The sequence below is a fragment of the Pseudomonas sp. LAIL14HWK12:I1 genome (assembly GCF_003202095.1).
In the GTDB taxonomy this organism is placed as follows: domain Bacteria; phylum Pseudomonadota; class Gammaproteobacteria; order Pseudomonadales; family Pseudomonadaceae; genus Aquipseudomonas; species Aquipseudomonas monteilii.
Genome location: NZ_QJKG01000002.1, coordinates 393592 through 449686, shown reverse-complemented (window position 1 = coordinate 449686; position 56095 = coordinate 393592). Strand labels below are relative to the sequence as shown.

Annotated in this window: 56 protein-coding genes (2 of these 56 running past the window's edge); 32 read left to right on the top strand and 24 right to left on the bottom strand. The window is 63.2% G+C overall.

The window, feature by feature from the left end; translation table 11 throughout:
- The 4 genes in view from D906_RS07055 to pilM are tightly spaced (at most 11 nt apart) and all read right to left on the bottom strand, a layout consistent with a single transcriptional unit that may run on beyond the window.
- Positions 1 to 1050, bottom strand: partial view of a type IV pilus secretin PilQ gene (locus D906_RS07055; RefSeq protein WP_081741843.1) — the 5' portion only. It extends 219 nt beyond the left edge of the window; 1050 of the gene's 1269 nt are visible here — the first part of the coding sequence; the start codon lies at positions 1048 to 1050; its stop codon lies off the left edge, out of view.
- Positions 974 to 1975, bottom strand: a complete 1002-nt coding sequence (locus tag D906_RS07050; RefSeq protein WP_027614840.1) for a pilus assembly protein PilP — start codon at positions 1973 to 1975, stop codon at positions 974 to 976. Before D906_RS07050 ends, D906_RS07055 begins: the two co-directional genes overlap by 77 nt.
- 11 nt (positions 1976 to 1986) lie before the next feature.
- On the bottom strand, positions 1987 to 2523 hold the full coding sequence (locus D906_RS07045) for a PilN domain-containing protein (protein ID WP_027610016.1): 537 nt from the start codon (positions 2521 to 2523) through the stop codon (positions 1987 to 1989).
- Positions 2524 to 2534: 11 nt separating this feature from the next.
- Positions 2535 to 3401: a type IV pilus biogenesis protein PilM gene (gene pilM, locus D906_RS07040; protein ID WP_097156161.1), complete on the bottom strand. Its 867-nt coding sequence runs from the start codon at positions 3399 to 3401 to the stop codon at positions 2535 to 2537.
- Between the two features lie 191 nt (positions 3402 to 3592).
- Between pilM and D906_RS07035 the strand changes: the two genes are divergently transcribed.
- Positions 3593 to 6046: a penicillin-binding protein 1A gene (locus D906_RS07035; RefSeq protein WP_019097361.1), complete on the top strand. Its 2454-nt coding sequence runs from the start codon at positions 3593 to 3595 to the stop codon at positions 6044 to 6046.
- A 185-nt stretch (positions 6047 to 6231) separates the two neighbouring features.
- On the opposite strand, the gene D906_RS07030 is transcribed toward D906_RS07035, so the two are convergent.
- The 3 genes from D906_RS07030 to rpmE all read right to left on the bottom strand — a co-directional run bounded on the left by D906_RS07030 (position 6232) and on the right by rpmE (position 8718).
- Positions 6232 to 7500 carry a malic enzyme-like NAD(P)-binding protein gene (locus D906_RS07030; protein WP_026020363.1) on the bottom strand — a complete coding sequence of 423 codons (1269 nt, stop codon included), beginning with the start codon at positions 7498 to 7500 and terminating at the stop codon, positions 6232 to 6234.
- Positions 7501 to 7678: 178 nt separating this feature from the next.
- Entirely contained in the window at positions 7679 to 8500 is an 822-nt protein-coding gene (locus D906_RS07025; protein ID WP_025752268.1) for a thermonuclease family protein, read from the bottom strand.
- A 2-nt stretch (positions 8501 to 8502) separates the two neighbouring features.
- On the bottom strand, positions 8503 to 8718 hold the full coding sequence (gene rpmE, locus D906_RS07020) for a 50S ribosomal protein L31 (RefSeq protein ID WP_012274639.1): 216 nt from the start codon (positions 8716 to 8718) through the stop codon (positions 8503 to 8505).
- A gap of 167 nt (positions 8719 to 8885) precedes the next feature.
- Here rpmE and D906_RS07015 point away from each other — a divergent pair, with 167 nt between their 5' ends.
- The 3 genes from D906_RS07015 to D906_RS07005 all read left to right on the top strand — a co-directional run bounded on the left by D906_RS07015 (position 8886) and on the right by D906_RS07005 (position 13661).
- On the top strand, positions 8886 to 11105 hold the full coding sequence (locus D906_RS07015) for a primosomal protein N' (RefSeq protein ID WP_027614839.1): 2220 nt from the start codon (positions 8886 to 8888) through the stop codon (positions 11103 to 11105).
- A gap of 119 nt (positions 11106 to 11224) precedes the next feature.
- The gene (argS, locus tag D906_RS07010) at positions 11225 to 12961 is read left to right on the top strand and encodes an arginine--tRNA ligase (RefSeq protein ID WP_016712503.1); all 1737 of its coding nucleotides are present in this window, start codon (positions 11225 to 11227) and stop codon (positions 12959 to 12961) included.
- 1 nt (position 12962) lies between these two features.
- Positions 12963 to 13661, top strand: a complete 699-nt coding sequence (locus tag D906_RS07005; RefSeq protein ID WP_016712504.1) for an SPOR domain-containing protein — start codon at positions 12963 to 12965, stop codon at positions 13659 to 13661.
- An 84-nt stretch (positions 13662 to 13745) separates the two neighbouring features.
- Here the strand turns inward: D906_RS07005 and D906_RS07000 are convergent, their stop codons facing one another.
- Positions 13746 to 14162: an NINE protein gene (locus D906_RS07000; protein ID WP_016712505.1), complete on the bottom strand. Its 417-nt coding sequence runs from the start codon at positions 14160 to 14162 to the stop codon at positions 13746 to 13748.
- A gap of 166 nt (positions 14163 to 14328) precedes the next feature.
- Between D906_RS07000 and D906_RS06995 the strand changes: the two genes are divergently transcribed.
- Positions 14329 to 14955 (top strand): C40 family peptidase, encoded by a 627-nt coding sequence (locus tag D906_RS06995; protein WP_016712506.1) that lies wholly within the window; start codon positions 14329 to 14331, stop codon positions 14953 to 14955.
- 127 nt (positions 14956 to 15082) lie between these two features.
- Here D906_RS06995 and D906_RS06990 read toward each other — a convergent pair whose 3' ends face one another.
- Positions 15083 to 16081, bottom strand: coding sequence for a type IV pilus twitching motility protein PilT (locus tag D906_RS06990; RefSeq protein WP_019097366.1), 999 nt, complete (start codon positions 16079 to 16081; stop codon positions 15083 to 15085).
- A 65-nt stretch (positions 16082 to 16146) separates the two neighbouring features.
- Between D906_RS06990 and D906_RS06985 the strand changes: the two genes are divergently transcribed.
- From D906_RS06985 to D906_RS06945, 9 genes are all read left to right on the top strand, one after another.
- The gene (locus D906_RS06985; RefSeq protein WP_027614838.1) at positions 16147 to 16833 is read left to right on the top strand and encodes a YggS family pyridoxal phosphate-dependent enzyme; all 687 of its coding nucleotides are present in this window, start codon (positions 16147 to 16149) and stop codon (positions 16831 to 16833) included.
- Between the two features lie 38 nt (positions 16834 to 16871).
- Positions 16872 to 17690 (top strand): pyrroline-5-carboxylate reductase, encoded by an 819-nt coding sequence (gene proC / locus D906_RS06980; protein ID WP_025752259.1) that lies wholly within the window; start codon positions 16872 to 16874, stop codon positions 17688 to 17690.
- Between the two features lie 10 nt (positions 17691 to 17700).
- A complete protein-coding gene (locus tag D906_RS06975; protein WP_025752257.1) occupies positions 17701 to 18291 on the top strand; it encodes a YggT family protein in 591 nt (196 codons plus the stop codon).
- Between the two features lie 88 nt (positions 18292 to 18379).
- Positions 18380 to 19519 (top strand): homoserine O-acetyltransferase, encoded by a 1140-nt coding sequence (locus D906_RS06970; protein WP_019097209.1) that lies wholly within the window; start codon positions 18380 to 18382, stop codon positions 19517 to 19519.
- 7 nt (positions 19520 to 19526) lie between these two features.
- Entirely contained in the window at positions 19527 to 20147 is a 621-nt protein-coding gene (gene metW / locus D906_RS06965) for a methionine biosynthesis protein MetW (protein ID WP_003249106.1), read from the top strand.
- Between the two features lie 22 nt (positions 20148 to 20169).
- Positions 20170 to 20604, top strand: coding sequence for a DUF4426 domain-containing protein (locus D906_RS06960; protein WP_019097208.1), 435 nt, complete (start codon positions 20170 to 20172; stop codon positions 20602 to 20604).
- Positions 20601 to 21197, top strand: a complete 597-nt coding sequence (rdgB, locus tag D906_RS06955) for an RdgB/HAM1 family non-canonical purine NTP pyrophosphatase (RefSeq protein ID WP_019097207.1) — start codon at positions 20601 to 20603, stop codon at positions 21195 to 21197. Before D906_RS06960 ends, rdgB begins: the two co-directional genes overlap by 4 nt.
- Complete coding sequence (gene hemW, locus D906_RS06950; RefSeq protein ID WP_019097206.1) at positions 21194 to 22369, top strand: radical SAM family heme chaperone HemW; 1176 nt, start codon at positions 21194 to 21196, stop codon at positions 22367 to 22369. The genes rdgB and hemW overlap by 4 nt, the downstream gene beginning before the upstream one ends.
- A gap of 9 nt (positions 22370 to 22378) precedes the next feature.
- Positions 22379 to 22705 carry a DUF3392 domain-containing protein gene (locus D906_RS06945; protein WP_016712515.1) on the top strand — a complete coding sequence of 109 codons (327 nt, stop codon included), beginning with the start codon at positions 22379 to 22381 and terminating at the stop codon, positions 22703 to 22705.
- A gap of 631 nt (positions 22706 to 23336) precedes the next feature.
- On the opposite strand, the gene trmB is transcribed toward D906_RS06945, so the two are convergent.
- The 4 genes from trmB to D906_RS06925 form a co-directional block, all read right to left on the bottom strand.
- Positions 23337 to 24059 (bottom strand): tRNA (guanosine(46)-N7)-methyltransferase TrmB, encoded by a 723-nt coding sequence (gene trmB, locus D906_RS06940; protein ID WP_019097204.1) that lies wholly within the window; start codon positions 24057 to 24059, stop codon positions 23337 to 23339.
- Between the two features lie 9 nt (positions 24060 to 24068).
- Positions 24069 to 24881 (bottom strand): thiazole synthase, encoded by an 813-nt coding sequence (locus tag D906_RS06935; RefSeq protein ID WP_019097203.1) that lies wholly within the window; start codon positions 24879 to 24881, stop codon positions 24069 to 24071.
- 54 nt (positions 24882 to 24935) lie between these two features.
- Positions 24936 to 25136 (bottom strand): sulfur carrier protein ThiS, encoded by a 201-nt coding sequence (gene thiS, locus D906_RS06930; protein WP_012274654.1) that lies wholly within the window; start codon positions 25134 to 25136, stop codon positions 24936 to 24938.
- A 102-nt stretch (positions 25137 to 25238) separates the two neighbouring features.
- Positions 25239 to 25610 (bottom strand): DUF423 domain-containing protein, encoded by a 372-nt coding sequence (locus D906_RS06925; protein ID WP_016712519.1) that lies wholly within the window; start codon positions 25608 to 25610, stop codon positions 25239 to 25241.
- A gap of 64 nt (positions 25611 to 25674) precedes the next feature.
- Here D906_RS06925 and mtgA point away from each other — a divergent pair, with 64 nt between their 5' ends.
- Positions 25675 to 26385, top strand: a complete 711-nt coding sequence (gene mtgA, locus D906_RS06920; protein ID WP_025752243.1) for a monofunctional biosynthetic peptidoglycan transglycosylase — start codon at positions 25675 to 25677, stop codon at positions 26383 to 26385.
- A 109-nt stretch (positions 26386 to 26494) separates the two neighbouring features.
- On the opposite strand, the gene rpoH is transcribed toward mtgA, so the two are convergent.
- The 4 genes from rpoH to ftsY all read right to left on the bottom strand — a co-directional run bounded on the left by rpoH (position 26495) and on the right by ftsY (position 30683).
- On the bottom strand, positions 26495 to 27349 hold the full coding sequence (gene rpoH, locus D906_RS06915) for an RNA polymerase sigma factor RpoH (protein ID WP_015272155.1): 855 nt from the start codon (positions 27347 to 27349) through the stop codon (positions 26495 to 26497).
- A 111-nt stretch (positions 27350 to 27460) separates the two neighbouring features.
- Positions 27461 to 28486: a permease-like cell division protein FtsX gene (gene ftsX / locus D906_RS06910; RefSeq protein WP_016712522.1), complete on the bottom strand. Its 1026-nt coding sequence runs from the start codon at positions 28484 to 28486 to the stop codon at positions 27461 to 27463.
- Positions 28483 to 29154, bottom strand: coding sequence for a cell division ATP-binding protein FtsE (gene ftsE / locus D906_RS06905; protein ID WP_012274659.1), 672 nt, complete (start codon positions 29152 to 29154; stop codon positions 28483 to 28485). Before ftsE ends, ftsX begins: the two co-directional genes overlap by 4 nt.
- Before the next feature lie 2 nt (positions 29155 to 29156).
- Positions 29157 to 30683 (bottom strand): signal recognition particle-docking protein FtsY, encoded by a 1527-nt coding sequence (gene ftsY / locus D906_RS06900; RefSeq protein ID WP_027614837.1) that lies wholly within the window; start codon positions 30681 to 30683, stop codon positions 29157 to 29159.
- 231 nt (positions 30684 to 30914) lie between these two features.
- On the opposite strand from ftsY, the gene D906_RS06890 reads away from it, so the two are divergent.
- The 6 genes from D906_RS06890 to D906_RS06865 all read left to right on the top strand — a co-directional run bounded on the left by D906_RS06890 (position 30915) and on the right by D906_RS06865 (position 38168).
- Positions 30915 to 32270, top strand: coding sequence for a pitrilysin family protein (locus D906_RS06890; RefSeq protein WP_027614836.1), 1356 nt, complete (start codon positions 30915 to 30917; stop codon positions 32268 to 32270).
- A complete protein-coding gene (locus D906_RS06885; RefSeq protein WP_016712526.1) occupies positions 32263 to 33753 on the top strand; it encodes a pitrilysin family protein in 1491 nt (496 codons plus the stop codon). Before D906_RS06890 ends, D906_RS06885 begins: the two co-directional genes overlap by 8 nt.
- Positions 33753 to 34355, top strand: coding sequence for a 16S rRNA (guanine(966)-N(2))-methyltransferase RsmD (gene rsmD / locus D906_RS06880; RefSeq protein WP_016712527.1), 603 nt, complete (start codon positions 33753 to 33755; stop codon positions 34353 to 34355). The genes D906_RS06885 and rsmD overlap by 1 nt, the downstream gene beginning before the upstream one ends.
- Positions 34356 to 34447: 92 nt before the next feature.
- Positions 34448 to 35749, top strand: coding sequence for a pitrilysin family protein (locus tag D906_RS06875; RefSeq protein WP_019097913.1), 1302 nt, complete (start codon positions 34448 to 34450; stop codon positions 35747 to 35749).
- The gene (locus D906_RS06870) at positions 35742 to 37115 is read left to right on the top strand and encodes a pitrilysin family protein (RefSeq protein ID WP_027614835.1); all 1374 of its coding nucleotides are present in this window, start codon (positions 35742 to 35744) and stop codon (positions 37113 to 37115) included. Before D906_RS06875 ends, D906_RS06870 begins: the two co-directional genes overlap by 8 nt.
- Positions 37116 to 37175: 60 nt before the next feature.
- Positions 37176 to 38168 carry a hydrolase gene (locus D906_RS06865; RefSeq protein WP_019097915.1) on the top strand — a complete coding sequence of 331 codons (993 nt, stop codon included), beginning with the start codon at positions 37176 to 37178 and terminating at the stop codon, positions 38166 to 38168.
- A gap of 12 nt (positions 38169 to 38180) precedes the next feature.
- Here the strand turns inward: D906_RS06865 and D906_RS06860 are convergent, their stop codons facing one another.
- Both D906_RS06860 and D906_RS06855 read right to left on the bottom strand, forming a co-directional pair.
- Complete coding sequence (locus D906_RS06860) at positions 38181 to 39035, bottom strand: sulfurtransferase (protein WP_019097916.1); 855 nt, start codon at positions 39033 to 39035, stop codon at positions 38181 to 38183.
- Between the two features lie 35 nt (positions 39036 to 39070).
- A complete protein-coding gene (locus D906_RS06855) occupies positions 39071 to 39736 on the bottom strand; it encodes a TetR/AcrR family transcriptional regulator (protein ID WP_019097917.1) in 666 nt (221 codons plus the stop codon).
- Positions 39737 to 39887: 151 nt separating this feature from the next.
- Between D906_RS06855 and D906_RS06850 the strand changes: the two genes are divergently transcribed.
- The 5 genes from D906_RS06850 (at position 39888) to D906_RS06830 (ending at position 44385) form a co-directional block, all read left to right on the top strand.
- Positions 39888 to 41318: a coniferyl aldehyde dehydrogenase gene (locus D906_RS06850; RefSeq protein ID WP_027614834.1), complete on the top strand. Its 1431-nt coding sequence runs from the start codon at positions 39888 to 39890 to the stop codon at positions 41316 to 41318.
- A gap of 10 nt (positions 41319 to 41328) precedes the next feature.
- On the top strand, positions 41329 to 41814 hold the full coding sequence (locus D906_RS06845) for a hypothetical protein (protein ID WP_027610006.1): 486 nt from the start codon (positions 41329 to 41331) through the stop codon (positions 41812 to 41814).
- Positions 41815 to 41834: 20 nt separating this feature from the next.
- Positions 41835 to 43433, top strand: coding sequence for a GMC family oxidoreductase (locus D906_RS06840; protein ID WP_027614833.1), 1599 nt, complete (start codon positions 41835 to 41837; stop codon positions 43431 to 43433).
- Between the two features lie 112 nt (positions 43434 to 43545).
- A complete protein-coding gene (coaD, locus tag D906_RS06835; RefSeq protein ID WP_003249065.1) occupies positions 43546 to 44025 on the top strand; it encodes a pantetheine-phosphate adenylyltransferase in 480 nt (159 codons plus the stop codon).
- A gap of 108 nt (positions 44026 to 44133) precedes the next feature.
- On the top strand, positions 44134 to 44385 hold the full coding sequence (locus tag D906_RS06830) for a YfhL family 4Fe-4S dicluster ferredoxin (RefSeq protein ID WP_016489663.1): 252 nt from the start codon (positions 44134 to 44136) through the stop codon (positions 44383 to 44385).
- A gap of 30 nt (positions 44386 to 44415) precedes the next feature.
- On the opposite strand, the gene mutM is transcribed toward D906_RS06830, so the two are convergent.
- Together mutM and D906_RS06820 are read right to left on the bottom strand one after the other, a co-directional pair.
- The gene (gene mutM, locus D906_RS06825) at positions 44416 to 45228 is read right to left on the bottom strand and encodes a bifunctional DNA-formamidopyrimidine glycosylase/DNA-(apurinic or apyrimidinic site) lyase (protein WP_016712536.1); all 813 of its coding nucleotides are present in this window, start codon (positions 45226 to 45228) and stop codon (positions 44416 to 44418) included.
- A gap of 3 nt (positions 45229 to 45231) precedes the next feature.
- The gene (locus D906_RS06820; protein WP_174244685.1) at positions 45232 to 46050 is read right to left on the bottom strand and encodes an HDOD domain-containing protein; all 819 of its coding nucleotides are present in this window, start codon (positions 46048 to 46050) and stop codon (positions 45232 to 45234) included.
- 178 nt (positions 46051 to 46228) lie between these two features.
- Here D906_RS06820 and D906_RS06815 point away from each other — a divergent pair, with 178 nt between their 5' ends.
- A complete protein-coding gene (locus D906_RS06815; protein ID WP_027614832.1) occupies positions 46229 to 47425 on the top strand; it encodes a class I SAM-dependent rRNA methyltransferase in 1197 nt (398 codons plus the stop codon).
- Between the two features lie 37 nt (positions 47426 to 47462).
- On the opposite strand, the gene D906_RS06810 is transcribed toward D906_RS06815, so the two are convergent.
- Positions 47463 to 48119, bottom strand: coding sequence for a magnesium transporter (locus tag D906_RS06810; RefSeq protein WP_016712539.1), 657 nt, complete (start codon positions 48117 to 48119; stop codon positions 47463 to 47465).
- Positions 48120 to 48596: 477 nt separating this feature from the next.
- Between D906_RS06810 and ilvD the strand changes: the two genes are divergently transcribed.
- On the top strand, positions 48597 to 50438 hold the full coding sequence (ilvD, locus tag D906_RS06805; RefSeq protein WP_019097922.1) for a dihydroxy-acid dehydratase: 1842 nt from the start codon (positions 48597 to 48599) through the stop codon (positions 50436 to 50438).
- 184 nt (positions 50439 to 50622) lie between these two features.
- Positions 50623 to 50901 (top strand): hypothetical protein, encoded by a 279-nt coding sequence (locus D906_RS26445; RefSeq protein WP_033693760.1) that lies wholly within the window; start codon positions 50623 to 50625, stop codon positions 50899 to 50901.
- A gap of 2 nt (positions 50902 to 50903) precedes the next feature.
- Here D906_RS26445 and D906_RS06800 read toward each other — a convergent pair whose 3' ends face one another.
- Positions 50904 to 51959 (bottom strand): phosphorylcholine phosphatase, encoded by a 1056-nt coding sequence (locus D906_RS06800; RefSeq protein ID WP_025752222.1) that lies wholly within the window; start codon positions 51957 to 51959, stop codon positions 50904 to 50906.
- 244 nt (positions 51960 to 52203) lie between these two features.
- On the opposite strand from D906_RS06800, the gene D906_RS06795 reads away from it, so the two are divergent.
- Complete coding sequence (locus D906_RS06795; RefSeq protein WP_016712541.1) at positions 52204 to 53595, top strand: L-cystine transporter; 1392 nt, start codon at positions 52204 to 52206, stop codon at positions 53593 to 53595.
- A 36-nt stretch (positions 53596 to 53631) separates the two neighbouring features.
- Here the strand turns inward: D906_RS06795 and D906_RS06790 are convergent, their stop codons facing one another.
- A complete protein-coding gene (locus D906_RS06790; protein WP_027614831.1) occupies positions 53632 to 54147 on the bottom strand; it encodes a dihydrofolate reductase in 516 nt (171 codons plus the stop codon).
- A 54-nt stretch (positions 54148 to 54201) separates the two neighbouring features.
- Here D906_RS06790 and D906_RS06785 point away from each other — a divergent pair, with 54 nt between their 5' ends.
- Positions 54202 to 55593 (top strand): DUF2868 domain-containing protein, encoded by a 1392-nt coding sequence (locus D906_RS06785; RefSeq protein ID WP_033694512.1) that lies wholly within the window; start codon positions 54202 to 54204, stop codon positions 55591 to 55593.
- Positions 55586 to 56095, top strand: the beginning of a protein-coding gene (locus D906_RS06780; RefSeq protein ID WP_019097926.1) for a GTPase/DUF3482 domain-containing protein. 855 nt of this gene lie beyond the right edge of the window; 510 of the gene's 1365 nt are visible here — the first part of the coding sequence; it begins with the start codon at positions 55586 to 55588; the stop codon falls past the right edge of the window. Before D906_RS06785 ends, D906_RS06780 begins: the two co-directional genes overlap by 8 nt.

Here is a 56095-nt window from a genome sequence, read left to right as displayed (position 1 = left end):
GACCTCGTTCTTGCGAATCGGCGGTACGTTGTTCAAGGCATTGACGTAATCCGGCTCGTCTTTGGTCACCCTGACGGTCATGATCACCTTGTTGTCCGGGGTGATTTGCGGTGTCACCTCCAGCGACAGCGAGGCTTCACGAAACGACACCGAGGTGGCGCCACTTTGACTGGTTTCCTGGTAGGGCACCTCGGTGCCTTTGAGGATCCTGGCCGTTTCCTTGTCGGCCGTTACCACTTTGGGCTGCGAGATGATCTCGCCGTTGCCGCTTTTTTCCATGGCGCTGAGCTCCAGGTCGAGCAACAGGTCGCCACGCAGCAGACCCAGGCCGAAGCTACTGCCCGCACGCTCCACACCAAGGTCGACAAACAGCTCCTGGCCCGGCCGCAGGTTTTCGCTATACAACGGCCCGCCCCAGCGCACCCCCAGGCTTTTCTCGTAATCGACGTTGGCTTCGACGATACGCGCCTCGATCGCCACCTGGCGCACCGGCACGTCCAGTTGCGCAACCAGCTGCCGCAGTTCCGCCAGGCGGTCGGCGGGCTGGTACGCCACCAGTGTATTGGTGCGCTCGTCGACAGCCAGGCTGCCTCTGGCAGTGAGGGTGCCGTCATCCGCCAGGCTGGTCAGCAATAGATCAACCAGCTCGGCGGCCTTGGCATGATGGATCGGTATCAGCTCACGGCGTAGCGGCTGCACCTGAGCATTCGGCTCCTGCCCCAAGGGGGCATCGAACGGCTGCGCGGCAAACGCTGCCGCAGGTGCCACCAGCAGTACATTACCCTCCTGCCGCCGGGCCAGGCCCTTGCTTCGCAACACCAGGTCGAGTGCCTGATCCCAAGGTACATCCTGTAAACGCAACGTGACGTTACCTTGTACGTCGTCACCCGCAACCAGGTTGACGCCCGCATAATCAGCCAGCACCTGCAGCACCGAGCGCACTTCCACATCCTGGAAGTTCAACGACAGGGGCTCACCCTGGTAAGGCATCGCCGACGCCAGCGGGATCGGCAGCAGGGCTGCCAACACCCATTTCATCAACATTTTCATTCCGGTCCGGGGCCTCCTTGCCCAGGCGCTTTGCAAGGGTGATGAACGCTGTGCGCTCGTGCCACACCCCCGCCATGAATAGCCGTTCGCGGACCTCGACATGGTCTTGGTCGACCCGCTCCACCACACCGTGGTTACGCCCTAAACGCTCGCCTGCCCGAACCCTATAGAGCCTGCCAGCCGCCATCAGCAGCGCCTCGTGCGACATCCCGCGCGACAGGCTGCCGACCATTTCCAGTTGTGCCAACGGCACACTGCCCAGCCCAAAGCCTGCCATTCGTCTTGCTGCTGGCGTGAAAGGGTCGACCACGGGTTCTGGTGTGGCGGCCCTGGCCGAGGTGCGTGCAAACGCCTCGGGTGCCGGCACCGGCGCGACAGCCTCGAAGGCCTCTACATGCAGTTGCAGGCGCAAAAGCCTTGGCTGCCCCTCGACAATAGAAAGGTTGATGTCGCCACTGCGCAGCAGGCGCGGCTGGCCCAGCCAGTCGTGCAGCCATTGACGCAGAGCCGTGTAAGGCCCCATCACCTGCACCTCCAGGGGTGTTTTGCGGTAGCCTGCCTGCGGCTCGCTTTCATGCACATCGAACCGCTCGACCAGTAGGCCGTGCGCATGCCCCGACGAAGCCAGGCTGCCGAGCACGTCGCTCATGTCCTCCCCGCTGGCCAGGTGCCAGTGAGCCTCCAGCAACGCCTGCTCGGCAACAATCAGAGCTGCCCGCAGTTGCTCCAGTTCGACCAGCTTCGCCGTGCTGGCTGACTGCTGTTCATCTAATGAGGCTTGCCTGGACGCCTCTTGTGCCTGTTGCTGGAGCGCTGCCGGCAGGCGCAACGCGCAACCCAGACCGAACACCAGCACAGCGACCATGGCTGGCGCCAGGCACCTGATACGCCTGGAGTGCTCGGCGACCGCCAGCCAGGCAAAGATCGGCGCCACATTCACGACCAGAACGCCGAAACGCGCGCGGCCAACAGAAACTCATCGCCACCCGGCACGCTCCTGATGCGCTTGAGCTCCAGGTCGAGCAGAACACGCGAATGTTCCAGGTCGCGCATGAACTGCGCAACCACGGCGCCGGAGGTAGCGAGCCCGGCCAACCGCAAGTGGCCGTTTTCCAAGCTGAGGTCAAGAAGCTGCACGCCCATCGGCAGCGCCCCTTCGAGGTCAGTGAACACATCACCCAGAATGCCCTGCTGAACGCGCAAACGCTCAAGCGCAGCCAAACGCTCCAGCAGCGCCTGATGCTGTGCACGCACATCATCCAACGGCCGCAATTGCTCGGCCAAGCGCTCAAGCGCGGCCTGTTGCCGGGTGTTGGACAGCGCCTGCTGCTGCGCGCGCTGGCGGGCCAACTGATCGACCAGCATCACCGCGCACAGCGCCAGAATGGCGCCAGCGACCAACCGGGAGCGAAAACGCCGAAGCGTGGCCTGGCGCTGCCGCTCACGCCAAGGCAGCAGGTTCAGTCGCATCATGGCCGCAATCCTCAATAAGCGAGGGCGCAAGCCAGCAGCATCGACCCGTCGACATGCTCAAGCCCGGCCTTGCCAGGCAAATGCCGGCACGTCGTTTTCAGTTGACGGCCCAGGCTTTGCAGCCAGTCAGGATCCAGCGAACAGCTGCTGGTTATCCACAGGCCAGCAGGCAAATGCTCATCGGCAAGCAGCGCATGTAGCGCCTCCGACAGCGGCCCCATCCCCTTCTGCCCCTGCGTTTGCAATTCACGACGCTGGCTGGGCCGACCGGGATGCCAGTCATACAGAACTGCACCATGTGCCTCTACACGCAGTAATGCCGAGCCTTCGAAGCACCCCTGAGGCAACATGCGGCACAGGGCGATGTTATCGACCTCGACGGCTTCCAGCTGCAACCCTGCCTCGTCAACGATGGCCTCCAGTGACGCCAACGCACTTTGCCGGCATGCGGCCACCATCACCTCGGCGCATCCCGGTTGCACGCGAGACGCCCCCAAAACCTGAAAATCCAGGGCCAGGTCCTCCAGCGGAAACGGAAACAGTCGCTCGGCACCGGCCAGCAAGTGCGCCTCCAGCTCTACACCAGTCTGCTCCATCGGCAGATGACACAGCTTGCAGATCACCTGGTTGGCGGGTAATGCCAACGCTACCCGCCGTTGCCTGAGACCACTGCGCCGGTAGGCACGACGCAAGGCTGCCACCACCGCAGCGGGCTCCGCTGCCCAATCCTTGCCGGCCGCTGACTCGAACGGTTCCTGAGCCGAGGCAAGCACCCGACAACGCCGGCTGCGCCGCTGAAGCTGCACAACCCGAACAGCGTCCGGGGCAATTTCTACCCCCACCAGTGAACCGGCATCCTTGCCGAAGCGTCCTAACATCGCGGCTTCCTTGCTGCGTGTCGCAGCGATCTGTCGCAACCCCGCGGCAACACTGGGCCAGGGCTGCTCATCGAGGCGACGGGCAGCCTGGCCGGTAACCCGGAGAGGCGAAAAAATGCTTATAATGCCCAGCGTTTTCTGGTCCGCCGGACCTGCGTGCAATCCACTCTCAACCTGGACACCGAAAAACCTTGATACGTCTGCTGAAGTTCTTCTGGTGGTCTTCCGTCGCAGTCATCTGCGCGCTCGTACTCGGTGTGAGCGGTGCGTTTCTGTATCTTAGCCCCAGCCTGCCCTCGGTCGAGTCGCTCAGAAGCATCCAGTTGCAGATCCCCCTCAGGGTGTACAGCAGCGATGGCAAGCTGATTGCCGAGTTTGGCGAGATGCGCCGCTCGCCGATCCGCTTCGCGGAAATTCCGCCACAGTTCATTCAGGCACTTCTGTCAGCCGAGGACGACAATTTCCTCAACCACTACGGTGTCGACCCCAGCAGCCTGATGCGCGCAGCGACCCAGCTGGTAAAAACCGGGCATATCCAGACCGGCGGCAGCACCATCACCATGCAGGTGGCGAAAAACTTCTTCCTCACCAGCGAACGCAGCTTCTCGCGCAAGACCAACGAGATCCTGCTGGCCCTGCAGATCGAGCGCGAGCTGACCAAGGACGAGATTCTCGAGCTGTACGTGAACAAGATCTACCTGGGCAACCGCGCCTACGGCATCGACGCAGCCGCGCAGGTGTATTACGGCAAGTCGATCCGCGACGTGAGCCTGGCGCAGATGGCCATGATCGCCGGCCTGCCCAAAGCACCGTCACGCTTCAACCCGCTGGCCAACCCGGTGCGCGCCAAGGAGCGCCGCGACTGGATCCTTGGCCGCATGTACAAGCTGGGCAAGATCGACGAAGCCAGCTACCAGGCAGCCCTGGCCGAGCCGCTCAATGCCAGCTACCACGTGCCGACGCCTGAGGTGAATGCCCCCTACATCGCTGAAATGGCCCGCGCGGAAATGGTCGGCCGTTACGGCAGCGACGCCTACACCGAAGGCTTCCGCGTCACCACAACAGTGCCCAGCGACATGCAGGAAATGGCCAACAAGGCCATCCTCAACGGCCTCTCCGACTACGACGAGCGCCACGGCTATCGCGGCCCGGAAGCCCGCTTCCCGGGCCGTACCCAGGCAGCCTGGCTGCAGGAACTGGGCAAGCAGCGCATCCTTGGTGGCCTGGAGCCGGCCATTGTCACCCATGTCGAAAAAACCGGCCTCAAGGTGCTGACCCGCGACGGCCAGCAAGCCGAGGTTGCCTGGGACACCATGAAGTGGGCGCGCCCGTTCATCAACAGCAACGCCCAGGGCCGTACACCGCAGTCGCCGGCCGACGTGGCCCAGGTCGGTGACCTGGTGCGTCTGCAGCGTCTGGACGACGGCAAGCTCAAGTTCAGCCAGGTGCCTGGTGCACAAAGCGCCTTGGTCACCCTCGACCCTTCCAACGGCGCCATTCGTGCACTGGTTGGCGGCTTCTCGTTCGAGCAGAGCAACTACAACCGCGCCATGCAGGCCAAGCGCCAACCAGGTTCGAGCTTCAAGCCGTTCATCTACAGTGCCGCACTGGACAGCGGCTACACGGCAGCCACCCTGGTCAACGATGCGCCGATCGTGTTCGTCGACGAGTCGGTGGATAAAGTGTGGCGGCCGAAGAACGATACCAACACCTTCCTTGGCCCGATCCGCATGCGCGAAGCGCTGTACAAGTCGCGTAACCTGGTGTCGATCCGCTTGCTGCAGGCCATGGGTGTAGACCGCACCATCGACTACATTGCGAAGTTCGGTTTCAACAAGCAGGACCTGCCACGCAACTTGTCGCTGGCCCTGGGCACCGCCACCCTGACCCCGATGGAAATCGCCACCGGCTGGAGCACATTCGCCAACGGCGGCTACAAGATCACCCCGTACCTGATCGACCGCATCGAAAGCCGCAGCGGCGAGACCCTGTTCACCGCCAACCCGGCCCGCGTACCGCAGGGTGCCGAAGACCAGGCGGGCCTGGCCGCACCTGAACAACCCATCAGCACCGCCGCCATGCCAGGTGAGGCGCCGCCGGCCTTCAGCCAGGTTGCGACTGCACCACAAGCACCTGCGGTGGCCGAGCAGATCATCGACGGGCGCACCACCTACATCCTCACCAGCATGCTGCAGGACGTGATCAAGCGCGGCACCGGCCGCCGGGCGCTGGCACTGGGCCGCACCGACCTCGCAGGCAAGACAGGCACCACCAACGAATCCAAGGACGCCTGGTTCTCCGGCTACAACGCCGATTACGTGACCACCGTGTGGGTCGGCTTCGACCAGCCGGAAACCCTCGGCCGTCGCGAGTACGGCGGTACGGCGGCCTTGCCGATCTGGATGAGCTTCATGGGCGCGGCGCTGAAGGACAAACCGAATCACGCACCGGCAGAACCGGAAGGCATCCTTAGCCTGCGGGTCGACCCGGTCAGTGGCCGCGCTGCCTCGCCGAGCACGCCGAATGCCTACTTCGAGCTATTCAAGGCCGAAGACTCGCCGCCGTCGGTGGATGAGCTGGGCAATGGTGCAGCGCCTGGCAGCCCGCTGCCAGCGGATGAAGCGGCGCCGATGGATCTGTTCTGAGGCTGGGTGTTTGACTGGGGTTATGTGAGGCTGCTGACATCGAGCGCCGCGCGGGCGGCGCTCGATCTCATAGGCGACAACTTTGCCATGGCAAACACCCTGCAGCCCTGACACATCCTTCACAATGCCAAACAAAAAGCCCCGGCTCATACGAGCCGGGGCTTTTTATGTCGCTACAGCGGCAATCAGCCGTTGAACACGTCATCCACGCTGGTCAGCGGGTAGTGCTTCGGATACGGCAGGGTAGCCACGCCGGATTCGATGGCGGCCTTGGCCACAGCGTCGGAAACGACAGTGATCAGGCGTGCGTCCAGCGGCTTCGGAATGATGTACTCACGGCCGAACTCCAGGCCTTCGACGCCGTAGGCTTCGCATACTTCCTTCGGCACTGGCAGCTTGGCCAGGTCCTTCAGGGCGATAGCGGCAGCGATCTTCATTTCTTCGTTGATGCGCTTGGCACGAACGTCCAGAGCACCACGGAAGATGAACGGGAAGCCCAGTACGTTGTTGACCTGGTTCGGGTAGTCGGAACGACCGGTCGCCATGATCACGTCGCTGCGGGTGGCGTGCGCCAGCTCTGGCGAGATTTCCGGGTCCGGGTTCGAGCAGGCGAACACGATCGGGTTGGCTGCCATCGACTTCAGGCCTTCCGGGCTCAGCAGGTTCGGGCCGGACAGGCCCACGAACACGTCTGCACCGTTCAGGGCATCAGCCAGGGTACGTTTGTCGGTAGCGTGGGCGAACTGCGCCTTGTATTGGTTCAGGTCGTCGCGGCCAGCGTGAATCACGCCGCTGCGGTCGATCATGTAGATGTTCTCGACCTTGGCACCCATGCTCACCAGCAGCTTCATGCAGGAGATGGCGGCTGCACCAGCACCCAGGCAGACGATCTTGGCGTCTTCCAGCTTCTTGCCGGCGATTTCCAGGGCGTTGATCATGCCGGCAGCGGTCACGATGGCGGTACCGTGCTGGTCATCGTGGAATACCGGAATGTCGCACTGTTCGATCAGGGTGCGCTCGATCTCGAAGCACTCAGGCGCCTTGATGTCTTCGAGGTTGATGCCACCGAAGGTGATCGAAATACGGCGAACGGTGTCGATGAACGCTTGTGGGCTTTCCGATTCGACTTCGATGTCGAACACGTCGATACCGGCGAAACGCTTGAACAGAACACCCTTGCCCTCCATGACCGGCTTGGAAGCCAGTGGGCCGAGGTCGCCCAGACCGAGGATGGCGGTGCCATCGGAAATCACCGCAACCAGGTTGCCTTTGCCGGTGTACTTGTAAGCCAGCTCTGGATCACGGCCGATTTCACGCACGGGTTCTGCAACACCTGGGCTGTAGGCCAGGGCGAGGTCACGGGCGGTGGCAGTGGGCTTGGAGAGCTCGACGCTCAGTTTCCCCGGACGAGGTTGAGCGTGGTATTCGAGAGCGGCGGTTTTCAGGTCTGACATGGTGGGCATTCCGCTATTTACTGTTCTGACGGACCGCCGAGGATACGCAAAGAGCCGGGGAGTCACAAGACTGGTCGGTCACTTGTGTCAAGGCCTTTAGCCTACGACTTTACGCTATAACCCACGGGGGCATACGGCTCACAGTGTGTACAATCTAATAGCGAAATGTCTACATCTTTTAGCCTGAAATACGCTCCAACATGCTCGGATCGGTCAATGGCAACACCCAGCGTCGCTGCCCGGGCTTCAAGCCGCCCTTGCGGGAACGGTCCAGCACCCAGCCACGCGCCTCGACCTGGCGTCCCTTGAGGTTATCGAAGAAGCTGGCGGGGAAGTTGCGTTGCAGACGAGCGGGAACCTGCAGCACCACGGCGTCGTCCAGTGTCAGCCAGACACCGCCACGGTTGCGTTCGATACCCTTGATGCGGCCACCAACCACAGCGAAACCCGGCTGCCTGACTTCCCCTGCCGGGACCACGGGCGAACGGCGCCACAAGCCGCTGCCTGCCTTGCGCGCCGCTTGCTCGGCAAGTTGCTGGCAACCGCTGAGACGCACATTCGGAGCCACTGCCACGCGGTAGCCCAAACCCTCGCTGAGTAACTGTGCTTCCAGATTGTCGCCATTACGGCCGTAGATATGCGCCAGCGTGCGGCCGTATTTGTCTTTGTCCTCAACGCCTGGCACCAGCCCGATACGCCCATCACTGGCCTTGACCAGCGCCTGCAAGCGCCGCTTCGCGGCCTCGGCATAAGGCTCGCTGGTGCGCCCGTTGCGGCCAATTTCCGGGGCGTTGATGCCAATCAGGCGTACGCTGCGGCCATCGGCCAGGCGCACGGTATCGCCATCCACCACCTGGCGCACCAGCACCTGCTGTGGCTGCTGCGGTAGCGGGCAGAATGCCAGGGCGGGAAAGGCCCAGATGGCACCCATAAAAAAAGCGCCCACAAGGGGCGCCTTTTTTTGCAGCACTGCGAAACCCGAGGGGTTCGCCATGCGCATGATTACTTCTTGGTACCGAACATACCGAAGCGATCGGCGAACTTCTGTACGCGGCCGCCGGTGTCCAGGACTTTCTGCTTACCGGTGTAGAACGGGTGGCACAGGTTGCAAACGTCGATCGACAGGACATTGCCCAGGGTCGAACGGGTTTCGAACTTGTTGCCGCAGCTGCAGGTGACTGCAACTACTTCGTAGTTCGGGTGGATACCTTCTTTCATGGTCACTTCCTCGAGCTGCGTGCCGCCACCCAACACCAATTGTTGAATACCGCACGTAATTAGGCGGCGAATAATACCAGAGCACAGCGTCAGTGCAAGATGTCGCTTGCACCGACCGTCGTCTGCTAGGCTCGCCAGTTCTTGTAACGCCCTCCGAGTATTTTTGCGTGTCCGACGTCATCCTGCGCCTTGCCCTGCCCTCCCCGTTACGCCGCCTGTTCGACTACAAGGCGCCGGCGAGCATGGCGCGCCAGGCCTTGACCCCGGGCATGCGCATCCGCGTGCCCTTTGGCCGCCGCGAAATGATCGGTGTGCTGGTGGAGGTATGCGCACAGAGCGAAGTGCCTGCCGACAAGCTGAAACCGGCCAGCGCCCTGCTCGACCCGGTGTCCCCCATCCCGGCGTCGCTGTTCAAGCTGTGCCTGTGGACCGCCCAGTACTACCAGCACAGCCTGGGCGACACCCTGAGCTGGGCCTTGCCCACCCTGCTGCGCCAGGGCGAACCTGCCGAAATGCGCCAGGAGCGCTTCTGGCACATTGCCCCCGGCGCACGCCTGGAAGACCCACGCATTGCCCGTGCGCCGCGCCAGCGCGACGCCCTCAAGACCCTGGCCCAGCACCCGCATGGCGTGGCCCACACCCTGCTGGCCAAGCTCAACCTGAACAAGGACAGCCTCGACCTGCTACTGGCCAAGGAACTGGTACAGGTCGAGGTCCGTCGCCACTTGCCGGCACTGCGCCACGAACACTGGCTGGCACAACCGGAACTGCCGCTCAACGACGAACAACGCGATGCCTTCGACGCGGTACGCGAGGGCTTTGGCGGCTTCGGCGCGTTCCTGCTGGCCGGCGTCACCGGCAGCGGCAAGACCGAGGTCTACCTGCAACTGATCCGCGAAACCCTGGAAGCCGGCAAGCAAGCGCTGGTGCTGATCCCCGAAATCAACCTCGGCCCGCAAACCCTGGCGCGCTTCGAACAACGCTTCAACGCCCGCATCGCCCTGCTGCATTCGGCGGTGAACGACCGCGAACGCCTGGACGCCTGGCTGGCGGCGCGTGACGGCGAGGCCGACATCATCATCGGCACTCGCTCGGCGCTGTTCACGCCAATGAAAAACCCCGGCCTGATCATCATCGACGAGGAGCACGACGGCTCCTATAAACAGCAGGAGGGCCTGCGCTACCACGCCCGCGACCTGGCACTGGTGCGTGCCCACCAGGAAAACATCCCGATCCTGCTCGGCTCGGCCACGCCGTCGCTGGAAACCCTGCACAACGCCCTGACCGGCCGCTACCGCCTGCTGCGCATGAACCAGCGCGCCGGCGGCGCCCGCCCGCCACGCATGCTGCGTCTGGACGTGAAAAGCCTGCCTCTGGACAGCGGTATCAGCGGCCCGTTGCAGCAGGCCATCCGCCAGACCCTGGAAGCCGGCCAGCAAGTGCTGGTGTTCCTCAACCGCCGCGGCTTCGCCCCGACTCTGCTGTGCCACGATTGCGGCTGGCTGTCCGAATGCCCGCGTTGCGACGCACGCATGACCGTGCATCAGCGCTCCGGCGTGCTGCGCTGCCACCACTGCGGCTATGACGAACGCCTGCCGCACCAGTGCCCTCAATGCAACCACGTGGACCTGCGCCCGGTCGGTGCCGGCACCGAGCGGGCCGAAGAACGCCTGAAGGTGCTGTTCCCGGACTACCCGATCCTGCGGGTGGACCGCGACAGTACGGCGCGCAAGGACGCCATGCACAACCTGTTCAGCACCATCCAGCGGGGCCAGCCGAGCATCCTTGTCGGCACGCAGATGCTTGCCAAGGGTCACCATTTCCCACGGGTTACCCTGGTGGCCATCCTCGACGCCGATGGTGGGCTTTTCTCGGGTGATTTCCGCGCCAGCGAACGCATGGCGCAGTTGATCGTGCAGGTGGCCGGGCGTGCCGGGCGTGCCGAAGAGCCCGGCAAGGTCATCATCCAGACCCACCTGGCCGACCACCCGCTGCTGGTGCAGCTTACCGAGCAGGGCTACTTCGCCTTTGCAGAACAGGCCCTGGACGAACGCCGCGCCGCCGGTTTGCCGCCTTATTCTCATTTGGCGCTGCTGCGCGCCGAAGCGCACAAGCCGGGGCAGACCGAAGGCTTCCTCGACGAAGCCTGCGCCGCGGCCGAACGCCTGGTGGCCGAACAACGCCTGCCAGGTATAGAACTGCTAGGCCCAGTACCGGCGCCCATGGAGCGCCGTGCCGGGCGCTTCCGTGCGCAACTGTTGATACAGGCCAATACCCGGGCGCCTTTGCATCGACTGATCAGCGCCTGGTTGCTAGTGTTGGAGCAGATGCCGAGCGGGCGCCAGGTGCGCTGGTCACTGGATGTCGACCCGGTCGACCTGTACTGACGTCCGGGCTGCTTTGCAGCCCCAAAGGTTGGCAACCCGCTCCCAGCCACGGATAATGCCCAGTTTTTCCACCTGCGCATCCAGGCGCTCACCGCGCTTGCGGTCGAAAAGAGATCCCCATGAAAGACACCATTCGCCAGCTGATCCAGCAAGCCCTCACCCAACTCGTCACCGACGGTGTGCTGCCTGAAGGGCTGTCGCCGGCGATCCAGGTGGAAAACGCCCGGGACAAGACCCACGGCGATTTCGCCAGCAACATCGCCATGATGCTGGCCAAGCAGGCGGGCATGAAGCCGCGTGACCTGGCCGAAAAGCTGATCAATGCCCTGCCGGCCAGCGCCGACATCAGCAAGGTCGAGATTGCCGGCCCTGGTTTCCTCAACTTCTTCCAGAACACCGACGCCCTGGCCAACCGCCTGGACGCTGCCCTGGCCGATGCCCACCTGGGCGTGCGCAAGGCCGGCCCGAGCGAGAAAGTCGTCATCGACATGTCGGCGCCGAACCTGGCCAAAGAGATGCACGTCGGCCACCTGCGTTCGACCATCATCGGTGACAGCGTGGCTCGCGTACTGGAATTCTTGGGTGACAACGTCATTCGCCAGAACCATGTGGGCGACTGGGGTACCCAGTTCGGCATGCTGATGGCCTACCTGCAGGAAAACCCGATCACCAGCGACGAGCTGTCGGACCTGGAAAACTTCTACCGCGCCGCCAAGAAGCGCTTTGACGAGTCGGAGGAGTTCGCCACCCGCGCCCGCGGCCTGGTGGTCAAGCTGCAAGCCGGCGACCCGGACTGCCTGGCCCTGTGGACGCGCTTCAAGGACATCTCGCTGTCGCACTGTCAGAAGACCTACGAGCTGCTCAACGTCAAGCTGACCATGGCCGACGTGATGGGCGAAAGCGCCTACAACGACGACCTGGCCAACGTGGTGGCCGACCTCAAGGCCAAAGGCCTGCTGGTCGAAGACCAGGGCGCCCAGTGCGTGTTCCTCGAAGAATTCAAAAACAGCGAAGGCGAGCCACTGCCGGTCATCGTGCAGAAGGCCGACGGCGGCTACCTGTACGCCACCACCGACCTGGCCGCCGTGCGCTACCGCAGCAACGTGCTCAAGGCTGACCGCGCCCTGTACTTCGTCGACCAGCGCCAGGCCCTGCACTTCAACCAGGTGTTCGAAGTGGCACGCCGTGCAGGCTTTGTCGGTCACCCGATGCAGATGGAACACATGGGCTTCGGCACCATGAACGGCGCCGACGGCCGCCCGTTCAAGACCCGTGACGGCGGCACCGTGAAGCTGATCGACCTGCTTACCGAGGCCAAGGAACGCGCCTATGCGCTGGTCAAGGAAAAGAACCCGAGCCTGGCCGACGAAGACCTGCGCCACATCGGTGAAGTGGTAGGCATCGGCGCGGTGAAATACGCCGACCTGTCCAAGCACCGCACCAGCGACTACAGCTTCAACTTCGAGCTGATGCTCAACTTCGAAGGCAACACCGCCCCTTACCTGCTGTACGCCTACACCCGCGTGGCTGGCGTGTTCCGCAAGCTGGGCAAGGGCTTTGACGAAGTGGACGGCAACATCGTGCTGCAGGCTGCCCATGAGCAGGACCTGGCAGCACGCCTGGCGCAGTTTGGCGAAATCCTCAACAACGTCGCTGACAAGGGCACGCCGCACGTACTGTGCAGCTACCTGTACGACCTGGCCGGCCTGTTCTCCAGTTTCTACGAGAACTGCCCGATCCTCGCTGCGGACACCCCCGAGCAGCAACAAAGCCGCCTGCGCCTGGCTGCCCTGACCGGCCGCACCCTCAAACAAGGTCTGGAACTGCTCGGCCTGGAAACCCTGGAGCGCATGTAAGTTGGCTGCCAAGAAAAAACCCGCACCCAAGCGCGGTGCCAGCCGCCAGACGGCGCCGGCCAAGCAGCCGATCCCCGGCTGGGTATGGCTGGCCGTCGGCCTGACCGTAGGCGCATTCATCGTGTTCCTGATGAAGCTCGAACCTGGTAGCGAAGACATCAAGCGCGCCAAGCCCGAGCAGCAAAAGCCTGAGAAAGTGGCCGAAGCGAGCAAGGCAGCGCAGCCCTCCCCGCAGCAGCCAGTGAAGCCGAAATACGACTTCTACACCCTGCTGCCGGAGTCCGAGGTGATCGTGCCACCAGAGGCCGTGCCGGAGAAAACACCACCGGTGCCGGCTCAGCCGGTAACCCCGGTGACGCCAGCAGAAGCGGCGAAAATCGACACCGCACGGGCCCAGGCGGCCTTGCTCGGCCAAACCCCGCCGCCGGCACCACCGGTGATCAAGCCCGCAGCCACCACCCAGTACTTCCTGCAGGCCGGCTCGTTCCGCAAGCAGGCCGATGCCGACAAAGTGCGCGCGCAGATCATCCTGCTGGGCCAGTCGGTGAAGGTAGAGTCGGGTACGGTCAAGGACGAAACCTGGTACCGCGTGCTGGTGGGCCCGTTCAGCAACCGCGAGCAGCTGACCGGGGCGCAAAAGCAATTGTCCGGGGCAGGGTTCAGCAACCTGTTGCTGCAGCAGCGACAAACCCGCCAGTAACGAAAAAGGCCTTGCCGCTTCTACGCGACAAGGCCTTTTTTGTGGGCGCTTCCGGCCTCTTCGCAGGCTCACCCGCGAAGCCTTTCAACGCAAAGCATTCCTCTCGGAGACCTGGCTGTTCAACGTCCAGAAGTCATACAGCACTCCCACCAGGAACAGCCCGCCGGTAAAGAAGTAGATGATCGCGGTGATCCACTTGCCCTGATACAGCCGGTGCAGGCCAAACACCCCGAGGAAGGTCAGCAGGATCCAGGCGATGTTGTAGTCGATACGCCCGGACTGGAACCTCAGATCGGCTTCACGGTCCATGGACGGGATCAAAAACAGGTCGATCAACCAGCCAATGCCTAGCAGCCCGAAGGTGAAGAACCAGATCGTCCCGGTAATCGGCTTGCCGTAGTAGAAGCGATGCGAGCCGGTGAAGCCGAAAATCCACAGCAGGTAGCCGATGGTCTTGCTGTGAGTGTCGTGATAGGGCACACCCTGTTGATAACTGTTCATTCATAGCCCTCGTGGGTTATCTGAAAATTTTCTAAAAAAAAATGTGACTTTTTCGTCGCATGCCGACGTACGGCAGCCAGGCAATCGACCAACGGATCAAAGATTGATCAAAAAGCTGTTATAAAGTTGCGCGCCCAACACATAACTATTCATAAGAGCTTCATCTATGCCGCCTTTACTCAAGACATGGCTGACCCTCTGTCTATTATTGCCCCTGGCCGCCCACGCCACCAATCGTGAGCAACGTCTTCCCAATGGTTTCACCGGCTACACCACCAATGCCTCGGTGAGACACGCGCCAACCAAGCAGGCCACCCTGCGCGCGCGCCCGAGCAACGCTGCCAGCAGCCGTGGTGCGCCTGTTGCTGCCATGTCGCCGAAGCAGAGCAGCGATGTGCTCAGCCGTGCGGTGAACGTGCTCGGCACTCCTTACGTTTGGGGTGGCAGCAGCCCGAAAAAAGGCTTCGACTGCAGTGGCCTGGTCAAATACGCCTTCAACGATGTTGCCGACGTCGACCTGCCGCGTACCTCCAATGCCATGGCCCAAGGCCACGGCGTGAAGGTGGCCAAGGGTGACCTGAAGCCTGGTGACCTGATCTTCTTCAACATCAAGAGCCGCCGGGTGAACCATGTTGCCATCTACCTGGGCAACGACCGTTTCATCCATGCGCCACGGCGTGGCAAGCGGGTGAGCATCGACACCCTGAGCAAGCCTTACTGGCAGAAGCACTATGTCGTGGCCAAGCGGGTGCTGCCGAAAGAACAGCAGCAGCTGAGCCTGGCCAAGCGCTGACCTGATCGGCGCTTTCCTGCGCCGGCCTCTTCGCGGGCAAGCCCGCTTCCACAGAGATATCACAGCCTTCGAAATCTGTGCCGACCCTGTGGGAGCGGGCTTGCCCGCGAAAGGGCCGGTGCGGGCACTATAGATCTTTGATCAGACCCATCTCTCTCAGCTCCCGCACGGCCCCCTCCATCGTCCGCATCCCTTCTGCAGCACCCGCCTGCATCACCGAACACAACTGCGCCATCCGCCCCTCACGCACCAGGTTACGCACCGCCGTCGTCGCCACCAGCACTTCCCGCGCTGCAACCCGCCCGCCATCTACGCGCCTGACCAGCACCTGCGCCACCACCAGGCGCAGCGACTCGGCCAGCATCGCGCGCACCAACGGCTTTTCCTCGGCAGCAAACACCTCCACCAACCGATCGATGCTGTTTACGGCCGAACGCGTATGCACCGTCGCCAGCACCAGGTGCCCGGTCTCTGCCGCGCGCAAGGCCAGACGAACGGTCTCCAGGTCGCGCAATTCGCCAATCATGATCACATCCGGGTCCTGTCGCAGGGCACTGCGCAGCCCTTGGGCAAAGCCGCCGCTGTGGCGCCCAATCTCACGCTGATTGACCAGGCTGCGTTGGCTGCTGTGGATAACTTCGACCGGGTCTTCCAGGGTAATGATGTGCAGCGCCCGCTCCCGGTTCAGCTGGTCAAGCAGCGACGCCAGGGTGCTGGACTTGCCACTGCCGGTCGGCCCACCCACCAAGACCAAACCATCATGGCATTGCGCAACAGCTTGATACACATCCCCCAGGTCCAGTTCATCCAGCGTGGCGATCCGCCCGGGGATCAGCCGAAAGGTTGCTCCAGGGCCATTCAGCTGGCGAAACAGGTTCAGCCGAAAACGGCCGAGCGTGGGCAATGCCAGCGCCAAGTCCAGTTCATCGCCCTCGGCCCATTGCCGCCTTTGCTGCTCTGTCATCAAGAGCGCCATGCCCTCGGCCAGGTCTGCCGCCACCAGCGGTGGCAAGTTCATGCGCTGCAATTCACCGTCCAGGCGCAGCATCGGTATCTGGCCCGCCGCCAGGTGCAGGTCCGAAGCCCCCGCCTCCACGGCTCGGGCCAACAGGTCGGTCACATCCATAAGACTCCCCAAAGGCCTTCAAGTAGGTAGAATGCCGCAAACCCTACAGCTGCCGGCATCCATCCATGTCCACCCTAGCAGACAACCTTTCCGCGATTTCCGCCCGTATCGCCAATGCTGCCCAGGCAGCCGGGCATGATCCGGCCAGCGTCCAGCTGCTGGCTGTGAGCAAAACCAAGCCCGCCAGCGCTATCCGCGAGGTCCACGCTGCCGGCGTGCGTGACTTCGGGGAAAACTACCTACAGGAAGCGCTGACAAAGCAGCAGGCGCTCAGCGACTTGCCCTTGATCTGGCACTTCATCGGCCCCATTCAGTCGAACAAGACCAAAGCCATTGCCGAGCATTTCGACTGGGTGCATTCCGTGGACCGCCTGAAAATCGCCCAACGCCTGTCCGAGCAGCGGCCTGCCGGGCTGGCGCCACTGAACATCTGCCTGCAGGTAAACGTCAGTGGCGAAGACAGCAAGTCCGGCTGCGCCCCCGCCGACCTGCCGGCCCTGGCCAAGGCCGTGGCCGCATTGCCCAACCTGCGCCTGCGCGGGCTGATGGCAATCCCCGAACCCACCGATGATCGCGCCGCCCAAGAGGCTGCCTTCTCCAGCCTGCGGGCGTTGCAGAAAGGGCTGGACCTTGGCCTGGACACCCTGTCCATGGGCATGAGCCACGACCTGGAAGCGGCGATCGCTCAGGGTGCGACCTGGGTGCGTATCGGTACCGCCCTGTTCGGGGCACGCGACTACGGCAACACCTGATTCCATGCTTCACTCACTCTTTTCCACAAGGACCTGACATGAGCAAGACTCGCATTGCCTTTATCGGCGCCGGCAACATGGCCGCCAGCCTGATCGGTGGTCTGCGTGCCCAGGGCCTGGACGCCTCGCAGATCCGCGCCAGCGACCCGGGCGCCGAGACCCGCAGCCGCATCCAGGCTGAGCACGGCATCGAAACCTTCGAGCACAACGCCCAGGCCATCGACGGTGCCGACGTCATCGTGCTGGCAGTCAAGCCGCAGGTCATGAAAGCCGTGTGCCAGGCCCTGCAACCCAACCTGCAGGATGGCCAGCTGATCGTTTCCATCGCCGCCGGTATCACCTGCGCCAGCCTGCAAAGCTGGGTGGGCGCTCGCCCGGTAGTGCGTTGCATGCCCAACACCCCGGCGCTGTTGCGTCAGGGCGTGAGCGGCCTGTACGCCACCGCTGAGGTGTCCGGCGAACAGCGCCAGCAGGCCGAACAACTGCTGTCGGCCGTGGGCACCGCCCTGTGGCTGGAGCAGGAGCAGCAACTGGACGCTGTGACCGCCGTGTCCGGCAGTGGCCCGGCGTACTTCTTCCTGCTGATCGAGGCCATGACAGCGGCAGGCGAAAAACTCGGCCTGCCACGCGAAACCGCCTCGCAGCTGACCTTGCAGACGGCCTTGGGCGCGGCGCGCATGGCGGTTGCCAGCGATGTCGATGCCGCCGAACTGCGCCGCCGCGTCACCTCGCCCGCCGGCACCACGGAAGCGGCGATCAAGTCGTTCCAGGCCAGCGGCTTCGAAGCCATCGTCGAGCAGGCACTGCAGGCTGCGGCCACGCGCTCTGCCGAGCTGGCCGAACAACTGGGCAAATAAGGAGCTTTAGATGAATGCACTGTCCGGTGCCGCGATCTTCGTGGTGCAAACCTTGGTCAGCCTGTACCTGGTGATCGTACTGCTGCGCTTCGTGCTGCAGCTGGTCAAAGCCAACTTCTACAACCCGCTTTGCCAGTTCGCGGTGCGCGCGACCCAGCCGCTGCTCAAGCCGATCCGCCGGGTCATCCCCAGTGTCGGCGGGCTCGACACCTCGTCGCTGCTGCTGGCAATCGTTATCCAGGCCCTGCTGATGGGCTTCGTGCTGATGGTCACCTACGGCACGTTCGGCGACATCCTGCACCTGTTGATGTGGGCGATCATCGGCATCACCTCGCTGTTCCTGAAGATTTTCTGGGTGGCGATGATCGTGATGGTGATCGTTTCGTGGGTCGCCCCCAACAGCCATAACCCGGCGGCCGAGCTGGCCTACCAGATCAGCGAGCCGGTGCTGGCACCGTTCCGCCGTATCGTGCCTAACCTTGGCGGCATGGATATCTCGCCGATCTTCGCCTTCCTGGCGATCCAGGTGATCCAGTCGTTCGTCATGCCCCCGCTGGCCGCCTACGCCGGCATGCCACAGGAACTGTGGCGCATGATCTGACCCTGGTTGCCCCCAGCGGCAAGCCTTTGCTTGCCGCTGGGGGTAGCGCTCTTTAGACTTACGCCTCCGTCAAGCGTGAGCAGGGTCGATGTCCACTGTCTTTCCCGAAGATTCCGTCGGTCTGGTAGTACCGCAAACCGCCCGGTTCGATGAACCGCTGGCCCTGGCCTGTGGCCGTTCCCTGGCCAGTTACGAGCTGGTCTACGAGACCTATGGCACCCTGAACGCCAGCGCGAGCAACGCCGTGCTGATCTGCCATGCCCTTTCCGGCCACCACCATGCCGCTGGCTACCATGCCGAAACCGACCGCAAGCCGGGTTGGTGGGACAGCTGCATCGGCCCTGGCAAGCCCATCGACACCAACCGCTTCTTCGTGGTCAGCCTGAACAACCTCGGCGGCTGCAACGGCAGCACCGGCCCCAGCAGCATCAACCCGGCCACCGGCAAGCCTTATGGCGCCGATTTCCCGGTGCTGACTGTCGAAGACTGGGTACACAGCCAGGCACGCCTGGCAGACCGCCTGGGCATTGCGCAATGGGCAGCAATCGTCGGCGGCAGCCTGGGTGGCATGCAGGCACTGCAATGGACCATGACCTACCCCGAGCGTGTGCGCCATTGTGTCGACATCGCCTCGGCGCCCAAGCTGTCAGCACAGAACATTGCCTTCAACGAAGTGGCACGCCAGGCCATCCTTACCGACCCTGAATTCCACGGTGGTTCGTTCCAGGACCAGGGCGTGATCCCCAAGCGCGGTCTGATGCTGGCGCGCATGGTCGGCCACATCACCTACCTGTCGGACGACTCGATGGGTGAAAAATTCGGCCGTGAGCTCAAGAGCGACAAGCTCAACTACGACTTCCACAGTGTCGAGTTCCAGGTCGAAAGCTACCTGCGCTACCAGGGCGAAGAGTTTTCTGGCCGTTTCGACGCCAATACCTATCTGCTGATGACCAAGGCGCTGGACTATTTCGACCCGGCCGCCGCCCAGGGCGGTGACCTGGCTGCCACTCTGGCCCACGTCAAGGCGGACTACTGCATCATGTCGTTCACAACCGACTGGCGCTTCTCGCCGGCCCGTTCGCGCGAAATCGTCGACGCCCTCATGGCGGCCCGCAAGAACGTGTGTTACCTGGAGATCGACTCGCCTTACGGGCACGATGCCTTCCTGATCCCCACACCTCGCTACATGCAGGGTTTCTCGAACTACATGAACCGCATTGCCATCTGAGGACAGCATGAGAGCCGATCTGGAAATCATCCACGACTGGATCCCCGCCGGCAGCCGGGTACTCGACCTGGGCTGCGGCAGCGGCGAACTGCTGGCCTCGCTGCGTGACCGCAAGCAAGTCACCGGCTATGGCCTGGAGATCGACGCCGACAACATTGCCGCGTGCGTGGCCAAGGGCGTCAACGTCATCGAGCAGGACCTGGACAAAGGCCTGGGCAACTTCGCCAGCAACAGTTTCGACGTAGTGATCATGACCCAGGCCCTGCAGGCCGTGGAGTACCCCGACCGCATCCTCGACGAGATGCTGCGCGTGGGCCGCCAGTGCATCATCACCTTCCCGAACTTCGGCCACTGGCGCTGCCGCTGGTACCTGGCCACCAAGGGACGCATGCCGGTATCGGACTTCATGCCGTATACCTGGTACAACACGCCGAACATCCACTTCTGCACCTTCGCCGACTTCGAAGAGCTGGTGCACGAGCGCAGGGCCAAGGTGCTCGACCGCCTTGCCGTCGACCACTTGCACCGCAACGGGTGGGGTGGCCGGCTTTGGCCTAATCTTCTAGGTGAGATCGGCATCTATCGCGTCAGCAGCCCGGGCCTGCAAGAGCACCAGCTCGCGGTCTGACGCCCACCGGAGGAATCGCCCCATGCATCGCCTAGCCCTGTTCCTGATCAGCCTGTGCCTGGCCTTGCCGGTACTGGCTGCCGATGCCGCCCGGCCCGAGCGCAAGGAAGTGTTTGGCGACGTGACGGTGCACTACAGCGCGTTCACGTCGAGCATGCTCACGCCCGAGGTGGCCGCAGCCACCGGCCTGGTGCGCAGCAAGAACCAGGGCGTGCTCAACATTGCCGTACTCAAGGCCAACAAACCTGCCACAGCGGTGGTCAGCGGCACGGTCAAGGACCTGACCGGGCGCAGCAGCCCACTGTCGTTCAAACAGATTACCGAACAGGGCGCGGTGTACTACATCGCCCAGTTCAAGATCGAACAGCCAGAAACCGTTACCTTCGACCTGAATATCGAAACCGGCGGTATCAGCAATTCCCTTAGCTTCAACCAGGAAGTGTTCCCAGGCGAATGATGAATTTCCAGCAACTCGTATTGGCCAGCCACAACGCCGGCAAACTCAAGGAACTGCAGGCCATGCTCGGCCAGTCCGTGCAACTGCGTTCGATTGGCGAATTCAGCCAGGTAGAGCCAGAAGAAACCGGCCTGTCGTTCGTTGAAAACGCCATTCTCAAGGCGCGTAACGCCGCACGTATCTCCGGCCTGCCGGCCTTGGCTGACGATTCCGGCCTGGCGGTGGACTTCCTCGGTGGTGCGCCGGGTATCTACTCGGCGCGCTACGCCGACGGCAAGGGTGACGCGGCCAACAATGCCAAGCTGCTCGAAGCCTTGAAGGACGTGCCCGAAGCCGAGCGCGGTGCGCAGTTCGTCTGCGTACTGGCGCTGGTGCGCCACGCCGACGACCCGCTGCCGATCCTGTGCGAAGGCCTATGGCACGGCAGCATCCTGTTCGAGGCCAGCGGCGAGCACGGCTTTGGCTATGACCCGCTGTTCTGGGTGCCGGAACGCAACTGCTCCAGCGCCGACCTGGCCCCTGTGGACAAAAACCAGCTCAGCCACCGCGCCCGTGCCATGGCCCTGCTGCGCCAACGTCTGGGCCTGGCATGATCGCAACGCTGTCCACCCCCGGCGCGGCGGGTTTCACCAGCCTGCCGCCGCTGGCGCTGTACATCCACATTCCGTGGTGCGTACGCAAGTGCCCTTACTGCGACTTCAACTCCCACGCTGCCGGGCCTGAACTGCCGGAAGACGCCTACGTCACAGCACTACTGGACGACCTCGATCAGGAGCTGGCTGCCGTACAGAGCCGCCCGATCAGTTCGATCTTCTTCGGGGGCGGTACGCCCAGCCTGTTCAGTGCCAACGCCTTGGGCCGGCTGCTGCGAGGCGTGGAACAACGCATCCCGTTCGCACCCGACATCGAAATCACCCTGGAAGCGAACCCTGGCACCTTCGAGCAGGACAAGTTCAAGGCCTACCGGCAAACCGGCATCAACCGCCTGTCCATCGGTGTGCAAAGTTTCCAGCCCGCCAAGCTGGAGGCGCTGGGGCGCATCCACAATGGCGATGAAGCGGTCCGTGCTGCCGGCATGGCGCGTGCGGCCGGCTTCGACAACTTCAACATGGACCTGATGCACGGCCTGCCCGACCAGTCGCTGGAGGATGCGCTGGGCGACCTGCGCCAGGCCATCGACCTGGGGCCGACGCACCTGTCGTGGTACCAGCTGACCGTGGAGCCAAACACGGTGTTCTGGAACCAACCGCCAGAGCTGCCCGAAGACGACATCCTCTGGGACATCCAGGAAGCCGGCCAGGCACTGATGGCCGAGCATGGCTTCCGCCAGTACGAGGTATCGGCCTACGCCCAGGCGGGCCGCGCTGCCCGGCACAACCTGAACTACTGGCGCTTCGGTGACTTCATCGGCATCGGCGCTGGTGCCCACGGCAAGCTGACTTTCGCCGACGGGCGCATCCTGCGTACCTGGAAGACCCGCCTGCCCAAGGATTACCTGAACCTGGCCAAGCCATTCAAGGCCGGCGAGAAGCTGCTGCCGGTCGACGAGCTGCCATTCGAGTTCCTGATGAACGCCCTGCGCCTGACCGACGGAGTGGAAGCCGAGCTGTTCACCCTGCGCACCGGTTTGCCACTGGAGCAACTGCGCGAGGCACGCCGCGCCGCCGAACAAAAGGGCCTTTTGCAGGTCGAACCGGATCGACTGGTGGCCACGCCGAGGGGCCAATTGTTCCTCAATGACCTGCTGCAGTATTTCTTGACCTAAGGATGACCCATGGATCTGGTACTTGATCTGCTCGCGACGGTTTCCCGCTGGAGCCGCGGTAACCTGTCGGAGATTTCACTGGCCTTGGTAGGCTGCCTGCTGGTGCTGTTTGGTAGCGATGTCAAAGCCTGGGCCGAGCAGCGGCTGGGTGGCTTGGCGGGCGCATTGCGAGTGCCGTTCATGGCGCTGATGGTGATGATCGGCAGCGGTGCGGCGCTGATCTATGCCACGCCGTGGGTGGTGAAGGGGTTGAGCCAGTTCAACAACTACGCGCTCGCGCCGGTGCTGTTGGTAGTGCTGGTGTTGATTGGTGTGGTGGCGGATCGCCGCGGGTAAGCATTGCTAAAAGCTGCCCCGGGATACCAGGGCAGCCCTACCTCCTGACTAGCCCTTAACGGGCATCATCGAAGTGGTCGCGCATGAAATCCCGAACGGTCTTGATCACTATCAAGATCCGGGCAAGCTTCCAGACGCGGCTCAGCGCATCAAGCAAACGCTTCATATGCCTTGGCCTCCATGTTGGCGGGCCAATCTTCCAGCATCTAACCGGCACTTCGATGCCTTCGAAAACCAGGTGAAGGCTTTCAGTGAAGTGGCCAGGTCAATGGCCCTTCGATAAACATTTACCGGCACGGTTCTCAGGCCGTGTCGAAGGGGCCGGAAAGCGGCATTCTTCTCCTACCCGGCCCATCACTGAATCCATCCACAAGGGAGCCATGCGATGATACGTGGAGCAGCCCCCCAAAGCTGTTAACAGCTCCGACACACGTGATGCCGCATGTTTCCATGCATTGACGCGCGTTCGCGGGCTACCTATGATCGTTCGACCAGGTGGGGGTTTTCAGTGAAGTCCCAGAGCGAAGGATACTCAGTCCTGTTGCTCACAAAAAAACCGCCTTTCTCAAGGCGGTTTTTTTTCGCCTGCATTTCTGCAAGCACCAGCACATCGAAAGGCCGTATCAGCCGTTCAATCCACCTTCTCGAACTTCAAGTCCCACACCCCATGTCCCAGCCGCTCGCCGCGGCGTTCGAACTTGGTGATCGGGCGCTCTTCCGGGCGTGGCACGTAGGTGCCGTCGGCCGCACGGTTGCGATAGCCAGGCGCAGCACTCATCACTTCCAGCATATACTCGGCATACGGCTCCCAGTCGGTCGCCATGTGGAACACGCCACCGGGCTTGAGCTTGCGACGTACCAGCTCGGCAAACTCCAGCTGCACGATGCGGCGCTTGTGGTGACGGGCCTTGTGCCACGGGTCGGGGAAGAACAGCATCAAGCGGTCGAGGCTGTTGTCCGCCACGCAGCGGTTCAGCACTTCGATGGCATCGCAGTCATACACCCGCAGGTTCTTCAGGCCCTGGGTCAGCACGCCGTTGAGCAGCGCGCCCACACCGGGGCGGTGCACTTCCACGCCGATAAAGTCCTGCTCAGGCGCGGCAGCAGCCATTTCCAGCAGGGAATGGCCCATGCCGAAGCCGATCTCCAGGGTGCGCGGCGCCGAGCGGCCAAACACCTGGTCGTAGTCCACCGGGCTGTCGGCCAGCGGCAGGATGTACAGTGGGCCGCCCTGGTCCAGGCCGCGTTGCTGGCCTTCGGTCATGCGCCCGGCGCGCATCACGAAGCTCTTGATGCGGCGGTGTGGGCGGGCGTCGCCGTCGGGGGTGATCGGCGTATCGTGCGATTCAGTCATCAGGGGCTCTTACTTGATCAGACCATCCAGCGGCGAAGAGGCGCTGGCATAGAGTTTCTTCGGCATGCGGCCGGCCAGGTAGGCCAGGCGACCGGCGACGATGGCGTGCTTCATGGCTTCGGCCATCAGCACTGGCTGCTGGGCGTGGGCAATGGCCGAGTTCATCAGCACGGCCTCGCAACCCATTTCCATGGCGATGGTGGCGTCGGAAGCCGTGCCTACCCCCGCATCGACCAGTACCGGCACCTTGGACTCCTCCAGGATGATCTGCAGGTTGTAGGGGTTGCAGATACCCAGGCCGGTACCAATCAGGCCAGCCAGTGGCATCACCGCGATGCAGCCGGCTTCGGCCAGTTGGCGAGCAATGATCGGGTCATCGCTGGTGTACACCATCACGTCGAAACCTTCCTTGACCAGCACTTCGGCGGCCTTGAGGGTTTCGATCACGTTGGGGAACAGGGTTTTCTGGTCGGCCAGCACTTCCAGCTTTACCAGCGTGCGGGATTCGTGCGATTTGCGGCCATCGAGCAGCTCGCGGGCCAGACGGCAAGTGCGTACCGCTTCCACCGCGTCAAAGCAGCCTGCCGTGTTCGGCAGGATGGTGTACTTGTCGGGCGACAGTACGTCGAGCAGGTTCGGCTCGCCCGCATTCTGGCCAAGGTTGGTGCGGCGAACGGCGACGGTGACGATTTCAGCACCCGAGGCTTCGGTAGCCAGGCGGGTTTCTTCCATGTCACGGTACTTGCCGGTGCCCACCAGCAGGCGTGACTGGAAAGTACGCCCGGCCAGGGTGAAGGGCTTGTCGCTACGAACGTTGCTCATCGTTGTTCCTCGGGAAAAGGTTGCAGGGCTAGCTTGTGAACCGCCGGGCTGCTGTCAGCCGCCACCAATGGCGTGGACCACTTCGACCTGGTCGCCGTCGTTCAGCAGCGTGCTGTCGTGCTGGCTGCGCGGCACGATATCCAGGTTCAGTTCCACTGCGACACGGCGCCCGGCAAGCTCCAGGCGCGTCAGCAGGGCTGCAACGCTTTCACCAGCAGGCAGTTCGTAAGGTTCACCGTTCAGTTGAATGCGCATGCGCACGGCCACCATTGTTCTTTGGGGCCCGCATTCTAGCGCCGAACCGCCCTGCAACCCAAGGGCGGTGCGCGCCATTAGTCGCGATTGTGGACCACCCGGTCAGCCCAGCCGCCAGGCTGCCAGGCCCAGGCACAACCAGCCGGCCAGGAAGCACAGGCCGCCAATCGGGGTGATGATGCCCAGCTTGCCCAGGCCGCTGAGGGTCAGCAGGTACAGGCTGCCGGAGAACAGCACGATCCCCAGGGCAAACAGGCCGCCAGCCCAGCCCACCAAGCGCCCGGGCAGGTGCGCCGAGAGCACGGCAACGCCGAAGATCGCCAGGGCATGCACCAGCTGGTAGGTCACACCGGTATGGAAAATGGTCAGGTAGTCAGCCGTCAGACGGTTTTTCAGACCGTGGGCGGCGAAGGCACCCAGGGCGACCCCGGTAAAGCCGAAAAAGGCGGCAAGCATCAGGAAGCTGCGAAGCATGGGACGACTCCTTGGATCGGGTCTGTATAATGGCCCCTTCCACCCGTACGGCCAAGCCATCGCCATGCTGCCAACCCTTCTTCGCCGCCTTTCCCGTGCCCTGCTCTGGTTCGCAGCCGGCAGCACCGTGCTGGTGCTGGTGTTCCGCTGGGTGCCACCGCCCGGTACGGCACTGATGGTCGAGCGCAAGGTGCAATCGTGGGTCAGTGGCGAGCCGATCGACCTGAAACGCGACTGGGAGCCGTGGGAGAACATCTCCGATGAGCTGAAGGTTGCCGTCATTGCGGGTGAGGACCAGAAGTTCGCCAACCATTGGGGGTTCGACATCCCGGCCATCCAGGCGGCACTGGCCTATAACGAGCGCGGCGGCAGCGTTCGCGGTGCCAGCACCCTCACCCAGCAAGTAGCCAAGAACCTGTTTCTGTGGTCCGGGCGCAGTTGGTTCCGCAAAGGGCTGGAGGCGTGGTTCACGGCCTTGATCGAGCTGTTCTGGTCGAAGGAGCGAATTCTCGAGGTCTACTTGAACAGCGCCGAATGGGGCAAGGGCGTGTTCGGCGCTCAGGCGGCGGCGCGCTATCACTTTGGCGTGGATGCCAGCCGGCTTAGCCGCCAGCAGGCGGCGCAACTGGCGGCCGTGCTGCCTAGCCCGATCAAGTGGAGTGCCAGCCGGCCAAGTGCCTATGTGGCCAGCCGGGCCGGGTGGATTCGCCGGCAGATGAGCCAGTTGGGTGGGCCTGGCTACCTGATGCAACTCGACACTTCGCGCAAACTTTGAGCCTTTTGGGGCTGCCGCGAAAGGGCCGCACAGCGGCCCCAAAACCTCACAGGCATGAAAAAGCCGCTGCCCCTCACGGCCAGCGGCTTTTCAATACAGCCAGGCTAGATCAGACCGCGATCAACGCCTTGACCTTGTTCATCGCATTCTTCTCCAGCTGGCGAATCCGCTCAGCCGACACGCTGTACTTGTCTGCCAGCTCATGCAGCGTGGCCTTCTCTTCCGCCAACCAGCGCTGGTAGAGAATATCGCGGCTGCGCTCGTCCAGCCCTTGCAGGGCTTCATGCAGGTTACTGGTCGAATTGTCGCTCCAGTCAGCATCCTCCAGTTGCACCGCCGGGTCGTACCGGTGGTCTTCCAGATAATGTGCAGGCGACTGGAAGGCGCTGTCGTCGTCAGCTTCCGCTGCCGGGTCGAACGCCATGTCCTGGCCACTCAAGCGGCTTTCCATCTCACGCACTTCACGCGGCTCTACACCAAGGCTTTCTGCCACGCGATGCACTTCGTCGTTGTTCAGCCAGGCCAGACGCTTTTTCTGGCTGCGCAGGTTGAAGAACAGTTTGCGCTGGGCCTTGGTGGTCGCCACCTTGACGATACGCCAGTTGCGCAGGATGAATTCGTGGATTTCTGCCTTGATCCAGTGCACGGCGAACGACACCAGGCGCACACCCATTTCCGGGTTGAAGCGCTTGACGGCTTTCATCAGGCCGACGTTGCCTTCCTGGATAAGGTCAGCCTGGGCCAGCCCGTAACCCGCATAGCTACGGGCAATGTGTACGACGAAACGCAGGTGGGCCATCACCATTTGACGAGCGGCCTCGACATCCTGCTCATAATAGAGACGCTCGCCCAGATCACGCTCCTGCTCGACCGTCAGCAGCGGGATGCTGTTGACCGTGTGCACATAGGCTTCCAGGTTTGCACCGGGTACCAAGGCATAGGCAGGTTGCAACGATGTGGTCATTCAAGAACCTCCGACTTACAAAACTCGCGCCTTGTGGGCGCTGCCAACATTGACCTGGAACGACGGTACAAGTTCCACAGTGAAGAAAATGTCAATGCTGGCACGTAAAAACTATCGCGGCGCCAGCTCGTTCAGGTGACGAGCGACTGCGATCCATGCACCGATATACCCCAACAACACTGCTCCGATCAAGAGGGACAGACCATCGGACGCCGGCACCCCCCCCAGGGCGAAATCACTGCCATACAGCCCGGAAAGCCCTACAACCGCCTCGTTCAGCCAGTTCAGGCCAAACGCCAGGATGCCCCACGCCAACAGGCCCGCACCCAGGCCATAGAGGGCACCCATGTACAGGAAAGGCCGGCGTACGTAGGCGTCGGTGCCGCCGACCAGCTTGATCACTTCGATCTCGATCCGGCGGTTTTCAATGTGTAGACGAATTGTGTTACCGATTACTAACAACAGGGCAGAAATCAGCATCACGGCCAAGCCGAAGACGAAACGGTCACCCAGCTTGAGAATGGCCGCCAGGCGCTCGACCCACACCAGGTCCAGCTGCGCCACTTCAACCCGTGGCAGCTCCGACAGACGCTGACGCAACGCTTCCAGGGCCGGTTTGTCGACCTCGGTCGGGGTCACAACCACCACGCCAGGCAACGGGTTGTCGGGCAGTTCACGCAGGGCCTCGCCCAGGCCGGACTGCTGCTGGAATTCCTCCAGCGCCTGCTCGCGGCTGACATATTGCGCGTCCGCCACGCCGGGCATGCCCTTGATCTCATCCCGCAGCGCCTCACCATCACGGCTGCCGGCATCCAGCTTGAGGAACAGCGAAATCTGCGCGGCGCGCTGCCACGAGCCGCCGAGCTGCTCGATGTTCTTCAGCAGCAACGACAGGCCCATGGGCATGCTCAGCGCCACCGCCATCACCAGGCAGGTGAAAAAGCTGCCGATCGGTTGCTTGCCCAAGCGGCGCAGGCTGTCGGCCATGCTGGCACGGTGGCTTTCCAGCCAGGCATGCAACAGCGTGCGGAAATCCGGGCCATCATCGTCTTCGCCGCGTTTCTTCTTCGCCGGTTGCGGGTCAGCGGGCTTTGGTGCAACCCGCTCGGAAACCTTCGGCGTACGTGTAGTGCTCATTGCCCGGCCTCCCCATCGCCGATCAAGCGGCCGCGTTGCAAGGTCAGCATGCGGTGGCGCATGCGCGCAATCAGTGCCAGGTCGTGGCTGGCGATCAATACCGTGGTACCCAGGCGGTTGATGTCCTCGAACACACCCATGATCTCTGCGGCCAGGCGCGGGTCGAGGTTACCGGTGGGTTCGTCGGCCAGCAGCAGGGCCGGCTGGTGGACGATGGCGCGGGCAATGCCTACCCGCTGCTGCTGCCCGGTGGACAGGTCGGCCGGGAACAGCTCGCCCTTGTCGGACAGTGATACACGCTCCAGGGCCGAATCCACGCGCTTGGCGATCTCCGCCTTGGACAGGCCGAGAATCTGCAGGGGCAAGGCGATGTTGTTGAACACCGTGCGGTCGAACAACAGCTGGTGGTTCTGAAACACCACGCCGATCTGCCGGCGCAGGAACGGGATTTGCGCATTGCTGATCTGGCCCAGGTCCTGCCCGGCCAGCATGAGCTTGCCGCTGGTCGGGCGCTCCATGGCCAGCAACAGGCGCAGCAAGGTGCTCTTGCCGGCGCCCGAGTGCCCCGTGACGAACAGGAACTCGCCCCGGCGCGCCCGGAAACTCAGCTCATGCAAACCCACATGACCATTGGGGTAGCGCTTGGCAACCTGTTCGAATCGGATCATGGTCAGTCTCGCTCGGCGAACAAAGCCTTGACGAACGGCTCGGCTTCGAAGGTACGCAGGTCGTCGATGCCTTCACCCACACCGATGAAGCGGATCGGAATGTTGAACTGCTTGGCCAGGGCGAAGATCACCCCGCCCTTGGCAGTGCCGTCCAGCTTGGTCAGGGCCAGGCCGGTCAGCTCAACGCTCTGGTTGAAGTACTTGGCCTGGCTGATGGCGTTCTGGCCAGTACCGGCGTCGAGCACCAGCAGCACCTCGTGCGGCGCATCGGCGTCGAGCTTGCCGATAACCCGGCGGACCTTCTTCAGCTCTTCCATCAAGTTGTCTTTGGTGTGCAGGCGGCCGGCGGTATCAGCGATCAGCACATCGGCGCCACGCGCCTTGGCGGCTTGAACGGCGTCGAAGATCACCGACGCGGAATCGGCGCCAGTATGCTGGGCGATTACCGGAATCTGGTTACGCTCGCCCCACACTTGCAACTGCTCGACCGCTGCGGCACGGAAGGTATCGCCAGCGGCCAGCATCACCTTCTTGCCTTCCAGCTGCAGCTTCTTGGCCAGCTTGCCGATGGTGGTGGTCTTGCCGGCGCCGTTCACGCCAACCACGAGGATGACGTAAGGCTTGTTTTGCGCCTGCACTTTCAACGGCTGCTCGACCGGGCGCAGCAGTGCGGCCAGCTCTTCCTGCAGCGACTTGTACAGGGCATCGGCGTCGGCCAGCTGCTTGCGCGCGACCTTCTGGGTCAGGTTCTGGACGATAGCCGAGGTTGCTTCCACGCCGACGTCAGCGGTCAGCAAACGGGTCTCGATCTCGTCGAGCAGGTCGTCGTCGATGACTTTCTTGCCCAGGAACAGGCTGGCCATGCCCTCGCCGATGCTGGCGCTGGTCTTCGACAGGCCCTGCTTCAGGCGGGCGAAGAAGCCGGGTTTGGCTTGTTCGACAACGGCTGGGGCAGCGACAGGGGCCGGTTCTGGCTCGACAGGTGCTGCTACCAGACGCTCGGGGATCGCTGGCGGGGCCTTTGGCTCCAGGTCGGGAACCAGAGCAACAGGCTCTTCGGCAACGGGCAGGACCAGGTTGCTGACAGGGGGCTCGACGGCTTGAATGACCGGTGCTGCTACGGGTGCAGGGATTTCGACCTGCGGGGCGGCAGGCTCTGCAGTCGCGGGCACGCCCGCTCCCACAGGGGCCGGGGTTGGCTCAGGGGCCTGGGCCACCGCAGGGGCAGGTGCCGGCTCGAATACCGGAGTCGCCACTGGCGCCGTTGCAGGCTCAGAGGCCAAGGCTGGCTCGGCAACCCGAGGGGCCTCCGCTACAGCTGCGGGGGCTGCTGTAACCACCGGCTCGACCGGAGCAGCTTCAGGGCGCTCGACGGCGGGCTGCGGCGCTACGGGTTCTGCAGCCTGGGGTTCGGGGGCTTGTGGCTGTTCGGCGACAGGTTGCTGCGGCTTCTTTCGAAACCAGCTGAACAGGCCTTTCTTTTCGCCAGCCTCGGCCGGCGCTTTTTTGTCGTCGTTGGAACCAAACATGGAGGACGGCTATCTCAGGGTAGCGATGAGCCAGCAATGGCACATCGGGAATTCTCTCTACGCAGAACAGACTATCTTGAAGCCCGCTGGTTCATGCGCAACGTTTTGTCTTAGTGTCCTGTGGGCCAGAACGGCGACAGGCATGGTCGCCAGGCAACCGGATCAGTATCCTAGCACCTCCTGGCCCGTCGACGCTAAACCCAGCGGGCCGCCGAACAGGTTAAACACCGTATGAATGCTCTAGCCCGCCGCGCCGCTGGCCTGTTGTTCGGCACGCTCTGCCTGCCGCTCGCGGCCCTCGCCGCCGATGTGCAACCCACCCACGAATTCATCCTCGACAATGGCCTGAAAGTGGTCGTGCGCGAAGACCACCGCGCCCCGGTGGTGGTCTCGCAGATCTGGTACAAGGTGGGTTCCAGCTACGAGACCCCGGGCCAGACCGGCTTGTCCCACGCGCTGGAACACATGATGTTCAAGGGCAGCGCCAAGGTCGGCCCCGGCGAAGCTTCGCGCATCCTGCGTGACCTGGGCGCCGACGAAAACGCCTTCACCAGCGACGACTACACCGCTTACTACCAGGTGCTGGCCCGCGACCGCCTGCCGGTAGCCCTGGAGCTGGAGGCTGACCGCCTGGCCAGTCTGCGCCTGCCCGCCGACGAGTTCAGCCGCGAAATCGAGGTCATCAAGGAAGAGCGCCGCCTGCGTACGGACGACCAGCCCAATCAAAAGGCGTTTGAGCTGTTCCGCGCCATGGCCTACCCAGCCAGCGGCTACCACACCCCGACCATCGGCTGGATGGCCGACCTTGAACGTATGAAGGTCGAGGAGCTGCGTCACTGGTACGAGTCCTGGTACGCGCCCAACAACGCGACGCTGGTGGTGGTCGGCGATGTTACCGCCGACGAGGTCAAGGGCCTGGCGCAGAAGTATTTCGGCAGCATTCCCAAGCGCGCCGTGCCACCGGCCAAACTGCCCCTGGAGCTGGCCGAACCTGGCCACCGCCAGTTGACCCTGCATGTACGCACCCAACTGCCCAGCCTGATCTACGGCTTCAACGTGCCCGGCCTGCCCACCGCCAAGGACCCGCGGACCGTGCACGCCCTGCGCCTGATCTCGGCCCTGCTCGATGGCGGCTACAGCGCCCGCATGCCGGCACGCCTGGAGCGTGGTCAGGAGCTGGTGGCCGGCGCTTCTTCCAGCTACAACGCCTTCACCCGCGGCGACAGCCTGTTCCTGATTTCGGCTACGCCGAACGTGCAAAAGCAGAAAACCCTCGCCGATGTCGAAAAAGGCATCTGGCAGTTGCTTGAAGAACTCAAGACCACCCCGCCCATTGCCGAAGAGCTCGAACGCGTTCGCGCCCAGGTCATCGCCGGCCTGGTCTACGACCGCGACTCCATCAGCAGCCAGGCCACCACCATCGGCCAGCTGGAAACCGTCGGCCTGTCCTGGAAGCTGATCGACAGCGAGCTGGACGAGCTCAAGCGTGTCACCCCGCAGGACATCCAGAACGCCGCGCGCACCTATTTCACCCGCGAACGCCTGAGCGTTGCCCATGTACTGCCCGAGGAGTCCGCTCATGAGTGATTGCCGCGCACCACGCCCAACCCTGCTGGCCACCGGCATCCGCGCCCTGGCGCTGGCGACCGTGCTGGCCGCCCCGGCCATGGCCGACAACGCCGCCAAGGCCGACAACAGCGCCGCTCGCCCAGCCAACACCTTGCAGTCCTTGGCCGAGCTGGATGGCAAGGCACCCAGCCGGCGCCAGTTGAACATTCAGCACTGGAACACCGCCGAAGGCGCCCGTGTGCTGTTCGTAGAAGCCCGCGAACTGCCCATGTTCGACCTGCGCGTCACCTTCGCCGCCGGCAGCAGCCAGGACGGCGTTACGCCAGGCGTGGCCGCACTGACCAACGCCATGCTCAACGAGGGCGTTGCCGGCAAGGACGTGACCGCCATCGCCGAAGGCTTCGAAGGCCTGGGCGCGGACTTTGGCAACGGCTCCTACCGCGACATGGCCGTGGCCTCGCTGCGCAGCCTCAGCGCCAAGGACAAACGCGAACCGGCTCTCAAGCTGTTTACCGAGGTGGCGGGCAAGCCGACCTTCCCCGAGGACGCCCTCAAGCGCATCAAGAACCAGATGCTGGCCGGCTTCGAATACGAAAAGCAAAACCCCGGCAAGATCGCGGGCAAGGCGCTGTTCGGCAAGCTTTACGGCGATCACCCTTACGCCCACCCCAGCGACGGTACCGCCGAAAGCATCGACGGCATCACCCTGGCACAGCTGCGCGCCTTCCATGCCAAAGCCTATACCGGTGGCAACGCGGTCATCGCGCTGGTCGGCGACCTGAGCCGCGCGGAAGCCGAAGCCATTGCGGCCCAGGTATCTGCCGGCCTGCCGAAGGGCCCGGCACTGGCCGCGCCAGCCCAGCCCACTGACGCCAAGGCTGGCCTGACTCACATCGACTTCCCGTCCAAGCAAACCCACCTGATGCTGGCCGAACTGGGTATCGACCGCCAGGACCCGGACTGGCCAGCCCTGTCGCTGGGCAACCAGATCCTCGGCGGCGGTGCGTTCGGCACCCGCCTGATGAGCGAGGTACGTGAAAAGCGCGGCCTGACCTACGGCGTGTACTCGGTGTTCAGCCCGATGCAGGTGCGCGGCCCGTTCATGATCAACCTGCAAACCCGTGCCGAGCTGAGCGAAGGCACGCTGAAGCTGGTGCAGGACATTCTTGCCGACTACCTCAAACATGGCCCTACCCAGCAAGAGCTGGACGATGCCAAGCGTGAACTGGCCGGCAGCTTCCCGCTGTCCAATGCCAGCAACGCCAGCATCGTCGGGCAACTGGGTGCAATCGGCTTCTACAACCTGCCACTGACCTGGCTGGAGGACTTCATGCAGCAGTCCCAGGCCCTCACCGTCGAACAGGTCAAGGCGGCCATGAACAAACACCTGTCAGCCGATAAACTGGTGATCGTCACCGTTGGCCCGAAAGTGCCACAAAAACCGCTGCCAGCCCCCACTGACAAGCCCTCCGAGCAGCCGCTCGGAGTACCGGAGCACTAATGCCAAGATCCACCCCTCCCGCCCGCCCGCAATCGGGCCAAAGCAAGGGCCAGGGCCACCTGCGCATCATCGCCGGCGAGTGGCGCAGCCGTCGCCTGGCGGTACCGGAAGGCGAAGGCCTGCGGCCAACGCCCGACCGCGTGCGGGAAACCGTATTCAACTGGCTGGCCCCTTACATCGAAGGCGCCCGCGTGCTGGACGCCTTCACCGGGAGCGGCGCCCTGGTGCTCGAAGCCCTGTCGCGCGGAGCGGAAGACGCAGTGGCGCTGGACAGCAACCCGGCGGCCATCGCCAACCTGAAGAACAACCTCGAAATCCTGCGCTGCCCGCGTGGGCAGATCCTGCAAACCGATGCCCTGCGCTACCTGCAAGGCCCGGCCAAGCAGCAGTTCGATGTGGTGTTCCTCGACCCGCCGTTCCACCAGGACCTGCTGGCCAACACCTGCAACCTGCTGGAGCAGAACCAGTGGCTGCGCGAACAGGCGTGGGTCTACACCGAAAGCGAAGCCGCGCCTTCAACCTTGCAACTGCCAGGCAACTGGCGCCTGCACCGCGAGAAGAAAACCGGTCAAGTGCACTACGCGCTCTGGCAGCGGGACTAACCGTTTAACCCAAGGTTGGCTACTTAGTTACCCCCAGCCCGCCGACCACATGGCTGAAGCTGCTCCTTCGTTCTTGCAGGAGCACTTCAACCATGACCGAACACCCTTCCCCGCCCATACCGACCGGCGCGGTAAGTTCTTTCACGCTAACCAACGGCCTGCGCGTCTATCTGCGTACAGACCAGCGTGCGCCATTGGTCAGCGTGCAACTGTGGTATCACGTTGGCTCCAGTTACGAGCCCAAAGGCCACACCGGCCTGTCGCATGCCCTGGAGCATCTTTTGTTCGAGGGCAGCAGCAAGCTGGCTGCGGGCCAATATTCCACCCTCATGGCCCGCCTAGGCGGCGAGCCAAATGCGTTCACTCATTCCGATGCCACTGTTTTTCCTCTGACACTGCCCGCCAATCGTCTGGAAATCGCCTTGGAGGCAATGGCCGACGTCATGGCCAGCGCGACCCTAGCCGATGCTCCTTTTGCTCGTGAATTGGCGGTAGTCATGGCCGAGCGACGAGAGGAAGTCGATAACAACCCCTGGGCCTTGGCACTGGAGTATCACCTGATGCTTGCCTACGGCGACAGCGGCTATGGTACCCCTGTGATCGGCCATGACACCGACCTAAGCCACACGAGCCTGGCGGCTGCGCGCACTTGGTATCAGACCTGGTATCACCCCAACAACGCCACACTTGCAGTGGCCGGCGACATTACCCTGCCTCAGTTGCAGACGCTGGTCACACGGCATTTTGCAGCGATCCCCGCCCATCGCCTGCCCGCGCAGCAAATCCCCACAGCGCCAGCAGGGCTTGTTCGGCGCTTTCAAACCCTGCGATTGCAAGGCCTGTACAGCGGAGCGATCACCAGTTTCAATCTCCCAAGCCAATGTACCGCCACCTGTGACGCTCAGGCGTATGCCCTGCGGTTGCTGCCCGACATCCTTGCCCAAGGCCATGCCAGCACCCTGCAGCGCCGCATGGTGCTGGACAATCCCTTACTGTCGGGCCTCAGGGCCAGCTACGAGCCTTGGCAGCGAGGCGACAGCCTATTGACCCTCTATGCACTTTGTAGCCCACAAGTCCCCCCTGAAACCGCAGCAGAAAGGCTTACGCTCGAAATCGAAGCGTTCTGTCAGTCGGCGCCGGCCGCAGCAGACCTCCAACGCGCCAAAGCGCGCTTGATAGCGCGGCAGGTATACGAAAAGGATGACATCGCAAAACAGGCTCATGCCATTGGCATGCAGGCCGCCTGCGGCCTGGACCCGGTTGCACTGGGGGATGAATGCCAAACCATCGAAGCCGTGACAGCCGAGCAGGTCGGCGAAGTCGCCCATGAATTCCTGACCAAGGCCCGCACATCAATCACCCTCATGCATCACAAGGAAAGTGCCGATGAATAACCTGGACTCAGTTGCACAGCAGCCTGACGCAGCCGACGGCATTCCTCGCGGCTTGGCCTCAGCCCGAGGGCTTGACCTGGAACAGTTCGAAACCCTTCAAACGCCGGTGCAAACCTGGACAACCGAAGGCGGCACGAAGGTGAAGTTCGTCGAAGCCCACGGGCTACCGATCGTGGACATGATATTGCAGTTCAAGGCAGGCACGACCCAGGACACCGCCCAACACGGACTGGCAGCCCTGACGTTGTACATGCTCGATGAGGGCAGCCAGCATTTCACCGCGATCGAGCAGGCAGATCAGCTGGAACGCTTGGGCGCGATCATGGAAAAGCATATTCGCCTGGAGCACGCGACTCTGAGCCTGCGCAGCCTCAGCACGAAAACACTGCTTGATCCTGCATTGGGGCTCTTCATCGACCTTGTCGCACAGCCTGCGTTCACGCCTTCGGCGTTGGAAAAAACCAAGCGCCAGCTGATGCAGCACAACGCATCTCGCGAACGACACCCCTATCTCAGGGCGCGATGCGAAGCCTATCGACATCTGTTCCAAGGCCACCCCTATGGCAATCCACTCGGGAGCACCGATCAAGGCATCGAAGGCATTTCCTCTGCAGATTTGAGGCGTTTCCATCAGCGTGCTTACTGTGCCAGCAACCTCGAAATGGTGCTGATTGGAGACCTTTCGCCCGAGGCTGCCCAAGCCATTTCACAGCGCGTTAGCCAGGCATTGCCCCAAGGCTGGTCCGCAGCTGAACTGCCCGTCATACCACCGGCGACCAGCGCAACGATCAACATTGAGCAGGCTGGTGCCAGCACCGCCGTCCTGCTTGCGCTTCCCATGAATGTGCCAGCCAATGATCCTGAATACCCTGCCCTGGCACTGGCCAGCACCGTGCTGGGGGCGGGTATAGAGTCCCGCCTGATGCTGGAACTGCGCCAACGTCGCGGCTTGACCTATGGCATTCATGCCAAAGTGACGCCCATGAGTGCTGGCGGGCTGTTCACCATCGATTGGGAAATTGCACCGAAGCATGCGCAAAGCTCAGCTCAACTGGTTGATGCCTTGCTGCGTGACTTCATCGAGCAAGGGCCAACCCAGGCCGAGCTGCAACTGGCACGGATACAGCTGGCAGGGCAACTATTACGGGCCGTGGCGCAGAACAAGAACCTGGCGGACTTGCTGGCCGAGGTCACCTATCAACGCCAACCCGCGGACCATCTCGACACCTACGTCGAGCGCATCCGCGCGCTGACACCGGCCGATATCAGCGCCGTCATGCGGCGCAGGCTCGATCTGACGAAAAGAGTATTGGTCAGCGTCGGTCCATCGGCCAAGCAGCAACCTCTGCCAGATCTCGACCAATAGCGCAGGTACTGTGGCGCTTTTTCATGGCACTCTAGGCAGGCACATCACGAGTCGCCCAGTATGCCCAGCCAAAGTGCCACATTTCGCCCGGCCACCGGCCTTTCCAATCCCCACCTGCAAACCCTGTGGGGGCCCCTGTGGCGCAAGCTGCCTGAACTGCAGCGCAACCGCGAGCGGCTGTGGCTGGCCGACGGCGACTTCATCGACCTCGACTGGCATGGCCCCCATGAACCTCATGCACCACTGGTGCTTGTGCTGCATGGGCTGACCGGCTCGTCACATTCGCCCTATGTGAAAGGCTTGCAGCAAGCGCTGCAAGGGCGCGGTTGGGCCAGCGTGGCAGCGAACTGGCGCGGTTGCTCGGGCGAACCCAACCTGTTACCACGCAGCTACCACTCCGGCGCCAGTGAAGACCTGGCGGAAATTGTCAGCCACCTGCGCGCCCAACGCCCCTTGACGCCACTGTATGCAGTGGGCTACTCGCTGGGCGGCAATGTACTGTTGAAATACCTGGGCGAAAGCGGGGTTGCCAGCCAACTGGAAGCAGCGGTTGCCGTGTCGGTGCCCTTTCGTCTGGACCACTGTGCAGACCGTATCGGCCAGGGGTTTTCCAAGGTGTATCAGGCGCACTTCATGCGCGAAATGCTGGCGTATGTGCAGCTCAAACAGCGGCACTTCCACGAGCAGGGTCAGCACGATCGGCTGGCGGCGTTGGAGCGCCTGGGGCAACTGACCAACTTGCGCACATTCTGGGACTTCGACGGCAAAGTCACCGCACCACTCAACGGCTTTCGCGATGCGCACGACTACTATCGCCGCTCATCGAGCCACTTCTTCCTCGGCCAGAACCGCACGCCAACGCTGATCATCCATTCCAGCGATGACCCGTTCGTGTCCGGCCATAGCCTGCCAACGGCCCGTGAGCTGGCGCCACAAACCTGCTTCGAACTGCACAGCCGCGGTGGTCATGTGGGCTTTGTCGATGGCAGCCTGCGAAATCCGGGGTACTACCTGGAGCGGCGGATTCCGCAGTGGCTGGTGGACGGCCAATAGGGCGCTTACCGATTACTCGCCAGTGGCTACGCCATGCTCCGGATCATTGATCCACTCGCTCCAGGACCCGGCATACAGCTTGCCCAACGGGTACCCCGCCAGCGCCAGCGCAAACAGGTTGTGGCAAGCCGTCACCCCAGACCCACAATAAGACACGAGTTGCTCTGGCGCGCGCCCGGCCAGCTTTTCGGCAAAGCGCTGCTTGAGCTGCTCCGCCGGCAAAAAGCGCCCATCAGCCCCCAGGTTGTCGGTAAACGCTGCGCACTGGGCCCCGGGAATATGCCCCGCCACCGGATCGATCGGCTCCACTTCACCGCGAAAACGCGGCAAGGCACGCGCATCGATCAAGGTCAGGTCACTGCTACCCAGGCGCTTGCCCAGGTGGTCGGCATCGATCAGCAGCCTGGCGTCCGGCTCGCCCTTGAAGTTGCCTTCGCGTTTGGGCGGCGGGTCCAGGCTCAGCGGCAGGTGCGCGGCATGCCAGGCCTTCAGGCCACCGTCGAGAATCGCCACACCGCTGCGCTTGCCCAGCCAGACCAACAGCCACCAGGCACGGGCGGCAAAGGCACCGGGGCCGTCGTCGTACAGCACCACCTCACTGTCGTTGTCCAGGCCCCACTCACGCAGGCGCGCGACCAGCCGCTGCGCATCGGGCAATGGGTGGCGCCCGGTGCGCCCCTTGCTCACCGGCCCGCTGAGGTCGCGGTCAAGGTCGGCAAAATGCGCCCCAGCGATATGCCCTTGGGCATAGCTGCGTTGGCCGTAGTCCACATCCTCAAGGGCAAAGCGGCAGTCGAGAATCACCAGCTTGGGCGCGTCCAGGCGCTCGGCCAACTGCTGCGGGGTGATCAATTGCGCAAGGGGCATGACAATCTCCTGATCGATGGCACTTGGGCCCTGGGCTACAACTCCAGGGCCTGGTTGAACGGTACATGGAATTCCTGGCACAAGGCGTCCACGGCAGCGCGGGCGTTGTCGGTCACATAGCCGAGCTCCAGCACCAGCACCTGATAGACGCCGCGTTTGAAAGCTTCTTCACCCAAATGCGCGGAATGTTCACGCGTGGTGCTGAGAAAACGCACCCACGATGTCAGCACGATCCAGGCATTGATGGTCAGCGACTCGATCTGTGCCGGCGCCATGGCCAGAATGCCCGCCTCGACAAAGCCACGGTAGATCGCCTGGCCCTGGCGCAGGCAGCGCTCGGAAAAGCGCCGGTAACGGGCGGCCAGTTCGGCATCGCTGTCCAGCAGGTGCTCCAGGTCGCGGTGCAGGAAGCGGTAGTTCCACATGGCGGCCAGCAAGGCCTTGAGGTAAAAGCGCTTGTCCTCCACGGTGGCCGCGCGGCCTTGTGGCGGGCGCAGGAAGCTGTCCACCAGCTCTTCATACTGGCTGAACAACAGGGCGATGATCGCCTGCTTGTTGGGGAAGTGGTAATACAGGTTGCCGGGCGAGATTTCCATGTGCGCGGCAATGTGGTTGGTACTGACGCTGCGTTCGCCCTGCTGGTTGAACAGCTCCAGGCTGTTCTGCACGATGCGCTCTCGGGTCTTCATGCGCGGGGCCATGCTCAGCTCCCAGTCTGCGGGCCTTCTTCAAAGGGCCATCTTACGGCGTATTGCAGGTGGAATGCACCGTTCGAACACGTGGAAAAATTCGCACCATCGTGCAGATTAGAGTATAGGCTCTAGAGATTCCCTGCCCGGACTCGACACCGCCATGAACTCGCCCAGTGCCTTGCCCCCTGTGCAATCCGACCTCGACCTTGCAGCGTTGTTCGCAGCCCAGCGCCAGGCCTTTGCAGGTACCCCCCTGCCACCGGCCGCCCAGCGTCGGCAATGGCTGAAAAGCCTGCGTGAAGCCCTGTTGGCCAGCCAGGATGAACTGATCGAGGCCATCAGCGAGGACTTTACCGGACGCAGCGCCGACGAGACCTTGCTGGCCGAGTTGCTGCCCTCGATACAGGGCCTGCGCCACGCCGAAAAACACCTGCAGCGCTGGATGCGCGCCAGCCGGCGACGCGTTGGTCTGGCCTTCCAGCCAGCCAGCGCGCAGGTGCGATACCAACCGCTGGGGGTGGTCGGCATCATCGTGCCGTGGAACTACCCGCTGTTCCTCGCCATCGGCCCGCTGACTTGCGCGCTGGCTGCCGGTAACCGGGTCATGCTCAAGCTCAGCGAAGCCACACCCGCCAGTGGCCAGGTACTGAAGCGGCTGTTAGAGCGAGTGTTTCCCGCCGACCTGGTCAGCGTGGTACTCGGCGAGGTCGAGGTGGGCCAGGGCTTCGCCCGCCTGCCCTTCGACCACCTGCTGTTTACCGGCGCCACCAGCGTGGGCCGCCAGGTGATGCTGGCTGCGGCGCAGAACCTGACGCCGGTCACCCTGGAACTGGGCGGCAAGTCGCCCGCCATCGTGTCGGACGACGTGCCCCTGGACACTGCCGCCGAGCGCATCGCCTTCGGCAAAACCCTCAACGCCGGCCAGACCTGCGTCGCCCCCGACTATGTGCTGGTGCCGCGTGATCGGCTGGCGGCCTTCAGCGACGCCTACCAGCGCGCCGTTCAGCGCCTGTACCCGCGCATCGCCGACAACCCTGACTACACCGCCATCATCAACCCACGCCAGCTGCAGCGTTTACAGTACCTGCTGGATGATGCCCGCGAAAAAGGTGCGCAAGTGCTCGACCTGTACCCTGGCGAGCCCCGCCAAGGCCGACGCCTGCCGCCACACCTGCTGCTGGCCGTGAGTGACGACATGCAGGTGATGCAGGACGAAATCTTCGGCCCGCTGCTGCCGCTGGTGCCCTACGACAGCCTCGACCAGGCGCTGGCCTACATCAACCAACGCCCGCGCCCGCTGGCGCTTTACTACTTCGGGTATGACCGGGCCGGGCAGGAACACGTGCTGCGCCACACCCACTCTGGCGGCGTGTGCCTGAACGACACCCTGCTGCATGTGGCCCAGGACGACCTGCCCTTCGGCGGCATCGGCCCCTCGGGCATGGGCCACTACCATGGCCACGACGGCTTCCTGACCTTCAGCAAGGCCAAGGCCGTGCTGGCCAAGCAACGTTTCAACGCCGCGCGGCTGATTTACCCGCCTTATGGCAAAGCCTTGCAGCGCCTGGTCTACAAGCTGTTCATCCACTGAGGGGCAGCCTGTGCACCGTCGTGATCTGCTGCGTTTCAGCCTTGGCGCCAGCATCTTTCTGAGTGCAACCGGCCTGGTCGGCTGCACTGCGCAAACCGGTGCACAGGGTTACCAACTACTGCGCGACGACGACCTGCCACTGCTGCGTGCGCTGATCCCGGTGGTGCTGGCCGGCACGCTGGCCACCGATAAATCGGTGCTGCACAGCCTCGACCACAAGCTGGCGGCCTTGTCGCCGGAAATGCTCAAGCTCACCCGGCAACTGTTCGACCTGCTCAGCCTGCCGCTTACCCGTGGCCCGTTGACCGGTGTCTGGGGCGCCTGGGAACAGGCCAGCGCCACCCAAGTCACAGCCTTCCTGCAACGTTGGCAGGACAGCTCACTGAACCTGCTACGCATGGGCCACGCTTCATTGCTGCAACTGCTGCAAATGGCCTGGTACGAACGCCCCGAGTCCTGGGCCGCCTGCGGTTACCCGGGCCCACCGAAAATCTGAAAACAACAAGAGCATCGCCAATGCCTGTAGCCGACCCGTTTCGCCAAGGCCTCGAACGCGGCTGGATCACCCATGACGCGTCACGCCTGGAGCACGACCTTTTGCTGGAGGCCGATATTGCCGTGATTGGCAGCGGTGCCGGCGGCGCCACCAGCGCACAAATGCTCAGCGCCGCCGGTTTCAAGGTGCTGTTGATCGAAGAAGGCCCGCTCAAGACCAGCAGCGACTTCCACCTGTTGGAAAACGAAGCCTATGCAACCCTGTATCAGGAGGGCCTGGGGCGCATGAGCAAGGATGGCGCCATCACCATCCTGCAAGGCCGCGCCGTAGGCGGCACCACGTTGGTGAACTGGACGTCGAGCTTTCGTACCCCGCCGCAGACGCTGGCGCACTGGGCCTCGGCCCACGGCGTGACGGGCCTGGGCGAAGATGACCTGCGCCCCTGGTTCGAGCGCATGGAGCAGGACCTGGGCATTACGCCATGGGCCATGCCACCCAATGCCAACAACGACGTACTGCGCCGAGGCTGCGAACAGTTGGGTTACCGCTGGGCGATTATCCCGCGCAACGTACGCGGCTGCTGGAACCTGGGCTACTGCGGCATGGGCTGCCCGGTGAATGCCAAGCAATCGATGTTGGTAACCCGTATTCCCGCCGCCCTCGACCACGGCGGCGAACTGCTGTACCTGGCCCGGGCGGAGCGCTTCGCCCACAACGGCGAGCGCATCCAGGGCCTCACATGCCTGGCCCTGGATGCCCAAGGCGTACACCCCACCGGTAGGCAGGTCAGCATCCGTGCGCGCCATTACCTGCTTGCCGGCGGCGGCATCAACAGCCCGGCCCTGCTGCTGCGTTCCGACGCGCCTGACCCCCACGACCGCCTGGGCAAGCGCACCTTCCTGCACCTGGTGAACTTCAGCGCAGCGCGCTTCAAGGACCGCATCGACCCTTACTACGGCGCCCCGCAGTCCATCTACAGCGACCACTTCCAGTGGCAAGGCGGCACGGATGGCCCGGTCGGCTACAAACTGGAAGTGCCGCCGTTGCACCCGGCCCTGGCCAGCACCCTGCTGGGTGGGCACGGCCAAGAAAACGCCCAGCGTATGGCCGAGTTGCCGCACACCCATGCGATGTTGGCGCTGCTGCGTGATGGCTTCCACCCCGAGAGCCAGGGCGGTGCCGTGGAGCTGCGTGGCGATGGCTCACCGGTGCTCGATTACCCGGTCACCGACTACCTGCGCGACGGATTGCGTCGCGCCTACCGCAGCATGGCGCAGATCCAGTTTGCCGCCGGCGCTACCCAGGTCACCCCCGTGCACAGCGATGCCAACGCCACGTCCAGCCTGGAACAGGCCTTGGCCATGATCGACACGTTGCGCCTGGAACCCTTGCGCATACGCCTGGGCAGCGCCCATGTGATGGGGGGATGTGCGCTGGGCGAAGACCCGCGCCAAGCGGTGTGTGACAGCCTGGGCCGTCACCACCAGCTGGAAAACCTGTCCGTCCACGACGGTTCGCTGTTCCCCACCAGCATCGGCGCCAACCCGCAACTCTCGGTGTATGCCATCAGCGCCAGGCTCACCGAAGCACTTGTCGCCCGCCTGGCACGCAACGCATGACAACGAATACGCCCCCTGTCTATAGTGCCATCAGCCGGCCGCATGACTTGGCCGGGGCGCCGTCGCTGCGCTACCATCCGACTCCCCAACGCACTCCAGCCAGGATGACGCGATGAACCGAGTGTTGTACCCGGGTACTTTCGACCCCATTACCAAAGGCCATGGCGACCTGGTCGAACGCGCTTCGCGGCTGTTCGACCATGTGATCATCGCAGTGGCGGCCAGCCCGAAGAAAAACCCCCTGTTCCCGCTGGAACAACGGGTGGAGCTCGCCCGTGAGGTCACCAAGCACCTGCCCAATGTCGAAGTCATCGGCTTCTCTTCCCTGTTGGCGCATTTCGCCAAGGAACAGGGCGCCAACGTCTTCCTGCGTGGCCTGCGTGCCGTGTCCGACTTCGAATACGAGTTCCAGTTGGCGAACATGAACCGGCAACTGGCCCCCGATGTCGAGAGCCTGTTCCTCACGCCTTCTGAGCGTTATTCGTTCATTTCCTCGACGTTGGTCCGGGAAATCGCTGCGCTGGGTGGAGATATCAGCAAGTTCGTCCACCCGGTGGTGGCCGACGCGCTGACCGAACGCTTCAAGAAGTAACCCTGATCGCCTGATTGTCGCGCCCGCGTGCACTGCGGGCGCGAATGCGGCACAATTGTGCCCATTGCGTTGAACATGCCCGGGCGGTGAGCCCCGGCCGGAGTCCCCATGTCCCTGATCATCACCGACGATTGCATCAACTGCGACGTCTGCGAACCCGAGTGCCCGAACGAGGCTATCTCCCAAGGCGAAGAGATCTATGTGATCGACCCTAACCTGTGCACCCAGTGCGTGGGCCACTACGACGAGCCGCAGTGCCAGCAGGTCTGCCCGGTCGACTGCATCCCGCTGGATGAAGCCCACCCGGAAACCGAAGAGCAACTGATGGCCAAGTACCGCCGCATTACCGGCAAGGACTGATCGCCGCCTGGCAAGGGCCTCGCCCTTGCCTTAGCGCTGGCAACGCGGGCAGTACACGCTCGCCCGCTGCCCCAGCTTCACCTCGCGCAACTCCGTGCCACACACCTTGCACGGCTGCCCGCCGCGACCATAGACGAACAATTCCTGCTGGAAGTACCCCGGCTGCCCATCGCCCCCGATAAAGTCGCGCAGGGTGGTGCCCCCTTGCTCGATTGCCGCCGCCAGCACACGCTTGATCTCGATCGCCAGCTTCAGGTAGCGCGCCCGGGAAATCCCGCCCGCCTCCCGGCGTGGGTCAATCCCTGCAGCAAACAGTGCCTCAGTGGCATAGATGTTGCCCACCCCCACCACCACTGCGTTGTCCATGATGAAGGGCTTGACCGCCATCGACCGCCCGCGCGACAGCTGGAACAGGCGTTCGCCGTCGAACAGGTCGGTCAACGGCTCTGGCCCCAGGCGCAGCAGCAATTCGTGGTTCAGCGGGTCCAGGCTCCACAGCATGGCCCCAAAGCGGCGCGGGTCGGTGTAACGCAGCATCAGCCCCGACTCCAGCTCGATATCGACATGTTCATGCTTGGCCGCCGGCAAACCCAGCTCAACCAGCCGCAGGTTACCCGACATGCCAAGGTGGCTTATCAACGTGCCGACTTCGGCATTGATCAACAGGTACTTGGCACGCCGCTCGACGCTGACAATGCGCTGCCCCGACAGGCGTACGTCCAGGTCTTCCGGAACGGGCCAGCGCAGGCGCCGGTCGCGTACCACCACACGGCTGACGCGTTGGCCTTCCAGGTGCGGCGCAATACCGCGCCGGGTGGTTTCTACTTCGGGTAATTCCGGCATGTGTCAGTGCCCGCCCAGCTCGCGAATGTTCTGCTTGAGGTTTTCGAAATCGTATTCCGACAAGCCAATGTAATCGAGCACCAGCGGGCCCACCACATTCCATTCATGGTCCACCGCCTGGTTGCCCAGCACCCGGTAGGACGCGCAAATGTGCTCGGCCATCTTCAACACCGCCAACAGGTTTTTCAGCTGGCTCTGGGTATTGCGCGAACTCTCGTCGCGGAACACCGCCAGGGCATTGTGGTGGTTGGCGATGGCTGCACTGAGGTGCTCGGGCAGGCGCCACGACTTGGCGGTGAAATAGCCGACCACCGAATGGTTGGTGTTGAACGTATGGTTTTCAGTATCGACCACGCGCGTTTCTTCGCCGGCCTTGGCGTACGCCTCCTCCAGCACCTCCATGTAATTGGGGAAGCGCTTGAGCATCAACGGCACGCCGCAGTCATGGAACAGGCCCAGTGTGTACGCCTCGTCCGCTGCCTGGATACCGGTGCGCTTGGCCAGGGTCAGGCAGGTGTTCGCCACGTCCTGAGCGGTATCCCAGAAGCGGTTGAGGGTAACGATGGTCTCATCGCTCATCTCCCCCTTGATCGACTGGGCGTTGATCAGGTTGATGATCGAACGGCTGCCCAGCAGGTTCACCGCGCGCTGGATCGAGCCGATCTTGTTGGACAGGCCGAAGTGCGGCGAGTTAACCAGTTTGAGCAAGGCACCGGAGAGGCCAGGGTCCTGGGAAATCAGCTTGGCGATGGTTTCCAGGTCCGGGTCAGGCATGTACTGCTCGAACTGCAGATCGACCATGATCTGCGGTTGCGGCGGGATGGTGATGCCTTGCAAGGCTTGCTGGATCTGTTCGGCGCTGAGTTCTTGGGACATACGTGCACACTCGTTTAGGACGGGGGATTCTAACCCAGTTGAGTGCGCAAGCGCTTTGTCGCGCCTCGAACAGAAGTTCGGGCCAACAGGTTATACTCCCGCTCTTTTTTCCCGGAGCGACGTCATGTCCCTGCCCAGCCTTCGCCTCAAAGCCAATGCCGACCGCCGTCTGCGCGCCGGCCACCTGTGGGTCTACAGCAACGAAGTCGACGTCAGCGCGACCCCGCTGCAAGGCTTCCAGGCCGGCCAGCAGGCTGTTCTCGAGGCAGCCAACGGCAAGCCTCTGGGCATCGTTGCACTCAGCCCGAACAACCTGATCTGCGCCCGCTTGCTGTCGCGCGACATCAAGCTGCCGCTGGACAAGTCGCTGCTGGTTCACCGCCTCAACGTCGCCCTGTCGCTGCGTGAGCGCCTGTTCGACAAGCCGTGCTACCGCCTGGTCTATGGCGACTCCGACCTGCTGCCGGGCCTGGTGGTCGACCGCTTCTTCGACATCCTCGTGGTGCAGTTGGCCTCGGCCACCATGGAAGCCCACAAGGACGACGTGATCGCCGCCCTGGTTCAGGTGCTCAAGCCCAGCGGCATCCTGTTCAAGAACGACTCCGCCGCACGTGACGCCGAAGGCTTGCAGCGCTATGTCGAAACCGTCTACGGCGAAGTACCGGACTGGGTGCCGCTGGAAGAGAACGGCGTCAAGTTCGAAGCCCCGGTGCGTGAAGGCCAGAAGACCGGCTGGTTCTACGACCACCGCATGAACCGTGCGCGCCTGGCCCCCTATGTAAAAGGCAAGCGTGTACTCGACCTGTTCAGCTACATCGGTGGCTGGGGCGTGCAAGCGGGTGCCTTCGGCGCCAGCGAAGTGTTCTGTGTCGATGCTTCTGGCTTTGCCCTGGATGGTGTGGAGCGCAACGCGGCACTCAACGGCATCAGCGAGAAACTGACCTGCATCGAAGGCGACGTGTTCGAGGCCTTGCGCGAACTGAAGGCCGCCGAAGAGCGCTTCGACGTGATCATTGCCGACCCACCCGCCTTCATCAAGCGCAAGAAAGACCTGAAGAACGGTGAAGCCGCCTACCGCCGCCTGAACGAGCAGGCCATGCGCATGCTGAGCAAGGACGGCATCCTGGTCAGCGCCTCGTGCTCGATGCACCTGCCCGAGGACGACCTGCACAACATCCTGCTGACCAGCGCCCGCCACCTGGACCGCAACCTGCAGCTGCTCGAGCGCGGCGGCCAAGGCCCGGACCACCCGGTGCACCCGGCCATCGCCGAGACCCGTTACATCAAGAGCATCACCTGCCGGTTGCTGCCAAACAGCTGATTGCTGTCGGTCGGGGGCCTTGCGCCCCCGGCCCGCTTCAAATATCCAGAACGTGCGTCGCAATCCCGAAGTACACCAATACCCCCGCTGCATCGGCAATCGATGTAATCAGTGGCCCGCTGGCTGTCGCTGGGTCCAGCCGCAAGCGGCTCAGCAGAAATGGCAGGCTCATGCCGATCAGGCTTCCAACCAGTACGATGATCACCATGCTGCTGGCTACGATCAGGGCAATTTGCGGCCCGCCGCGCAGTACCCCCAAGGACGCCACGGCAACAGCCATGGTGCATCCCAGAGCCAATGCAACCCCGAACTCCCGCCCCAACATGCGCCACCAGTCACGCATGGCCACTTCACCCGTCGCCAGGCCTCGTACCATCAGCGTTGCAGACTGAGCACCAGCATTACCGCCGCTGTCCACCAGCAATGGCAGGAAGAATACCAAGGCGATATGGGCGGCGATGGTTTCCTCGAAAGCGGCGATACCCGCCCCAGAAAACAGGTTGCCAAACACCAGCAAAACCAGCCATAGCACGCGCTTTCGGTAGAGCAAACCAAGGGTCGCATCGCGCAAGTTACCGACATGGTTGGTGATTGAAGCGCCCTTGTGAAAGTCCTCTGTCGCTTCGCGCCGTTGGGCCTCCAGGGCTGCATGGGCGTTCGACTGAAGGGTGTTTTTATCGATTTGATGTTGCATGAAGTTCTCCAGGCGCCGACGCAGGCGCCTGCAGACTTCAGCCTCGCGGACTCAAGCCTTCGGCAGCCCTGGCGGCGGCGCGCTCAGTGCCAGATAGCAGGTTCATGTGGAACCGGTAACTGGGAAGGTCCATTGAGGGTTATCTCGTTAAACCGCACATGCGGCGGCCGGATGATAGTTAGTCGAGGTGCGCAAGTCAGCCCGTTGGGGGATGTTTCGGAAGCGTCCTACAGGTACCGGCTGTACGGGCAAATTCACCGACCAGGCACATCTTCATTCCCTCGCCGCGCCAGCGGTGTAGAATCGGCCTATTCATCGCCAGTCATCCCCGGCGGGTTTATGAGCTCTGGCCAAGCACGCGGCGATCCCGCGCGGTCTTCGGCCTCATCCGTGCCAGTGGCAACCGGCCTGCGGCGCAAAGGACAAGAGAAGCTCACTCCCCTTTTTGTGACCTGATTAAGCCGCCAGGAGTGTTTCATGCCTGATTATCGTTCCAAGACGTCCACCCAAGGCCGCAACATGGCCGGCGCCCGTGCCCTGTGGCGCGCCACCGGGATGAAGGACGAAGACTTCAAGAAACCGATCATCGCCATCGCCAACTCGTTCACCCAGTTCGTCCCGGGCCACGTGCACCTGAAGGACCTGGGCCAACTGGTTGCCCGCGAAATCGAGCGCGCCGGTGGCGTGGCCAAGGAATTCAACACCATCGCGGTCGATGACGGCATCGCCATGGGGCACGACGGCATGCTGTACTCGCTGCCAAGCCGCGAGATCATCGCCGACGCCGTGGAATACATGGTCAACGCCCACTGCGCCGACGCCATCGTGTGCATCTCCAACTGCGACAAGATCACCCCCGGCATGCTGATGGCCGCCCTGCGCCTGAACATCCCGGTGATCTTCGTTTCCGGCGGCCCGATGGAAGCCGGCAAGACCAAGCTGGCCAGCCACGGCCTGGACCTGGTCGACGCCATGGTCATCGCAGCCGATTCCTCGGCTTCGGACGAAAAAGTCGCCGAGTACGAGCGTAGCGCCTGCCCGACCTGCGGTTCGTGCTCCGGCATGTTCACCGCCAACTCGATGAACTGCCTGACCGAAGCCCTGGGCCTCGCCCTGCCGGGCAACGGCTCGACTCTGGCCACTCACTCCGACCGCGAGCAGCTGTTCCTCACCGCCGGCCGCACCATCGTGGAGCTGTGCAAGCGCTACTACGGCGAGAACGATGAGTCGGTGCTGCCGCGCAGCATCGCCAACTTCAAGGCTTTCGAAAACGCCATGATGCTCGACATCGCCATGGGTGGCTCGACCAACACCATCCTGCACCTGCTGGCTGCCGCCCAGGAAGGCGAGGTGGCGTTCGACCTGCGCGACATCGACCGCCTGTCGCGCAAAGTGCCACAGCTGTGCAAAGTGGCGCCGAACATCCAGAAGTACCACATGGAAGACGTACACCGCGCCGGCGGCATCTTCAGCATCCTCGGTTCGCTGGCCCGTGGCGGCCTGCTGCACACCGACCTGCCGACCGTGCACAGCCGCAGCATGGAAGAAGCCATCGCCAAATGGGACATCACCCAGACCGATGACGAAGCCGTGCACACCTTCTTCAAGGCAGGCCCTGCCGGCATCCCGACCCAGACCGCGTTCAGCCAGTCGACCCGTTGGGAAACCCTGGATGACGACCGCGAAAACGGCTGCATCCGCAGCTTCGAGCACGCTTATTCGCAAGAAGGCGGCCTGGCCGTGCTGTACGGCAACATCGCACTCGACGGTTGCGTGGTGAAAACCGCCGGTGTCGACGAGTCGATCCACGTGTTCGAAGGCACCGCGAAAATCTTCGAAAGCCAGGACAGCGCCGTACGCGGCATCCTCGCTGACGAAGTGAAGGCCGGCGACATCGTGATCATCCGCTACGAAGGCCCGAAAGGCGGCCCGGGCATGCAGGAAATGCTGTACCCGACCTCGTACCTGAAGTCCAAAGGCCTGGGCAAGGCTTGCGCCCTGCTCACCGACGGCCGCTTCTCGGGCGGCACTTCGGGCCTGTCGATCGGCCACGCCTCGCCTGAGGCTGCTGCTGGTGGCGCCATCGGCCTGGTGCGCGATGGCGACAAGGTATTGATCGACATCCCTAACCGTTCGATCAACCTGCTGGTCAGCGATGAAGAGCTGGCTGAGCGTCGTGTAGAGCAGGACAAGAAGGGCTGGAAGCCTGCCGAAGTACGCCCACGCAAGGTGACCACTGCGCTGAAGGCCTACGCCCTGCTGGCGACCAGTGCCGACAAGGGTGCTGTGCGCAACAAGGCTATGTTGGAAGGCCTGTAAGAAGCGTCTGAAAACACCAACCGGCGCCCCGTGCGCCGGTTTTTTTTGCTTTTCCGCTCCCATACTGCCTAAAAAGCAGCCTTAGGGGGCAATGGCAGCCATGAGTTGGAAAAGCCTGCTGTACAGCGTGACCATAGGGTACGCATGCCTGGTACCCACCTCTACCCAAGGTCAGGAGCGTGCAATGACCGGAGCCATCAGTTTCAGGGGCTCGGTACATGTACCTGGTTGTCGCCATGCCTGGGATGCCGAACAAGGGCGCTTGGTGCTTACCGATTGCCCCAGCGCCTTTCTTCCATCAGACGCACCCCCTGTCCATTTGCAAGCCAAGAACATTTTCTCTGGCGAGTACACCACGGTCATTCATCAAGAGACCCTGGCCGGTCACACGTTCGCCATTCACGACCGCTACGGCAAACGTGTTTCCAGCGGCAGTTATCGAATCACGGTACACGTACCATGAGCCTACTGGATCTGCTCCGGCGTCACGATCACCCAGTTCTTGTCCGCCGTCACCGACAGCCCTTCCTTGGCCTGCGCCGCCGCATTCTTGGCAATCATCCCGTTAAGCTGGTCCATGTACTTGGCCTTGCGGTTTATCCACAGGTGAATACCGCCCTTGCCTACATCCACCCCATGAAACTGCATGTAACCGTCACTGGTCGGCGTGTCGCCCCCCACCAGCACCGGCTTCTTCCACTCATCGATATAGGTCAGGATCGCCGCCTGCTTGCCCGCCATCCAGGTGGCGGGGGTCCACAGGTACGGGGTCAGTTCCAGCCCTTCGTTGGCCTTGGCGTCATAGTGCCCGGCGCTGATCTGCTTGCGTGCCGTGGTCAGCTGGCCATTGGTGCGGTCTTTCAGCAGCAGGCTCACACCAATCACGTTCTGCGGCTTCACGTTGTACCCGTACTTGGGGTCTGACGCGACCATGCGCACCAGCTCTTCCGAAGCCGCCGAAATCACGTACACCTCGATGCCGTTCTCCATCAGCTTGTTGTACAGCTCGGCCTGGCCTTTGAAGACCTTGGGCGGCTGTACCTCGATGGCCTTGACCTGGTCCCCGTCGTAATAGGTGCTGGGGATCGGCTTGGTGGAGGCCATCAGCTCATCCACCTGCACTTTCAGCTCCTTCAGGGTAAAGCCCGAGAACACCTGGGCCACCCACGGATAGCAGACCATGTCGTCAACTTCGCACAACCGGTAGTAGTAGCTGAACAGGCTTTCCTTGTGCTCGGCGGTGTCCTTGAACGGCATCAGCTTCAACGACGGGTCGAGCTTGTCGCGGCTCAGCAGCCCCTTGTTTTCCATGAATGGCAGCAGGGCTTCTTCAAGGTCATAGCGGTAACTGGTGTTGTCCATGTCGAACACCGCGTAATTACCTTTGTTGGCATTCGCGGCAATCATGCTGTCGAGCTGTTTGGCTGCTTCTGCAGGCCAATGCTTGAGCTCGGTGGCGAAGGTTTCGATACTGAACAGCAGGGACAGGCCGAGGGCCACGGCTTTAGGGGCGCGCTTCATGTACGAATCTCCTGAAATGACCCGGAAACGCTAGTGCAACATTCCCCGTCAACGGCCCTCGATAACGACCTTCATGCAGCTGCAAACGCCGTGTTCATTGCAATCTGCGACACGCCGTTATTCCATAAACGACTATGCACATTCCATTTGGATATAAATTCGTTTGTTTTCAGCCTGTTAGCATTTCCGTTCGCAATCGCTCACAGAGGCGATGCTTCCTTTGCTTTTTTTCGCTGGAGCTTCAATGAACCTGCCGCTGTCCCTTAACCTGCTGGCGTTCCTGGCCCTGTTGCTGGGCCTGGCACAAACCCGCCGTACCGACTGGAGCCTGGCCAAGAAGGTGCTGCTGGGCCTGGTGCTGGGTGTGCTCTTCGGCCTGGCCCTGCACACGATCTACGGCGCGGGCCACCCGGTGCTCAAGGCCACCATCGCCTGGCTCGACCTGGTCGGCAACGGCTATGTCGGCCTGTTGCAGATGATCGTCATGCCGCTGATCTTCGCCTCGATTCTCAGCGCCGTGGCACGCCTGCACAATGCCTCTTCGCTGGGCCGCATCAGCGTGCTGAGCATCGGCACCCTGCTGCTGACCACCGCCATTGCCGCGCTGATCGGCATCGTGCTGACCAACCTGTTCGGCCTCAGCGCCGAAGGCCTGGTGGCCGGCGCCCAGGAAAGCGCACGCATGCAGGTTATCCACAGCGACTATGCCGGCAAGGTCGCCGACCTCAACATCCCGCAGCTGCTGCTCTCGTTCATCCCCAGCAACCCGGTGGGTGACCTGGCGCGGGCCAAGCCGACTTCGATCATCAGCGTGGTGATCTTTGCCGTGTTCATCGGCTTGGCGGCCTTGCAGCTGATCAAGGACGATGCCGAGAAAGGCGAACGTGCCCTGTCGGCCATCGACACCCTGCAAGCCTGGGTGATGCGCCTGGTGCGCGTGGTGATGAAACTGACCCCGTATGGCGTGCTGGCGTTGATGACCAAGGTAGTGGCCAGCTCGAACATGGAAGACATCCTCAAGCTGGGCAGCTTCGTGGTGGTGTCGTACCTGGGCCTGGCGCTGATGTTCGTGGTGCACGGTATCATCCTCGCCGCCACTGGCGTGAGCCCGCTGCGCTTCTTCCGCAAGGTGTGGCCGGTGCTGACCTTCGCCTTCACCAGCCGCTCCAGCGCCGCCAGCATTCCGCTGAACATCGAGGCGCAAACCCGCCGCCTGGGCGTGCCGCAGTCGATTGCCAGCTTCAGCGCATCATTCGGCACCACCATTGGCCAGAACGGCTGTGCCGGCCTTTACCCCGCCATGCTGGCGGTGATGGTTGCACCGGCAGTGGGCATCGATACCTTCGACCCGCTGTGGATCGCCACCCTGGTGGCCATCGTCACGTTGAGCTCGGCAGGGGTTGCCGGTGTAGGCGGTGGTGCCACCTTTGCCGCGCTGATCGTGCTGCCGGCCATGGGCTTGCCGGTGGAGCTGGTGGCATTGCTGATTTCGGTGGAGCCGCTGATCGACATGGGGCGCACGGCGTTGAACGTGAACGGTTCGATGACGGCGGGCGTGGTCACCAGCCAACTGCTGAAAGAGACTGACAAAGCTGTGCTGGCGGGCGATGAGCATGCCGAATTGAGCCATACTTGACGCGTCACCCAGGGCTGCTATGCAGCCCCGGCAATCTCAAACCCTGTCCCAGACCTCGAAGTGATAGGCAGGCTTACCTTCTTCAGCCTGCGCCTCACTCGACGCCAGCTTCCACTGCCCCTCATCAAACGCCGGGAACCACGCGTCCCCTTCCGGTGCCATTTCCACCCGCGTCAGGTACATCCGGCTGACCAGCCCTTGCTCCAGCGCCTGCCCATACAGCTGCGCCCCGCCAATCAGCATCAGCTCATCAACGCCTTGCTCACGCGCCCACTGCTCGGCCCGCACCAGCGCCTCCTCAAGGGAAGCGAACACCTCGGCGCCTGCCAGCTCAAGCCCCGGCTGGCGGCTGACGACGATGTTCAACCGCCCGGGCAGTGGCCGCCCCAGCGAGTCCCAGGTCTTGCGCCCCATGATGATCGGCTTGCCCAGGGTGGTGGCCTTGAAGTATTTGAAATCCCCCGGCAAATGCCAGGGCATGGAGTTGTCGATGCCGATCACGCGGTTTTCAGCGTATGCCGCAATCAGGCTGAGGGGGAGTGATGTATTCATGCCAGCGAGGATAGCACCGGGCGTGTGGGTTATGCTTCTGCCCTGACCTGTGCAATGGAAGACCTTGTGACTGCACCCACTTCACTGGACAAGCGCTGGCTCACCGAAGCGGTACGCCTGCGTGAAGAACATGCCGGCCCTCTGGAAGACCAGGAGGCCAACCGCCGCGCCCGCCAACTGGGCGGCGACCTGGCGGCCCGTATCGAAACCCGTGCGCTGTGCCTGGCCGAACGCGACGGCATGACTGTCGCCTTGCACCACTGGAAGCAGGGGGCGCGCCTGGCGCTGCTGGCCTTGTTGCTGCTGGCCGTGCTCAGCGGCGCCGGCATGGCACTGGCCGCCCTGGGCGATGGGCAACGGCCGGTCAACGTATTCTGGGCCTTGGGCAGCCTGCTCGGGCTGAACCTGCTGATGCTGCTGGGCTGGGCCGTCGGCCTTGCCATCAGTGGCGAGCACGGCGCGGGGCTGGGCCGCCTGTGGCTATGGCTTAGCGAACGCTTTGCCCGCGATGCCAAAGCCGCGCACTTGGCACCTGCGCTGCTAGTGCTGCTGCAACGCCAGCGGCTCAACCGCTGGTTGCTCGGCCTGCTGGTACACGGCCTATGGCTGCTGGCGATGCTCACCGCGCTGGGCATGCTGCTGGCCTTGCTGGCGACCCGGCGCTATGGCTTCGTCTGGGAAACCACGCTGCTTGCCGCCGACCCGTTCATCCACCTGACCCAGGCCCTGGGCGCCCTGCCCTCGCTGCTGGGCTTTGCCATACCCGACGAGGCCATGATCCGCGCCAGCGGCGACACCTTGCCCGCGCTGGACCTGGCCCGCCAGGCCTGGGCCAGCTGGCTGCTCGGCGTAGTGCTGGTGTATGGCCTGCTGCCGCGCTTGCTGCTGGCCGCGTTATGCCTGTGGCGCTGGCGCCAGGGCCGCGAGCGCCTGACGCTGGACCTTAGCCTGCCCGGCTACGCGCACCTGCGAGATGCGCTGATGCCCCGCAGCGAGCGCATCGGCGTGCAGGACGCGGCCCCCGAGGCCTTGCCACAGTTTGCCGCCGGCCAGCTGGAAAGCGGCAGCAGCGGTGCCCTGCTGATCGGCCTGGAACTGGACGACCAGCGCCCTTGGCCGCCCGCCCTGCCCAAAAACGTGATCGATGCCGGTGTGCTCGATAGCCGCGAATCGCGCAACCGCCTGCTTGAACAACTTGGCCGCTTCCCGCCCGCACGCCTGGCCATCGCCTGCGACCCACGGCGTTCACCCGACCGCGGCAGCCTGGCACTGCTCGCCGAACTGGCGCGCAATGCCGGTGCGACCCGAATCTGGCTACTACAGGCCGCGCCTGGTCAGGCCCTCGATTCCCAGCGCCTGGGTGACTGGCACGAAGCCCTCGACCGCCTTGGCCTGGCGCATGCCGACACCTCGCCATTGACCTGGCTGGAGCATGGCCATGACTGAGCCGCTGAAACTGGCCGTGGTCGGCCACACCAACGTCGGCAAGACCTCGCTGCTGCGCACCCTCACCCGTGACGTCGGCTTTGGCGAAGTCTCCCACCGCCCCAGCACCACCCGCCATGTGGAAGGTGCGCGCTTGTCGGTGGACGGCGAACCCTTGCTGGAGCTGTACGACACACCGGGCCTGGAAGATGCCATCGCCTTGCTCGACTACCTCGAACGCCTGGAGCGCCCGGGCGAGCGCCTGGACGGCCCGGCCCGCCTGGAGCGCTTTCTTCAGGGCAGCGAAGCACGCCAGCGTTTCGAGCAGGAGGCCAAGGTGCTGCGCCAGCTGCTGGCCAGCAATGCCGGCCTGTACGTGATCGATGCGCGTGAGCCGGTGTTGGCCAAATACCGCGACGAGCTGGAAGTGCTGGCCAGCTGCGGCAAGCCGTTGCTGCCGGTGCTCAACTTCGTCGCCAGCCACCAGCACCGCGAGCCGCAATGGCGTGAAGCCCTTGCGCGG

Coding starts and splice junctions, on each gene's coding strand:
- D906_RS07045 (WP_027610016.1), bottom strand. CDS start 2,523: ATGATGCGACTGAACCTGCTGCCTTGGCGTGAGCGGCAGCGCCAGGCC.
- pilM (WP_097156161.1), bottom strand. CDS start 3,401: ATGTTAGGACGCTTCGGCAAGGATGCCGGTTCACTGGTGGGGGTAGAA.
- D906_RS07030 (WP_026020363.1), bottom strand. CDS start 7,500: ATGTCAGACCTGAAAACCGCCGCTCTCGAATACCACGCTCAACCTCGT.
- D906_RS07025 (WP_025752268.1), bottom strand. CDS start 8,500: ATGCGCATGGCGAACCCCTCGGGTTTCGCAGTGCTGCAAAAAAAGGCG.
- rpmE (WP_012274639.1), bottom strand. CDS start 8,718: ATGAAAGAAGGTATCCACCCGAACTACGAAGTAGTTGCAGTCACCTGC.
- argS (WP_016712503.1), top strand. CDS start 11,225: ATGAAAGACACCATTCGCCAGCTGATCCAGCAAGCCCTCACCCAACTC.
- D906_RS07000 (WP_016712505.1), bottom strand. CDS start 14,162: ATGAACAGTTATCAACAGGGTGTGCCCTATCACGACACTCACAGCAAG.
- D906_RS06995 (WP_016712506.1), top strand. CDS start 14,329: ATGCCGCCTTTACTCAAGACATGGCTGACCCTCTGTCTATTATTGCCC.
- D906_RS06990 (WP_019097366.1), bottom strand. CDS start 16,081: ATGGATGTGACCGACCTGTTGGCCCGAGCCGTGGAGGCGGGGGCTTCG.
- D906_RS06985 (WP_027614838.1), top strand. CDS start 16,147: ATGTCCACCCTAGCAGACAACCTTTCCGCGATTTCCGCCCGTATCGCC.
- proC (WP_025752259.1), top strand. CDS start 16,872: ATGAGCAAGACTCGCATTGCCTTTATCGGCGCCGGCAACATGGCCGCC.
- D906_RS06975 (WP_025752257.1), top strand. CDS start 17,701: ATGAATGCACTGTCCGGTGCCGCGATCTTCGTGGTGCAAACCTTGGTC.
- D906_RS06970 (WP_019097209.1), top strand. CDS start 18,380: ATGTCCACTGTCTTTCCCGAAGATTCCGTCGGTCTGGTAGTACCGCAA.
- metW (WP_003249106.1), top strand. CDS start 19,527: ATGAGAGCCGATCTGGAAATCATCCACGACTGGATCCCCGCCGGCAGC.
- D906_RS06960 (WP_019097208.1), top strand. CDS start 20,170: ATGCATCGCCTAGCCCTGTTCCTGATCAGCCTGTGCCTGGCCTTGCCG.
- rdgB (WP_019097207.1), top strand. CDS start 20,601: ATGATGAATTTCCAGCAACTCGTATTGGCCAGCCACAACGCCGGCAAA.
- hemW (WP_019097206.1), top strand. CDS start 21,194: ATGATCGCAACGCTGTCCACCCCCGGCGCGGCGGGTTTCACCAGCCTG.
- D906_RS06945 (WP_016712515.1), top strand. CDS start 22,379: ATGGATCTGGTACTTGATCTGCTCGCGACGGTTTCCCGCTGGAGCCGC.
- trmB (WP_019097204.1), bottom strand. CDS start 24,059: ATGACTGAATCGCACGATACGCCGATCACCCCCGACGGCGACGCCCGC.
- D906_RS06935 (WP_019097203.1), bottom strand. CDS start 24,881: ATGAGCAACGTTCGTAGCGACAAGCCCTTCACCCTGGCCGGGCGTACT.
- thiS (WP_012274654.1), bottom strand. CDS start 25,136: ATGCGCATTCAACTGAACGGTGAACCTTACGAACTGCCTGCTGGTGAA.
- D906_RS06925 (WP_016712519.1), bottom strand. CDS start 25,610: ATGCTTCGCAGCTTCCTGATGCTTGCCGCCTTTTTCGGCTTTACCGGG.
- mtgA (WP_025752243.1), top strand. CDS start 25,675: ATGCTGCCAACCCTTCTTCGCCGCCTTTCCCGTGCCCTGCTCTGGTTC.
- rpoH (WP_015272155.1), bottom strand. CDS start 27,349: ATGACCACATCGTTGCAACCTGCCTATGCCTTGGTACCCGGTGCAAAC.
- ftsX (WP_016712522.1), bottom strand. CDS start 28,486: ATGAGCACTACACGTACGCCGAAGGTTTCCGAGCGGGTTGCACCAAAG.
- ftsE (WP_012274659.1), bottom strand. CDS start 29,154: ATGATCCGATTCGAACAGGTTGCCAAGCGCTACCCCAATGGTCATGTG.
- ftsY (WP_027614837.1), bottom strand. CDS start 30,683: ATGTTTGGTTCCAACGACGACAAAAAAGCGCCGGCCGAGGCTGGCGAA.
- D906_RS06890 (WP_027614836.1), top strand. CDS start 30,915: ATGAATGCTCTAGCCCGCCGCGCCGCTGGCCTGTTGTTCGGCACGCTC.
- D906_RS06885 (WP_016712526.1), top strand. CDS start 32,263: ATGAGTGATTGCCGCGCACCACGCCCAACCCTGCTGGCCACCGGCATC.
- rsmD (WP_016712527.1), top strand. CDS start 33,753: ATGCCAAGATCCACCCCTCCCGCCCGCCCGCAATCGGGCCAAAGCAAG.
- D906_RS06875 (WP_019097913.1), top strand. CDS start 34,448: ATGACCGAACACCCTTCCCCGCCCATACCGACCGGCGCGGTAAGTTCT.
- D906_RS06870 (WP_027614835.1), top strand. CDS start 35,742: ATGAATAACCTGGACTCAGTTGCACAGCAGCCTGACGCAGCCGACGGC.
- D906_RS06865 (WP_019097915.1), top strand. CDS start 37,176: ATGCCCAGCCAAAGTGCCACATTTCGCCCGGCCACCGGCCTTTCCAAT.
- D906_RS06860 (WP_019097916.1), bottom strand. CDS start 39,035: ATGCCCCTTGCGCAATTGATCACCCCGCAGCAGTTGGCCGAGCGCCTG.
- D906_RS06855 (WP_019097917.1), bottom strand. CDS start 39,736: ATGGCCCCGCGCATGAAGACCCGAGAGCGCATCGTGCAGAACAGCCTG.
- D906_RS06850 (WP_027614834.1), top strand. CDS start 39,888: ATGAACTCGCCCAGTGCCTTGCCCCCTGTGCAATCCGACCTCGACCTT.
- D906_RS06840 (WP_027614833.1), top strand. CDS start 41,835: ATGCCTGTAGCCGACCCGTTTCGCCAAGGCCTCGAACGCGGCTGGATC.
- coaD (WP_003249065.1), top strand. CDS start 43,546: ATGAACCGAGTGTTGTACCCGGGTACTTTCGACCCCATTACCAAAGGC.
- D906_RS06830 (WP_016489663.1), top strand. CDS start 44,134: ATGTCCCTGATCATCACCGACGATTGCATCAACTGCGACGTCTGCGAA.
- mutM (WP_016712536.1), bottom strand. CDS start 45,228: ATGCCGGAATTACCCGAAGTAGAAACCACCCGGCGCGGTATTGCGCCG.
- D906_RS06815 (WP_027614832.1), top strand. CDS start 46,229: ATGTCCCTGCCCAGCCTTCGCCTCAAAGCCAATGCCGACCGCCGTCTG.
- D906_RS06810 (WP_016712539.1), bottom strand. CDS start 48,119: ATGCAACATCAAATCGATAAAAACACCCTTCAGTCGAACGCCCATGCA.
- ilvD (WP_019097922.1), top strand. CDS start 48,597: ATGCCTGATTATCGTTCCAAGACGTCCACCCAAGGCCGCAACATGGCC.
- D906_RS26445 (WP_033693760.1), top strand. CDS start 50,623: ATGACCGGAGCCATCAGTTTCAGGGGCTCGGTACATGTACCTGGTTGT.
- D906_RS06800 (WP_025752222.1), bottom strand. CDS start 51,959: ATGAAGCGCGCCCCTAAAGCCGTGGCCCTCGGCCTGTCCCTGCTGTTC.
- D906_RS06795 (WP_016712541.1), top strand. CDS start 52,204: ATGAACCTGCCGCTGTCCCTTAACCTGCTGGCGTTCCTGGCCCTGTTG.
- D906_RS06790 (WP_027614831.1), bottom strand. CDS start 54,147: ATGAATACATCACTCCCCCTCAGCCTGATTGCGGCATACGCTGAAAAC.
- D906_RS06785 (WP_033694512.1), top strand. CDS start 54,202: ATGGAAGACCTTGTGACTGCACCCACTTCACTGGACAAGCGCTGGCTC.